Origin of the sequence: Arthrobacter sp. zg-Y1143 (genome assembly GCF_030125565.1) — a bacterium.
Lineage (GTDB): Bacteria > Actinomycetota > Actinomycetes > Actinomycetales > Micrococcaceae > Arthrobacter_B.
The window spans coordinates 1-56,019 of sequence record NZ_JASKLW010000002.1 but is presented as its reverse complement, the minus strand read 5'-3'; the positions used below and the strand labels follow the sequence as shown (position 1 = coordinate 56,019).

The window sequence follows — 56,019 nt, the reverse complement described above, 5'->3', positions numbered from 1 at the left end:
CAGCATGGCCAGGCCGCCGAAGGTGGTGACGATCAGGGCCTGCAGCGCTGCCCGGCGGGCGGAGAGGCGCTGGGCCGCGTACCCGATGAGCAGATAGGACAGGATGGTGGTCAGTTCCCAGAAAATGAACAGCAGGATCAGGTCATCTGCCGTCACGAGGCCAAACATGGCTGCGGCAAAGGCCAGCAGCTGGGCCCCGAAGGATCCCATCTTCGGATCATTGGGGCGGAAGTACCGGGCGCAGTAGAAAAGGACCAGCGCACCTACCCCGAGGATCAGGATGGAGAGCACGGCTGACAGCGTGTCCATCCGGAAGGCCAGTTCCACCTGCAGGTCCGGAATCCAGGGGATGGCCACGGACGGCGGGGCGTTGGGGGCTCCCGAGGCGAGCGTCTGGTTGGCGCCGGTGTACTGCGGGAACGTGGCCATCAGCCAGGCGAACGCAGCCGCGGGGAAGGCGGCAAGCACGTAGAACGCCGACCGGCCAGCCTTCCGGAAAAATACGGGCGCAACCAGTGCCACCGTAAACATAACGGTGAGCACAAAAAGCACTATGATCTCCCGGACTCTCTCGTCGATTGTGCAGCGCTAAAGGCTGTAGTGATCGCTGTAGTTATCAAGGGGGCGGTCAAGGTCGTACATACATTCTACCCATGGCATACACATCCCTTCCTATTCGGGTCCGCCGGCGCTACACCCAGCAACCGCACGGCGGCGTGGAATGCCGGGGAAAATGCCGGTTGCCGTTAGGCTCTGCGCATGAGTGTCAGAACACATAAAGAGCCTGCGGGGGCGGCGCCCGCTTCCAAAGCCGCCCGGTGGAAGCAGGTAGCGGCATGGGCCGCCTGGGACTGGGGCTCGGCGTCCTTCAATGCGGTGATGACCACTTTTGTCTTCACCGTCTACCTGACCTCCAATGCCTTCGGGGACACGGATGACAACTCCGCGGTGCTCGGCGCAGCGCTGGCCGTTGCCGGCGTCGCGGTCGCGCTGCTGGCACCCATTACCGGACAGCGGTCCGACGCCGGCGGCCGGCGCCGCACCTGGCTCACCGTCAACACGCTGCTGACCTGCGTGCTGATGGCGGCGTGCTGGCTGGTGCTGCCCTCCCCCGATTATTTGATCCTCGGCGTGGTCCTGATTGCAGTGGCCAACCTCTTCTTCGAATTCGCCGGCGTGAACTACAACGCCATGCTGAGCCAGGTGTCCACTCCCGCCTCAGTAGGCAAAGTCAGCGGGCTCGGCTGGGCCATGGGATACGTGGGCGGCATCGCCGCGTTGGCCCTGGTGCTGGTGGGCTTTGTCCAGCCGGAGGTCGGCTGGTTCGGCGTCACCTCGGAGAACGGCCTGAACCTGCGCTCCGTAGCCCTGTTCTCCGCGGTATGGTTCCTGCTCTTCGCGCTTCCGCTGATGTTCGCGGTTCCGGAGGTTCCGCGGCAGGACGCCGTGGCGCGGATCGGTTTCCTGGCCTCCTACAAGCTCCTGTTCCGGCGCATCAAGGCCCTGTACAAGACCGACCGGCACACTATTTACTTCCTGCTGGCCAGCGCCGTCTTCCGTGACGGACTCGCTGCCGTGTTCACCTTCGGCGGCGTGATCGCTGCGGGAACATTCGGCTGGGAGCTCTCCGAGGTGATCATGTTCGCCATCTTCGGCAACGTAATTGCCGCCGTCGGATCCGTGATCGGCGGTTTCCTCGATGACCGGGCCGGACCCAAGCCGGTAATCATCGGGGCCCTCATCGGGCTGATCCTGGCCGGCACCGCCGTTGTGGTGCTGGGACCGGGGAACCAGGACATGCTGGGGCTGCAGTGGAGCGGGGACACCACGTTCTGGATCTTCGGCCTGCTGCTGTGCCTGTTCGTAGGCCCCGCACAGGCTGCCTCACGTGCGTTCCTGGCACGGCTGGCACCTGTTGGCAAGGAAGGGGAACTCTTCGGGCTCTACGCCACCACCGGACGGGCCGTCAGTTTCCTGGCCCCCACCCTGTTCTCCGCCTGCATCGTGATCTTCGGTGCCCAGCGCTACGGCATCATCGGCATCGTGGCCGTGCTGCTGCTGGGACTGCTGGTCCTGCTTCCGGTCCGCTCCCCCGGCCCCCGCACCCGGTCCGGAGACCGGGCGGGGCAGGCAGGCTAGGAAGCGGCGGCTTCCGCCGCGGCGCCGTCGGTTCCGCCGACGTCGGTGCGGTGGAAGTTGAGGTGGCTGCGCGACGCCGTCGGGCCGCGCTGGCCCTGGTAGCGGTTGCCGTACCGGCCGGAGCCGTAGGCGTACTCAGCCGGGGAGCTGAGGCGGAAGAAGCACAGCTGGCCAATCTTGGACCCGGGCCACAGCTTGATCGGCAGGGTGGCCATGTTGGAGAGCTCCAGCGTCACGTGGCCGGAGAAGCCCGGGTCGATGAAGCCGGCGGTCGAGTGCGTGAGCAGCCCCAGCCGGCCCAGGGAGGACTTGCCTTCCAGGCGGGCGGCAATGTCGTCCGGCAGGGTCACCTGTTCATAGGTGGAACCCAACACGAATTCGCCCGGATGCAGGATAAAGGGCTCGTCCGGGTCAACTTCCACCAGCCGGGTCAGCTCAGACTGGTCCAGCGAGGGGTCGATGTGGGCGTACTTGTGGTTGTCGAAGAGCCGGAAGAAGCGGTCGATGCGCACATCAACGCTGGAAGGCTGGACCATCGCGGGGTCATACGGGTCCAGGGCAATCCGGTTCTCGGCAATCTCGGCTCGGATATCGCGGTCAGAAATCAGCACTCTTCAAAAATAGCGCATGCCCCTAGCGGCCGATTTCAGTGCGCACCGCGTACAGCTCGGGGAAGAACGTCAGTTCCAGCGCCCGGCGCAGGAAGCCGGCACCGCTGGAACCGCCCGTGCCCCGCTTCATGCCGATAGTCCGCTCCACGGTCTTGAGGTGTCGGAAACGCCACAGCTGGAAGTTGTCCTCCAAGTCCACCAGTTCCTCGCAGGCCTCATAGATGTCCCAGTTCGCTTCGTGGTTCTCATATACGTACTTGAAGATCTCCAGCAGTGATTCGTTGTAGACGTGGGCCTTGCGGACGTCCCGGTCCAGCAGCGCCGGGTCCACGGCGTAGCCCCGGCGGTGCAGGCAGCGGATGAACTCGTCATAGATGCTGGTCTGGGTCAGCAGCCCTGACAGCAGCGCCTGTGCTTCCGGATCTGCCTGGAAGACGGCGATCATGGCCTCGTTTTTGTTGCCCAGCAGGAACTCCACGGCCCGGTACTGGTAGGACTGGAACCCGCTGGAAGCACCCAGGTCGCCGCGGAACTGCGCGTATTCGGACGGGGTCAGGGTGGCCAGCACCGACCACTGCTCGGTCAGCGAGCGCTGGATGTGCTTGATCCGGGCAATTCCCTTCATGGCCGAGCGCAGGTCATCCTCCTGCAGCCGCGTCCGGACGGCCAGCAGTTCGTGCAGGACCAGCTTCAGCCACAGCTCGGAGGTTTGGTGCTGGATGATGAACAGCATCTCGTCATGGTGCTCCGGCCGGCTCACCGGATGCTGGGCCGAGAGCAGCTGGTCCAGGGCGAGGTAGGACCCGTAGCTCATCTTGTCGCTGAAATCGCGTTCAATGCCGGGCTCGAGGCTGCGGGTGTTCTCATTGCGTTCCATGCCCACCACGGTAACCGGCGGATATGCCAGACTTGGGTTTTTGCCCCCGATCTTCCCAAGGAGTTTCCATGGAACCGGACAACACCCCAGAAATCCCGGCGATGCCGCTTGCCCATGAGGATGCACCGGCCCCCGGCGCAGCACTGGAAGAGGCCATCACCGCTGGCCGTGAAGGACGGCTCAGCAACCGTGAAGTAATGTCCGTCATCTGGACCTCGGAGCTGCTCAGCGTGGGACGCCTGGCCAAGGAGGATGACCCGGCCACCTTCCAGGCCGTGGTCCTTAAAGCCCCGGACGCGGAGTACTCGGTGGCAGCAACCTTCACGTCCGCCGACCGGATTCCGCAGCAGCTGCGCGAAGCGGCTCCCGTGGTGGTGAAGGCCAGTGGTGAGGCGACCATCCGCAGCATCGCCCCGGGATACGGCATGTCGGTCAACCCCGGCCATGAGGTGGGACTGGAAATCGGTCCGGACGTTGTTGCGTCCCTGGTCGCAGCGTCCGAACTGGCTGATGAAGATGCAGACGGTTCGGATCGGCAGGGGTCAGCGGAGGGCTAAATCCGGGCCGGACGGACCCGAATTAGGCGGATTGGGTTGCGTTACGGCCATTTGATGGTCATTTTGCGGTACTAGCCCTTGCAGTGTCGGTGGTGGAGCCTACGCTTGGGAACCTCACAACAGATGGAGGGCTGTACCGTGACCAAGCCGAGCGTTACTCATTCGATCTGTTCCATCGTTCCGCCCTATATGCTCAAGCGCCTCGCTGCGGCCGACGACCCTGCCCGGGCGACGGCGGCCGCGGCGGCACGCCACACCCTCACCGCCGAATCAAATATCGCTGCGGTCCGCTCGATCCCGCACCAGGTACCCGCCCGGGGAGCGGGAACAGCCTTCGCCCCTTCACTGCGCCGCAGCGTTGCAGACGCCCTCGGCTTGGAGGAACTGCCCGGTACCGTGGTGCGCTCCGAGGGACAGCCGCCCACCTCCGATCCGGCGGTGGATGAAACCTATGACGGGCTGGGCGCCACCTACCGTCTCTTCAACGACGCCTTCGGCCACTCCTCCCTTGACGGCGCGGGCCGCTCGCTGGAGGCAACCGTCCACTACGGACACGACTACGACAACGCCTTCTGGGACGGTTCCCGGATGGTGCTCGGCGACGGAGACGGCGAGGTATTCCAGCGCTTCAGCAAATCCCTCACCGTTATCGGGCACGAGCTGACGCACGGACTGATCCAGTACACCGCCCAGCTCACCTACCAGGACCAGGCGGGCGCCCTGAACGAATCCGTGGCAGATGTCTTCGGTGTCCTGGTGGAGCAGAAACTGCTGGGACAGGAAGCGGCCGAAGCCAGCTGGCTGGTGGGCGCAGGACTGTTTACCGAGCAGGTGGGCGGGCAGGCACTGCGGTCCCTCAAGGCTCCCGGCACCGCCTACGACGACGACGTGCTCGGCAAGGACCCGCAGCCGGGGTCCATGGACGGCTATGTATCCACCACGGCTGATAACGGCGGAGTGCACATCAATTCCGGCATCCCCAACCACGCTTTCTACCTGGTTGCTGCGGCACTGGGCGGGTACGCCTGGGAGCGTGCCGGCCAGATCTGGTTCGACACCATTACGGAGCGGAATTTCCCGCCGGACGCCACTTTCGCGGTCTTCGCCGGAGCCACGATTACCGCTGCCGAAAAACGGTACGGGGCCGGAGCCGAAGAAACTTCTGCTGTGCAGGCCGCATGGAAAGAGGTTAACGTCATGGTATGAGACTGGTTGTAGTGCGCAGCGGCGGCTTCGCGGGCATGCAGCGCACCTGGAGCACGCAGGTCACCCCTGAAGAGGCGCAGGAACGCTGGCTGCCCCTCCTGCAGGACCCGCCCGAAGCCGTGGACGGTGAACCGGACCGCTTCATTTATGAAATCTCGGTGGGTCCGGAGGCCGTCACCATTCCCGAGCGCGAGGTCAAGGGCCGGTGGCGTGAACTCGTTGAGCGGGCCCGCAGCGGCGGTCCGGACGACTCCGCTGCTGCGCAGGCTTCAGCGCAGGACACCGGTCCCGCACGCGAGGCGTGAGAGCCCCGCACTGCGAATTCGGCAACCGTGCGGTTCCATGTAGAGTTAGGGACTGCACCCGATTCTTCCGGGCGCTGCGGGCGTAGCTCAATGGTAGAGCGCTAGCTTCCCAAGCTTGATACGCGGGTTCGATTCCCGTCGCCCGCTCCCTTTGGGTCCGTTCCGTTCCCTGCCTGTGAGCCCCCGTCAACCCCGGGGCTCGAAGTCCGCCGCAATCGGCGTAGACTTGTCCGCGATGAACCGGAAAATGTTTAAGTCCAAGATCCACCGCGCTACGGTGACCCATGCCGACCTGCATTACGTGGGTTCGGTGACGGTCGACCTCGACCTGCTCGAAGCAGCGGACATCCTGCCCGGCGAGCTGGTCTCGATTGTCGATGTCACCAACGGTGCCCGCCTGGAGACCTACACCATTGCAGGCGAGCGGGGCTCCGGCGTGCTGGGCATCAACGGTGCCGCCGCCCACCTGGTGAACGTAGGCGACACCGTCATCCTGATTACCTACGCCGACATGACCACCGAAGAAGCCCGCAGCTTCGTGCCCACCGTGGTCCACGTGAATTCCGCCAACCGCATCCTGGAGCTGGGCACCGATCCGGCCGAAGCAGTCACCGAGGGCACCGAGCGTCCGCCGCTCGCCCTGGACAACAGCCAGCTCACGGGCGACAACGTGAGCCCCGCCGCCCAAGCGGGATAACAGCTTCGGGTGCTGGGGGTACTCACCGGATTCGCCGTTGTATGGATCATCATCCTTACCGGCTATGCCATCGGCCGGCTCAAGGTACTGGGCGACAATGCCCAGACCGTCCTGAGCCGGCTCGCTTTTTTTGTTGCCTCCCCCGCACTGCTGCTCACCACGCTCAGTGACGCGGACCTGCCCACGGTTTTCTCCCTGCCGCTGCTGGTGGCTGCCGCCAGCGCCCTGGCCACCGGCGGACTGTACGTCCTCGCCACCCGCTGGTGGCTGCGCCGGCCGCTGCCGGAAACGCTGGTGTCAGCCATGTCCTCGTCCCTGGTCAACGCGGCGAACCTCGGACTTCCAATTTGTGTTTATGTCCTTGGCGACGCCGCCTACATTGCCCCGGTGCTGATTTTCCAGCTGGCCTTCTTCACCCCGTTTTTCCTGATGATGCTTGATTCCGCCACCAGCGGGCGGCGCACCTCGGTGGCAGTCTTCGCCGGACAGGTGATCCGCAACCCGATTGTGGTGGGCTCGCTTATCGGCCTGTTCCTGGCCGCCACCGGCCTTCGGCTGCCGGAAATCATCCACGAGCCGGTGACCCTGATCGCCGGCGCAGCGGTGCCGGCCATGCTGCTGGCCTTTGGCCTGTCCCTGGTGGGCTCGCGTCCGCTGGATGCCGGCGGTGGGCGGCGTGCCGACGTGATCCTCGCTTCGGGCTTCAAGCTGCTGCTGCAGCCGATGCTGGCCTACCTGCTGGCCCGCTTTGCCCTCGGCATGGAAGGCCACCTGCTCTTCGCCGTCGTCGTTACGGCAGCCCTGCCCACGGCCCAAAACGTCTTTGTGTCCGCCTCGCGGTATGGCGAGGGGGTGCTGGTCGCGAAGGACACCGTCCTGCTTACCACCGTCGCTTCCCTGCCCGTCCTGGTGCTGGCCGCTGCCCTCCTGACCTGAGGTTCTACGCGCTTTGGCACGTTTCTTTGTGGCGTAAATTACTATCTAGGCCTATGGTCAAAGCACTTGCTGCTTAGTGTTTGCTGGGAGTCAGTCCTAGAGTTCGTTTGCAAGTCACAGCCACGTGGGCCGTACTGCAGCCCGCGCCTACAACGAGGTGGAGGCACAGTACCGATGCCAAAGGATGCAAGACACTGGGGGCGCACCCGGAAAGGGGCCCGGGCCGCTGTCGGCGTTGCCTTGGCACTCGGCGCGACCCTCCTGACCGGCTGCGGCACCGATGAGGGCGCAGCACCCACTCTGACCTGGTACATCAACCCGGATGCCGGCGGCCAGGCGGAGCTGGCCAAGCAATGCACCGAAGCATCCGGCGGTGCCTACACGATTGAAACGTCCCTCCTGCCCAACGATGCTGCGTCCCAGCGGGAGCAGCTGGCCCGGCGCCTGGCCGCCGGCGACAAGAGCATGGACATCATGAGCCTTGATCCGCCCAACGTGCCCGAGTACGCGGAACCGGGCTACCTTGCCCCGGTGCCCGCCGACGTCGCCGAGCGCACCACCCAGGGCGTCCTTGAAGGCGCCCTCGCGGGCGCAAAGTGGAAGGACGAAGTGGTGGCCGTGCCGTTCTGGGCCAACACGCAGATCCTCTGGTACCGCAAGTCGGTCGCTCAAGCTGCGGGGCTGGACATGAGCAAGCCGGTGACCTGGGACCAGATCATCGAGGCCGCCAAGAGCCAGGACAAGTACATCGGCGTCCAGGGCGCCCGTGCCGAATCAATGACGGTCTGGGTCAACGCACTGGTGGAATCGGCCGGCGGCACCATCGTGGAGAACCCGGACGCCCCGGCCGATGAACTCAAGCTCGGCCTGGACACCGAAGCGGGCAAGCAGGCAGCAGAGGTGGTCTCCACCATCGGCAAGGAGGGCCTCGGCGGGCCCGGGCTGCCCACCCAGACGGAAAACACGTCCATGATCCAGTTCCAGGGTGACCAGGGGTCCTTTATGGTCAACTACCCCTTCGTCTGGCCGGCCACCAACGCGTCGGTGGAAGAAGGGGCCCTGCCGGACACGCTGATCGACGACATTGGCTGGACCCTGTATCCGGCCATGACGGAAGGCGAGGATACCGCGCCTCCGCTGGGCGGCATCAACCTGGGTGTGGGCTCGAACAGCCAGCACCCTGACCTTGCCTACCAGGCCATCGAATGCATTGTCTCCCCGGAGAACCAGGCACAGTACTTCGCCACCAACGGCAACCCGCCGTCCAATGAAGATGCCTACAACGACCCCTCGGTTACGGAAACCTTCCCGATGGCACCCACTATCCGGGACTCCCTGGAGCTGGCCAAGCCGCGGCCCCAGACCCCGTACTACAACGAAATCTCCACCGGCATCCAGCAGACCTGGACACCGCCGAGCGATGTAAACCCGGATTCCACACCGGCCACCAGCCAGGAGTTCATCATCGAGGTCCTTAGAGGGGAGAAACTGCTGTGAGCACTTCCGTCGAAGCAGCCCGGGAAGCCCCGGCACCTACCCGTCCCGTCAAGCAGCCCCTCAGCGACAGGGCCAAAGCCGAACGCCGGCTGGGCCTGTGGCTTGCCGGGCCCGCGTTCGTCATCATGCTGGCCGTCACGGCCTACCCCATCCTGCTGGCCCTGTGGGAATCGCTGTTCAAGTACCGCCTGACCGCGCCTGCCGACCGTGAGTTCGTGGGGCTGGGCAATTACGCCACCATCCTTTCGGACGGCCTGTTCTGGCGGGACCTCGGCGTCACCGTCCTGATCACGGTCATCACCGTGGTTGTGGAACTGATCCTCGGCTTTGCCCTGGCCCTGGTCATGAACAGCGCCCTGAAGGCCGTCCGCGGCTGGCTGCGGACCGCCATCCTGGTGCCGTACGGCATCATCACCGTGGTCTCCGCCTTTGCCTGGTTCTACGCCTTCGACATCAACTCGGGCTACATCAACAGCTGGTTCAGCTGGGTGCCGGGCATCGACGCGGACCTGAACTGGTTCGCCGACACCTGGACGGCGCTGTTCGTCATCATGGCATCGGAAATCTGGAAGACCACACCGTTCATTTCACTGCTCCTGCTGGCCGGCCTGGCGCAGGTGCCCGGAGAACTGACCGAAGCGGCCGAAGTGGACGGCGCAACCTGGTGGCAGCGCATGTCCAAGGTCATCATCCCCAACATGAAGGCCGCCATCATGGTGGCGGTCCTGTTCCGGGCACTGGACGCGTTCCGCATTTTCGACAACGTCTACATCATGACCAACGGCGCCTACGGCACCGAGGTGCTCTCGCTGTTGGCCTACCGGACCTCCATCACACGCCTGGAGATCGGCATGGGTTCGGCAGTATCGGTCCTGCTGTTCGTCTGCGTGATCATCATCTGCTTCATCGCCATCAAACTGTTCAAGGTGGACCTTACCGGTGCACGAGGGGGTAACTAGTGAAATCCTCACCAACCAAGCGGCGGTGGATCTGGGGCATCATCTCGGTGCTGGTCATCCTGTACGCGCTCTTCCCCGTCGCCTCTATCTTTGCGACCTCGTTCAAGCTGCCGAGCGACCTGACCTCCGGGACGTTCCTGCCCAACACCTGGTCAACCACCAACTACGAGCAGATCCTGGTCGGCGACGCGCAGGGCCTGTTCCTGAGTGCCCTGCGCAACTCCATCGGCATCTGCCTCATTGCCACGTTCGTCGCCGTCATCCTGGCCACCCTGTGCGCGTACGCCATTGCCAGGCTGGATTTCCCCGGCAAGCGCCTCGTGCTGACCACGGCACTGGGCGTATCCATTTTCCCGGTGATCTCCATCGTGACCCCGCTGTTCAACCTGTGGCGCAACATCGGCCTCTACGACACCTGGCTCGGGCTGATCATTCCCTATCTGTCCCTGACCCTGCCGATCTCCATCTGGACCCTGGCAGCGTTCTTCCGGCAGATCCCGTGGGAACTGGAACAGGCCGCCCAGGTGGACGGTGCCACCACGTGGCAGGCGTTCCGCAAGGCCATCGTGCCGCTTGCGGCGCCCGGCGTCTTTACGACGGCGATCATCGCGTTCTTCATTGCGTGGAACGACTTCGTGTACGGCATTTCGCTGACCTCCACCGAAGCAGCCCGGCCGGTTCCCGCCGCCCTGGCGTTCTTCACCGGCGCTTCCCAGTTCGAGGAGCCCACAGGAGCCATTTCGGCGGCGGCCATCATCGTCACCATTCCCGTAGTTGTCCTGGTGCTTGCGTTCCAGCGCCAAATCGTCTCCGGCCTAACCCAGGGCGCCGTCAAGGGCTAGGCCCTTCGGCACCCGGATGAAAGAAAAGGATCCCAACCATGGCATCTATTACCCTTAACCACCTCGTCAAGAAGTACGGCGACGGTTTCCCGGCCGTCAACGACGTCAGCCTGGATATTGCCGACGGCGAGTTCGTCATCCTTGTGGGCCCGTCCGGCTGCGGCAAGTCCACCCTGCTGCGCATGATCGTGGGCTTGGAAGACATTACCTCCGGCGACCTGCTGATCAACGGCCAGCGCGTCAACGACAAGGCGCCGCGGGACCGCAACCTGGCCATGGTCTTCCAGAACTATGCCCTGTACCCGCACCTGACCGTGTACGAAAACATTGCGTTCCCGCTGCGCCTGAACAAGGGCAAGTACAACGACGAGCAGGTGAAGAAGCTCGTCACCGATGCCGCCGCCACCCTGGAACTGACCGAGCACCTCGACCGCAAGCCGGCCAACCTCTCCGGTGGGCAACGGCAGCGGGTGGCGATGGGACGGGCCATTGTCCGCCAGGCCGATGCCTTCCTGTTCGACGAGCCGCTTTCCAACCTGGACGCGAAACTGCGCGGCCAGATGCGCTCGGAGATCTCCCAGATGCAGCGCCGGCTGGGCGTAACCAGCATCTATGTGACCCACGACCAGACCGAGGCCATGACCCTCGGGGACCGGGTGGCAGTGCTGAAGAAGGGCATCCTGCAGCAGGTGGCATCCCCGCGGGAACTCTACGAACAGCCCATCAACCTCTTTGTGGCCGGGTTCATCGGCTCCCCGTCCATGAACTTCCTGCCCGCCACGCTGGAGAACGGGGTGCTGCGCACCGCCGTCGGCGATATCCGTATTCCGGAAGAGAAGGCAGCCAAGGCAGCAGGCAAGAAGGTTGTCCTGGTCGGTATCCGCCCGGAGTTCTTCGAGGATGCGTCGCTTGTGGAGGGACACAAACTGGAGCACGGCTCCACCTTCACCGCGCCCATCACGCACACTGAGTGGCTGGGCAATGAGCAGTACGGGTACATCCACTTCGATCCCACGCCCGAGGTTCGTGAACTGCTGGACGCCCTGGCGCGGGACATGGACGCCGACGAGCTCCGGCCGCAGGTGGTGGTCACCCTCGACGCCGCCAGTAGGATCCGCGGCGGCCGCGACGCCGAACTGTGGCTGGACACCCGCAAGGTACATCTCTTCGATCCCGAGACGGGCGAAAACCTCACCCGGGATGCCGCCGCCGGTGCGGAGCTGACCGAGGAAGCCAACGCCGCCCGTGCCGAGGAGATTGCCGCAGCACGCGAGGACGTTCCCGCCGCGTCCTGACCTCCCACTGCCCCCGCAGGGCTGCATAAGAGCGCTGCGGCAGCGCCTGACACGTTGGCCGGACCGGGGAACCGATCCGGCCAACGCTGCCTCGGGCAGGTAACGTAATACCGGTGCAGGGAACATCACCGGTAATCAAGGCAGTGGCCAGTTGGCTGCTTGCCCTCATGCTCACCATTGCGGCCGCCGTCGTCGCCGTCTACTTCGTGAACGCGAAGGCGTACGGCCCCGAACACCAAATCCGCGCCTATCTGCAGACGGTGGCCGACGGCGAGGGCGGGCAGGCCCTGGGGCTCCTCCACGCCTCGGTCCCCGAGGCCAATGCCGCACTGCTGGACAACGATGGACTCCGTGCCTCGGTCAAGGGCCTGAAGGTGCTGGAGGTCGGCGAACCCGAGGACCTCGGCGAGGACCGCGTCCAGGTTCCGGTGCGTTATGCGTACGACGGCACGGAGGGCACCACCGGGTTTGTCCTCGAGAACGCCGGAAAACACTGGATGTTCTTCGACACATGGGAGTTTGTCCCGTCAGCCCTGCCCACGGTGCAGGTCAATGCCCCCGCACTGCGGGAAGCGAACCTCAACGGTGTACGGGTAACGCTGCCCGAGGGCGTGAACACGTTTGCCGCTTTCCCCCTCTCGCGGGTGGCGGCCTCCTATGAAAGCCCGTATCTGGCGGCCCCCGAGCAGCACACGGTGGTGACCGCGGAGTCCGAGGAACAGCTGAATCTGGCCCCCGAGGCCACCAAGGACCTGATCTCCAAGGTGGACACCAGCATCCGCGCGTTCCTGGACGAGTGCACCGCCGCGGACCGCCTGGCTCCCCCGGGCTGTCCGTTCTACCACTTGACCAACAACCGGGTGGACCAGCCCATCAAGTGGAGCATTGCGCAATACCCCCAGGTAAAGCTGACGCAGACCGAGGGCCGCTGGGTCCTGAGCCCGCTGACCGGCACGGCCCGGGTCACGGCCACCCAGATCGACCTCTTCACCGGAGCCAAGAGCCCGCTGGTGGCCGAGGAGGGCTTCACCTTCAACGCGGCCCTGCGGGTGGACGGCGAAGAGGTGTCCGTCACCCCCCAGGTGGACTGACTTAGTCCAGGCCGCGCAGGTCGAGGACCAGCGCGGACTCGCCGTCGGCCTGCACCTCAACCGGGATTCCCCAGTCCTGCTGGTACATGTGGCACGCAGCGTGGTCGGGGATTTCACCGCCGGGCTCGCCGTCGCATGCCGCCGCGCGGGCGGTGATGTGCAGGACTCCCCCGCTCACCTGGTCCGACAGCACGATCTCGCGGGTCAGGCCGGTGGCCGTGCCGCCGCCGGAGACCAGCAGCTCCTCCGGGGAGGCGGAAATCTTCAGCTGCGTGGGGTCGCCCCAGCGGTCATCCAGCTTCTGCCCCTTGGGGGCGGCGAAGCGGATGGTCAGAGCCAGGGGGCCGGCAGCCACGGCGGTCTTGGGCCGCTGCGTCTGGCGGGCACCTTCGTCCACGGACTGGGCGTCCTTCGGGATGGGCAGGCGGACCAGCTGGTGCCGGTTTGCTTCGACCACAATCAGCAGCGGCTCGGTGGAACTGCTGTCCACCAGGACGTCCGACGGCTCGGCCAGTCCCCGGGCCAGGGTGGAGACGGTGCCCGTGGCCGGATCATAGCGGCGCACGGCGCCGTTGTAGGTGTCCGCCAGGGCCACCGAACCGTCCGGCAGCACCGCCACGCCCAGCGGGTGCTGCAAACGGGCCTCGGACGCCTCGCCGTCGCGGAACCCGAAGTCGAACAGGCCGGCGCCGACGGCGGTGTCCACCTGAACGCTGCCGTTGGCGTCCACCGTCAGCCGGCGCAGGGCCGAGGTTTCAGAGTCGGCCACCCAGATGTTTCCGTCGGCGTCCTCGGCCAGTCCGGAGGACTGGGCGAACCAGGCCTCCTTGGCTGCGCCGTCGAGCAGTCCTTCCAATCCGGTGCCCGCCAGCACGGTTACCTCGCCGGTCGCGGGGTCGAAACTGAAAATCTGGTGCGTACCGGCCATGGCCACCACCAGGCGGCCGAGCTTCGCGGACCAGACGAGGTCCCACGGAGAGGACAGCGAAACATTCAGCGGATCAGCGCCAAGCAGGTCGGAAGCATCTGCCGGAACACTGCCTGCCCCAGCCGCGTCCTCTGCGGTGGCCGCCTCGGCGGCACCGGCCTTGGACTGGTTCCCGGCGTCCAGCAACCGCTGCACGCCGTTGCCGGCCAGCGTAGTGACCGTTCCTGCTGCCATATTCACCCCGCGCAGGCGGTGGTTCACGGTGTCCGCCACAACGACGTCGTACCCGGCCTGCGCAGCCACATCGGCGGGCAGCAGGGCCACGCCCTGGGGCTCGTTGAAGCGTGCCGCGCCAGCGTCGCCGTCGCGCCATCCCTTGGTGCCCTCGCCGATCACGCGGCGGACCGTGGCCAGGTCGGCTTCAAGCTCCACCAGCCGGTGGTGGCCTGTGTCGGCCACCAGGAAGGTGCCGCCGGGCAGGGCGGTTACCTTGCCCGGGAAGCGCAGGTCTCCGGCGGAGGGCTCTGCGGGCACGTAGGGACCGTCGCCGCGGTGCAGCGTCCCCTTGGCCTCATGCTCGGCCACAAGCTCGGCTACGAGCGATTCCAGGCCCGCTGCGTGGCCCTCGCCGGACAGGTGCGCCACGATGTAGCCCTCGGGGTCCAGAACTACGAGTGTGGGCCATGCGCGGGCGGTGTAGGCCTGCCAGGTCAGCAGCTCGGGGTCGTCCAGGACCGGGTGGTGGATGTCATAGCGCTCGACGGCCGCGGCCAGGGCCACCGGGTCCGCTTCGTGCTCGAACTTGGGTGAGTGGACTCCCACCGTCACCAGCACGTCCGAGTACTTCTCCTCGAGGGGCCGCAGCTCATCCAACACGTGCAGGCAGTTGATGCAGCAGAAGGTCCAAAAATCCAGCAGCACAATCTTGCCGCGCAGATCCTCCAGGTTCAGCTGCCGGCCGCCGGTGTTCAGCCAGTTCCGGCCCTCCAGCTCGGAGGCCCGCACCCGGTATCCGGCACGCACGGTTTCAGTCATTAACGATCTCCTTGGTCCTGGGTCCTGGCATCATGCTGGGCCAGTGTTGCAAACATGTTGTTGTAAGCAGTGAGGTCGGCGTCATTATTCCGCTCGGCCGCACGGTCGGAACGCCGCGTCTCCCGTGCGTCGCTCTTGGACCACTGGTAAGCGACCCCGATGGCGACGAAAAGCGTGGGGATTTCACCGATGCCCCACATCAGGGACCCGCCCAGCTGCTGGTCTGCCAGTGCCGACAAACCCCACTCCCGGGCCATGTTGCCGAAGTAGGAGGCCTGGATGAGCGCTGTGCCGCCCATCACTGCCACGCCGAAGAACGCGTGGAAGGCCATGGTGGCCAGCAGGATGACCAGCCGCAGCGGGTACGGCGCCCGGGCGGGCAGCGGGTCGATGCCAATCATGGTCAGGATGAAGATGTAGCCGGTGAGCAGGAAGTGCAGCACCATCAGCTCGTGGCCCACGTGCTCGCGCAGGGCGAAGCCGAACAGGTCCGAGTAGTAGAAGATCACAATGGACCCGGCAAAGTTCACGGCCGCGAAGATGGGGTTGGTGATGATCTTCGAGTAGCGCGAGTGCACTCCGATCAGGATCCATTCCCGGATCCCGCGGGTGCCGTCCCGGCGCGGGGCCAGGGTCTTGAGCGCCAGGGTCACCGGCGCACCAAGCACCAGGAACAGGGGCACCACCATGGTCAGGGCCATGTGCCCCAGCATGTGGGTGCTGAACAGGACCATGCCGTAGACCGCAGGCGCCCCGGAGGTGATGTAGGCCAGGGCCACCAGGCCAATAAGCCAGCACGCGGTGCGCAGCACCGGCCACTTGTCTCCGCGGCGGCGCAGTTTCACCGCACTAATCAGGTACGTCACGGCCAGGGTGAGGATAATCGCCACCCACAACCAGTCCGGCCGCCATTCGGTCAGGTACCGCTCCGAGGTCAGTTCCGGGGGCAGGTCGTATCCGGTGAGGATGCGTGCCGGCGACGCGTCCGTGGGCAGTTCTTCCGAGCGCGGGGGTGCGGTGCGGCCCAAGGCCACCGCCACGCCGGACACGGCGCCCATGATGGCCAGTTCCACGGCCACCAGCTGCCACAGCACCCGCTGCGCGGACAGGTCCCCCTTGGAACCGGCCACGGCCGTTGCTCCGGCGGTACCGGGCGTGCGTGCCGGGTTGGAGCCGGCAAGGCGGGGAATGATCCAGCGGCGGTGCATCAGTCCCAGCAGGCCCAGCAGCAGGGTCAGCGCAGCCTTGGTTAGCACCAGGGCGCCCCACCGGCTGCCGAGCTGGTCCAGCGAGGTGATCCGCAGCGAGGCGTTGACGACGCCGGAGAGGAACACCAGTGCGAAGGCGAAGCCGGCCAAGGCGGAGAACCGGGTCAGTACGACGCCGGTGATGGAACCGAGCTGCCGCGAAACAACGGCCAGCACAATGATCCCGCCGATCCAGAGGCACACACCCAGCAGGTGCAGGCCAATGGAGTTCACAGCCGCGCTGTGGTCGTCACCGCCGGCCGAGTGGCCAATCAGGGCGGTGGGCAGCAGCGCGCCGACGGCAAGGATCAGGGTGAAGGCCAGCATGCCCAGGGAACGTACGCCGAACGTCAGTGCAGTGACGACGGCGGCAATAATGCTGATCGCCAGCCAGGCCCGGCCGGTGGAGAAGTCCGTGAGGAAGGAAGCCAAGCCGTCGGTGTACCCGGAGCCGGCGCTGAGCGGAAGGCCGGAAACGTCCGAGTACGTGAACACCATGACCGCCAGGGCGGACACGGTCCAGAGAATGGCGGCTCCGCTGGCCAGCGTCAGTGTGCGGGTGAACGCGGGATGCTCCGGTTCGGCTGATGCGGCCTGGCCGGTATCGGATTTGCGCGTTCGTTTGAAGTTCAGGTGTTTGGGCACAATAGCCACTGCGAACAGCAGTGAGCCGATCACCGCCGCCATGGAGATGTTCTGTACCGCTTTGGCCGCTGGCAGTGCCCAGCGGGTCAGCGCACCGGGGTCCCCCAGCTGCGAAGCCCCGGCTGCGCCTGTGAAGAGCAGCGCGGAGGCGAGGGCAATAAAAACGAGGGCGCCGGCAGCCGCCAGCCAGCCGGTCCGCACCGCGCCAGCGTCAGCGTTCCCGCCGTCCGCTGCGCTTGGATCATTCCCGGTGCGCGGCTGCGGGCGCAGGTCAGCGCCTGCAGAGCGGGCGGTGGAGGTTTTGGCAGATTTTGGCACAGTACCCATTCTCTACCCCCGGTAAAAATAGGGCCAATCATTGTTGTCACCCTCACGGTGCGCCCGGACGCAGAGAGGGCCGGCATCATGGATGCCGGCCCTCTGTACGCTGCGGCTTAGGCCGCTGCGGATGCTACTTCTTGGAGACAGCGGCCTTCAGCTTGGAGCCGGCGGTCAGCTTGACGCTGTGGCCTGCCGGGATCTGGATGGTTTCGCCGGTCTGCGGGTTGCGGCCCGTGCGTGCAGCGCGGTCGGTGCGCTCAACTGCGAGCCAGCCCGGGATGGTGATCTTCTCGCCGTTGGAAACGGAGGTTGCGAAGATGTCGAAGACGGCATCCAGCACGCCGTTGACTGCGGTCTGGCTGTTGCCGGACTTTTCTGCAACTGCGGCAACAAGTTCACTGCGGTTCATAGCCAATTTATGTCCTCCTGGACTCTGGGGTATTTCGTGCGGAAACGCGGATGCGAAACCGCCGCTGTTCGAAAACTTACCAGCTTGGACCCCCAACTCCGGCAAAAACCCCTGCATTCAGCGGATTTTTCCGGTTTTTCGAGCCGAAAAAGGCCAATTTCGGCTGGCCGGACCACCAACTCGCGTCCCCGGCCTCCTGCGTGATACCGTCCCGCGCCCCAGCTGGTACAGCGCGGCCCTGAAGCCCAATTAACAGCAAAAAGGGCGACCCCTTCAAGGGGCCGCCCTTTTTGGCGGTAACGCAGTGCTTACCAGCTGGACTTCTTGATGCCCGGCAGTTCGCCTGCGTGGGCCATGTTGCGGAAACGCACACGCGAGATACCGAACTTCTGGAGGGTACCGCGGGGGCGGCCGTCAATCTGGTCACGGTTGCGAAGGCGGACCGGGGAAGCGTTGCGCGGGAGCTTCTGCAGGCCGAGGCGTGCAGCTTCGCGGGCTTCGTCGGTAGCGTTTTCGTCTACCAGGGTCTTCTTCAGTTCGAGGCGCTTTGCAGCGTAGCGCTCAACAACGACCTTGCGCTGCTCGTTGCGGGCAATCTTGGACTTCTTTGCCATTCTTAGCGCTCCTCACGGAATTCGACGTGCTGGCGGATCTTGGGATCGTACTTCTTCAGAACCATACGATCCGGATCGTTGCGACGGTTCTTGCGAGTTACGTAGGTGTAGCCGGTGCCCGCAGTGGACTTCAGCTTGATGATCGGACGTACGTCCTTATCCTTAGCCACTACAGCTTCACACCCTTCGCGATCAGGTCGGTAACAACAGCGTCGATGCCGCGGATGTCAATCGTCTTGATGCCGCGTGCAGAAACCTGCAGCGTCACGTTGCGGCGCAGGGACGGAACCCAGTAGCGCTTCTTCTGAATATTCGGGTCGAACCGACGCTTGTTGCGGCGGTGCGAGTGCGAAATGCTGTGACCAAAGCCGGGGATGGCTCCGGTTACCTGGCAGTAAGCTGCCATGATCTCTCCTCCAGTTGTAGTAAATATGACGGTCCTCAAAAAACAGACACAAGGCCAAAGCGCCTAAGCACCTGCCATAAAGAGCGTCCCGCCACCAGTTTTGACACCGTTATTACTGCGACTTTCCGGAGGTTGACCTGGCGGGGTGAGATCCAGCCGAAGTGCCTCGCCGCGGGGAAGACGGTGAAGTTCAGGTAGCCGAACGGGGAAACCCGGCTCGACAGCCCTCAATTCTAGGTTTATACGGGTGGCCGCGCAAATACTCCTCCGCCCGCGCGGGGCAGGCAGATTAACATACGCACGACTTAACGCCTCTCCATCCTAGGGCCAACGGGCGTTTCGTTCAAACTCGCAGCGCTCCCGGGTGCCGGGTATCACGACGACGGCGGATCGACCTTTGAATCCCGTCCCACCACTGCCACGCCGTTTTCCGGATCCTGCTCCGCGCCGTCGAGTTTGCGTCCCTGGCCGATCACCGTTCCGGAGTCCACCACCAGGTTGGCGATACGGGCGCCGGAGCGGACCACCACATCCTCCAGCAGGACGCAGGAGTCGACTTCCGCCCCGGCTTCCACCACTGCGCCGGCGCTGAGCACGCTGCGCCGCACCGACCCTTCCACCCGGGACCCGGGGGCCAGGAGGCTGCTCTCGACCCGGGCAACCGGGCCTGCAAAACCGGGCAGCCGGCGGGGGCTGGCGGAGAGCATTGGCCACTGCTGGTCATCGAAATCCAGTCCGCGTCCGTCAATCAGGTCCATGTGTGCCTGGTGGTAGCTGCGCGGGGTGCCCATATCCCGCCAGTAGCCCGGCAGCCGGTGCTCCACCACCTTGGCGTTTTCCACCAGGTAGGGAATGAGCTGGTCCCCGTAGTCTTCGAGCTGCCCGTCCCGACGCACCAGCTCGTCCAGGGCATCCAGGAGCACATCGGCGTCATAGAGGAAGATCTCCGCAGCCACCAGATCCGACTTGGGGTCCTCGGGCTTGTACTCGAATCCGGTGACCGTCCCGTCCGATACCTCCACCACCCCGTGGTCTCCGGGATTGTCGTTGGCCAAAGTGGTGACGACGGTCAGCGCCGCCCCGCTCTCCTGGTGGGTGTCTACAACCTCGCGGTAATCCAGCCGGTACAGGTGGTCGGCGCTGAGGACCAGGACCAGGTCCGGATCGAATTCACGCATGTAGTCCGCCTGCCGGTACAGGGCGTCCGCGTTGCCCTGGGCGAACCCTTCGCCCTCGCCGCCCTGGAACGGCGGCAGCACCCGCAGTCCGCCGTTGGTACGGTCCAGGTCCCAGGGCCGGCCGCTGGCCAGCTGGTCATTAAGTGACTGGGGTTTGCACTGCTCCACAATCCACACGTCGCCGAAGCCGCTGTTGTGCACGTTGGAAAGGGAAATGTCGATCAGGCTGTAGGAGCCGGCCACCGGCATGGCCGGTTTTGCCCGGTGTCCGGTCAGGCTCCCCAGCCGGCCGCCGGTGCCGCCGGCCAGGATTACGGTCAGGATTCGGGGTACGCGCATGCTTTTGTGCCTCTCGTCGTGCCGTGTTCGGTACTTTCCACGCTAACAACCCCGCGCGGGCACGGCACAAGCGGAACTGACTAGGGCCGCTGGCAGGGGCCCAGGATGCCGTTGCCGGGATTAATCCGCGTGAGGATCTTCTTGCCTACCCGCTCCAGGTCCTCTACGTCCTGCTCGGTGAGCCCGTCAAAGACCACGCTGCGGACCGATTCCACGTGGTCCGGCGCCAGTGCCTTGAGCGCGGCCATCCCCTCATCGGTCAGCGACGCAGTGGTCACCCGGGCATCGTCGGGCGACGGCGAGCGGGACATCCAGCCGCGCTGCTCGAGTTTCTTGACCACGTGCGACAGCCGGGACAGGGACGCGTTGGAGCGGGCAGCCAGTTCGCTCATGGGCAGGCAGCGTTGCTCGGACTCGGAGACCATGGCCAGGACGTGGTAATCGAAGAGGGTCAGCCGGGCACGGCGGAAAAGATCGGCGTCGAGGGTGGCGGGCAGCAGGCTGGAAACGGCATACAGGGCAAGCCAGGCCTGCCGCTCCTGGGGGCTGAGCCAGCGGGGGCTGTTTTCGGTCATGCCGGCTGTCCTCTCGTCAATGGTTTACCTTTCAATCATCTCAGGCTTCTTCCCCCGCTCCTACCACCGGCGCAATCCGGGGCGTTAAACCAGTGCTGCCGGGCCGGCGCGACGCGGGCGGCCGGCAGGGGCCCACCCCGGGGGGGGGGGGGCGCGGGCGGGGGGGCGCCCCGCCAGCCGGGGTGCTGCTGTTACTGCTGTTACTGCTGTGCCAGCTAGCGGCCCGCGGGTTCTGCAGTTGCCGCGCCGTCGCCGTCACGCTCCGTGCCGAGTGTCTCAAAGGGCAGCGAGTCAACGTCCAGATTGGGGTTCTCATCCTGCCCGGCTACCAGCTCGTATGCCTCGGCCTCAGTGTCCACGCTGGGCATGGACCCCGGCATGGGCCGCTGCGCGGATTCCTTCATGAAGATCACCGCAATGGCGCCGGCCACTGAGGTGAACATCAGCCAGTACGCCGGGGACATGTCATTGTCCGTGAGGGCGATCAGGCCCTGCATGATCAGCGGAGCGGTACCGCCGAAGACGGCGGTGGCAACGTTGTAGGAGATGCCCATGGCGCCGTACCGGCTGGAGGTCTGGAACAGGGAAGGCAGCGTGGCGGCCAGGTTGCCCACATAGAAGGTCACCGGGACGGCGAGCAGCAGCAGGCCCAGCAGCGTAGTGGCAACCGGACCCTGGCCAATCAGCATAAAGGCAGGAACAGCCAGCACGATGGTGGATCCGGCACCGATCCACAGCACGGGGCGGCGGCCGATCCGGTCCGACAGCTTGCCGGCGAGCGGAATGCACAGGGCCATAACCACCAGGACGGGAATGGTCAGCAGGGTGCCGTGGATCGGATCGTAGCCCTTGGAATCAGTCAGGTAGGACGGCATGTAGGACGTAAGTGCGTAGCCCACCGAGTTGACGGCGGCCACGAGGACCATAGCCAACACAATCGGACGCCAGTAGGCGCGGAAGATTCCCATGGTGCCCAGCGACTCGGTTTCGTCACCGGCCTTAGCGCTGGCTTCCTGGGCGTCCAGCGTGGCCTGGAAAGCCGGGGATTCTTCGATTTTCAGCCGGAAGTAGATGGCGAAGGCACCCAGCGGTCCCGCAATAAGGAAGGGAATGCGCCAACCCCAGCCCACCATGTCGGACTCGGAGAGCAGCAGCTGCATCACCGAAACGACGGCGGCACCCAGGGCAAAGCCCATGTAACTGCCAAGGTCCAGGATGCTGGCCAGGAAACCCCGCCGCTTGTCGGAGGCGTATTCCGAAACGAAGGTGGTGGCACCGGCATACTCACCGCCGGTAGAGAAGCCCTGCAGCAGCTTCATCAGCACCAGCAGGATCGGAGCCCAGATGCCGATGGTGTCGTAGCTGGGCAGCAGGCCGATGATGAACGTGGACGCGGCCATCATGATCAGCGTCATGGCCAGGGTCTTCTGCCGGCCAATGCGGTCACCAAGGCGCCCGAACACGACGCCGCCCAGCGGGCGGGCAATGAAGGTGGCCGCGAAGACACCCAGGCTGAAGAGCAGCTGCGCATCCTTGTCTGCGTCGGACAGGAAGACGGCACCCATGGTGACGGCGAGGTAGCCGTATACGCCGACGTCGAACCACTCCATGGTGTTGCCGACGACGGTTCCGCCCACTGCCTTTTTCATCATGGCCTTGTCGACCACGTTGACGTCGTCAAACTCCAGCCTGCGCCGCCTCAGCGGTGGTATCCGCAGCTTGCGGGCCCTTGCCTTGGCGGATGATTCCGGGGTTCCGGAAATGTGGGGCGGTGCATCTTTCGACATGTCGGCCTTCCCTCGATGAAGTCAGCTGCTGGGAACAGAAGCAGCCGCCCGGCGCCAAATAGGGCCGGGCAGACCTACAAGTTTAGGAAAATCTCCTGGCCACACCGAATCGAAGGGGCGGATTCCGCCGGTTTTACGCGGCAGGGAAGGCGATTCAGCCCAATAAACAGGGGACTTATCTTCAGTTATGTGATTTGGCCCATAACCGCCGGTTCAGGCAGGCAGCGGTGGGTGTGTCAGCTCTGGATAACGGGCAGTGAGGTTGTCTCCGGAGGAGACGCCGCGCAGTCTGCGGCTCACCCAGGGGCCAAGGTAAACACGAGCCCACTGGGCGTCCCGGCGCAGCTGTTCCACCCGGTTGCGGGAGGGCAGGTTCTCCAGTTCCGGCACGTCGATTGCGTCGGTTCCGCGCAGCACTTCCAGGACCTTCTTGGCGGTGAGCATATGACCGGCGGGAGACATGTGGATCCGGTCCACCGCCCAGTAGCGTTCGTCCTGGAGCTCCCGCATCCGCCAGTAGTCCACCAGCACGGCCTCGTTCTTCTCCACGATTTCCCGCACCAGCTCGTTGTACACGGCTGTGCGCCCCCGGGTCCGGCCGATGACCGGTGCGCTGCCCGAGTCGAACCCAGTGAAGACCATCACCGCTGCGCCGCTGGAGCGCAGCTTCGCGATGCCTCCTTCGTAGGCAGCCACGATGGCGTCAATGTCCACCTTCGGGCGCAGGATGTCATTGCCGCCGGCGTAGATGGTGACCAAGGTGGGAGACATGGCAATAGCCGCATCCACCTGCTCGTTCAGGACCTGGTGCAGCTTTTTGCCCCGGATTGCCAGGTTCGCGTACCCCCAGGAGCTGTCGGCAAGCACCAGCTGTTCGGCAACCCGGTCCGCCCAGCCCCGCACACCGTTGGGGCGGGTTTCATCCTCATCCCCCACACCTTCCGTAAACGAATCCCCCAGGGCCACATATCGTTGCGTAAAGTTCACCACCACAGGTTACAAGCTCGGACCCGGGCCCTTTCACCACACCCCCGGGCTAGACTCGGAGCGGAACAGTTCGCATGCTTACGATAAGGACACCATGACCAGCCAGGAACCACAGAAGCGCCAGCGCGCCGCTGTCATTGTGAACCCCATCAAGAAAACGGACTTCGACGTGCGCGTCCGCGTGGCCGAGATCTGCGCGGACGAAGGCTGGGAGGAACCGCTGTTCTTCGACACCGAGGCGGAGGACCCGGGGCATTCCATGACCCGCAAGGCGATGGAGGCCGGCGTGGACCTGGTCATCGCCGCCGGCGGCGACGGCACCGTCCGCTGCGTGGCTGCCGAACTGGCCGGCACCACCTTCCCCATGGGACTGCTGCCGCTGGGCACCGGCAACCTGCTGGCACGGAACCTCGACATCGGCGTCGACGATCCCGAGCAGGCGGTCCGCGCCGCCCTGAACGGCACCGAGCGGCGCATCGACGTCGTGCACGTGACCGTTGACGAGAACGTGGACAGCGACACGTTCCTGGTGATGGCCGGACTGGGCTACGACGCCGGCATGATGGCGGACACCAAGGACGCCCTCAAGGACAAGATCGGCTGGCTGGCCTACGTGGATGCCGGCATCCGCAACCTGCCCGGCAAACCGGTGAAGACCACCATCTCGATTGACGGCGGCAAGCCGATCCAGCGCCGGCTGCGCAGCGTGATGGGCGGCAACTGCGGCAAGATCACCGGCGGACTGGAAATTTTCCCCGGCGCCCGCCTCGATGACGGCCTGCTGGACATCCTGACCCTGGCTCCGAAGGGCAAGCTGGGCTGGTTCGGTGTAGTGACGGGACTGCTGCGCCGCGGCAAGGGCAGCAGCACCGCCGTGGAGTACTACCAGTGCAAGCGCGCGGAGGTGTGGGCCGAGTCCCCCTTGGACTTCGAGATGGACGGGGACCACCTCGGCAGCGCCACGCACATCCTGTTCGAAACGGAGTCGAATGCCCTGCGCATCCGGATGCCGTACGGCAAGAAGGATCCGGCAGTCCTGAGCAACCCGGTGCCGTAGCCCGCCCCGGCTACAGCCAGCCCATCGGGTCTTCGTAGGCTCCGTGGCGCAGCACCTCGAAGTGGAGGTGCGGGCCGGTGGAGTTGCCGGTGCTGCCCACGCCGGCAATGACCTGCCCCGCTTCGACGGTCTGGCCCACTCCAACGTCAATGCTGTTGAGGTGGTTGTAGGTGGTCTGCAGGCCGTCTCCGTGGTCAATGACGATCCGCAGCCCGCCGCCGCCGGTGGTGTGCCAGCCCGCTTCCACCACGGTGCCGGCGGCAGAAGCCTTCACCGGAGTGCCGGTGCCCGCACCGAAGTCGGTGCCGGTGTGGAACTCCAGGGCACCCGGCGCCAGCGGATTCTCGCGGTAGCCGAATGGAGACGTGACGGGGGCGTCGTCCAGCGGAGCCACCGGTCCCTGCGGGACGGGCACGGAAACTGCTTCCGTGCCCCCGCCTGCGGGCCCGGCCTGCGCCGCCGGGGCGGCCGGGCCGGTTCCGGACTCAGGTGCCGCCGGTGTCGCAGCCGCGGCTTCAGCGCTCAGCGACGCAACCACTGCCTGCCGTTCCAGCTGCAGCTCCGGTTCGGCGGAGCCTGCCGCCCCGCCTACCAGGCCGGCAATAACGACGGTGGCGGCAACCCCCAGCGCTCCGGTCCGGTTCGCCGGGGTGTCGTGCTCGTGGATCCAGTCCTTCGCCTGGATACGCAGGTCGCGGGGCTTGCGGGTGGCCGCGTGCGCTCCCCGGGGGCGCCGTTCCACCAGGTCGCGGGCCCGGTCCCGGACGTTATGCATGGTGCGGAGCAGGATCCGGCCGGAGACGGTTTCATATGCCTGTGCGGGTTCAAAAAAGTGCTCGGTCAACAATCACCTCAGCGTGAGTATTGGTCAAGGACTCTTCATGCACCGGACCCTTGTCCGGGTCCCTGTCTATGCATCGGGCCTGGTGTGCCTTCTACACCGGCCATATTTCGATTCTAGGAAGGGCGGTGAGCCCATTCGACAATATGTGGGCAATCCCAAATTCCTGCGTGACCGGTGCCCCTGCTCCTGTGTCCGCCGTCACGGACCGGTTGCAGATGGATTAGCATCACTAGCGCAAGTGCCTGCCGTCGACGGCGGGCCGAACCATCCGGGGGATACTCATGCGGCCGCATCACCTGTTCTTCGTCAGCGCCGGCACCTTTGCTGCAGCCTGGCTCGTCCTGTCCTACTGCAACGCTCCCCGGTTCGGTCCGGCCGTGGTTGCGGTGATCGTGGTCCTGACGCTGTGGACCTGTGGTTATGTGCTGAACAACCGGCGCGCCGCACGGGCCGCCGGCATCCGGCTGCAGGGCCGGAGGGCTGACCACCAGGTATTGGTCAACCGCTCCCCTGCACAGTTCGCCGAACTGCTGGACACCGTTTTTGGCGCGGTTGGATCGTATTACCGCGGGATCCAGGAGGTACCCGGAGGCGTCTTTACGCGAGCCCGGAACCGCACGGTGCTGGCGAGCGAACCTTTGTTCGTGATGTCCGCGCCCGGCCCTGACGGCGGAACGCTGGTGCGGGTTGCCGCGGAACACCCCAAGGGCACCTTGAACTGGGGAGAAGCCAGCCGGCAGGTCCGGCTCCTGCTGGGTGAACTTTCCAAGTGGGACGCCTATGTGCGCGACAACGCAAAGGCGGATCCGCTGCCCTTGCCGCACGCACCGCTGGAACTGAAGCCGCTGCCGGCAGGGTATTCCGAGCTGGCGCTGCCGGCGGAGTACCCGGAGCCCCTGGCGGATGAGGAGGATTGGGGCCTGGATGAGGAGGATTCTCCTCAGAACAAGCCTTTCCGGGCTTCGGTCCACAAAAGCCAGCCCAAGTAGAGGCTGCCCAGGCCCGCGGTGAAAATCCCCACGGGCAGGGCCGGGCCGACGTCGATCTGCTGCACGGTGAAATCGGACAACGTCAGCACCAGGGCACCCACCAGGGCGGGGGCAACGACGCCGGGCGAGGAAGTCCCCAGCAGCCGCAGCGCAATCTGCGGGGCCACCAGGGCCACAAAGGCCACCGGCCCGCAGACGCTGACGGCGGTAGCGGCGAGTACCACGGCCAGCAGCACGGCCACCGTCCGGGTCCGGTCCACCCGGACGCCGAGGGATTCGGCCAGCTCATCGCCAAGGGCAACCAGGTTCAGGCGGCGCTGCAGGGCTGCAGCCGCGGGCAGCACCACGGCCACGGCAATCCCGATGGTGGCAACGTGGGACCAGGACCGGGATGCCAGGGATCCGTTGAGGTAGAACGCCAGCGTCTGGGCCTGCTGCTCGCCCAGGGTCGTCATCGCCAGCGAAGTCAGCGCGGAAGCGACGGCGGAAATGCCGATGCCGGCCACAATCATTTTCCCGGGCCGGGCAAAGCCCCGTCCGGTGCTCAGCCAGACCAGGGCCACGGCCAGTCCGCCGCCCAGGATCGCCGCCACGGGGACGGGCACGTAGCCGGGCCACAGGGCGGTGGCTGCGGCGCCGGCGGCAGCGCCGCTGGTCAGGCCAACCACCTCAGGACTGCCCAGGGGATTGCGGGTGACAGTCTGGAAGAGGGAACCTGCCACGCCCAGCGCCATTCCGGCGCCCACGGCGGTCAGGAATCGGGGCCCGCGCAAACGTTCCAGGACAAAGGCGCCGCTGCCTTCCGGCGGTGACACGGCCAGGGCCAGCAGCTCGGTCCAGGACAGTCCCAGTTTCCCGGCGGTCAAAGTGAACGCACCCACCAGCAGCACGGCCACGGCCAGGAGAACGGATAGGAACAGGCTGCGCCGGCGGTACCGGATACTCAGCTTCGAGCCCAGCCGGAGGGTACGCGTGCCGCCGGGGGGCACCACACTGGACCGACGGGCCGCAGCGGGTGCGACCCGCGTCCGGGCGCTCATGCGACGGCCCGCATCCGGCGCACGGCCAGGATCAGCAGCGGTGCACCGAGCAGGGCGGTCACGACGCCGGTGAGCAGTTCCCCGGGCTGCGCCGCCAGGCGGCCCAGGACATCGGCGAACAGCAGCAGTGCCGGGCCGGTGAGGGCGCTCAGGACCAACAGCCAGCGGTGGTCCGGGCCCGCGAAGCTGCGCACTATGTGCGGCACGGCCAGGCCGACAAACCCGATGGGTCCGACGGCGGCGGTTGCGGAGGCGCACAGCAGTGTGGCGGCCAGGGCGCCGGTGATCTTGGCTGCCTGGGGATGCAGGCCCAGCGACGCCGCCGCTTCCTCCCCCAGCGCCAGCGCGTTCAGTGACCGGCCGGTTGCCAGGGCCGCGGCCAGTCCCACGAGGAAGAACGGCAGGACGTCTTGGGCCTGCTCCAGGGTGCGGCCGCTGAGGGACCCGACGGCCCAGAACCGGTACATGGCGAAAACGTCCGGACGCGTCAGGGCAACGGCCTGGATGTAGGACATCAGCACCGCGGACACCACCGTGCCGGCCAGCACCAGGCGCACCGGGGTCGAACCCCGCCGGCCCGAGGACAGGCCGTACACCACGACGACGGTAAGCAGCGCGCCGGGCAGGGCCAGCCATACATTGGCGCCGGCCGCGCCGGCCCCGAAGAACGCCATGCCGGTGACCATGGCCGCGGCGGCACCGGCGTTAACGCCCAGGATGCCCGGGTCCGCCAGCGGATTGCGTGTCAGGCCCTGCATGATCACCCCGGCCACGGCCAGTGCTGCACCGGCCATGATGCCCAGGACGGTGCGCGGGATCCGGCTGGCCACCACGTCATCCGCGTAGGTGCTGCCGGTGCCGGTGAGCTCGGTCCACAGGGAGGCAGCCACCTCGCCGGGACTCAGCTGATGTGCTCCCACTGCCAGGCTGGTTCCCACGGCCAGGACCAGGAGGGCTGCACCCGCACAAAGCAGCACCGCCCCGCGGCCCGCGCCAACGGACGCCCGCCGGGCCGGTGCGGGCCCCGCCGGAGCGCCGGGAGCGGCCGGTGCTGATGCACCGGCCGCTGCGGGGTCCGCGGCTTCCGCCCGGACCCCAGGCGGAAGCGAATCAGCCGACCTTGGCAACTGCTTCTTCGATCATCGGTTCGAACCGATCCAGGACCCACGGGACGCTCAGCGGGGTGAGGAAGCTGGAGCCCATGCCTACCTGGCGGTCCAGGTTGCGGACCACGGAGTCGCGTTCCACGGCGGGAATCGAGGCGAACAGCCGCTGTTCCTCGGTGCGCTGCTGCTCGGCGTCATCGTTGTACCAGGTGAACAGCACGTCCACGTTGTTGAGCTTCTCGGCGTTTTCCAGTCCCAGCTCGGAGGTGAAGCTGCCTTCGCTCGAGGGAATGTCCTTCACCTCGGGCGCCACGGTCATGCCCAGAGCGGTGAGCATGTCCACGCGCGCGTCACCCTCGTTGTACAGCACCAGGGAACCGGGTGCGCCGCCGCCCCACACATAGGCGAAGGTCTTGCCGGCAAATTCGGGGTGCTCCGCGGCGCTGTCGGCCAGGGACGTCTTGATACCGGCTACCGCTTCCTCTGCGGCCTCCGGCTCGCCCAGCGCCTTCCCGATCACCGAAATCTGGTCATCCCAGTCGATGTTCCAGGCCTTTTCGGGGTAGGCAACCGTGGGCGCCAGGTCATTGAGGATGTCGAAGTCCTCCTGCGTGATGCCCGAGTTCGGGGCCAGGATCAGGTCCGGTTCCAGCGCCACGATCGCATCAATGTCGATGTCGGTGCCGCCGGTGAAGGTGGCAGGGATGTCGTCGCCCCGTTCCTCGATGGCTTCGGTGACCCACGGGTAGTTGCCGTGCTCGTCATTGCCCCAGGTGACTTCTTCCACGCCTACGGGGGTGGTGCCCAGCGCGACGGCGGTGTCTGCGGATCCCCAGCCGATGGTCACCACGCGTTCGGGCTTCTTTTCGATGACGGCCTCGCCCAGCGCGGATTCCACCGTCACCGGGAACTGCGCGGACGCCGTACCGGATTCTTCGGCCGGGCTCGAGTCCGAAGCCTCGGCACCGCAGCCGCTCAAACCGAGCAGGAGCGCGGGAACCGCCAGCAGGGCGGCCTTGGGGGCACGTTTCATGTTTTGTCCTCTCAGAAGTCCGGCCCGCCGAACGGCGGGCCGGTAAAGCTAAAAACGGGGTGGAGCGGGCCGGCGGGTCCGCCGGCAGGGCTAGGACTCGGCGCGTCCCTTGCGCCAGTAGCCCATAAAGGCCACCTGCTTGCGGTCAATGCCGACGTCGCGGACCAGGTAGCGGCGCAGTCCGCGGACCACGGCCGCCTCGCCGGCAATCCAGGCATAGAAGGGCAGGGCACCGGAAGGGGCGTGTGGATTGGGGGTGGCCTGCACGGCGGCCGGGTCCAGGCGCTGCGGGGTCTCCCACAGGATTGCCTCGTCCACGTTGATTTCCTCCGGTTCCGACAGCGCCGGCCGCTGGCGGAACGGCACGCCGTCAGCGGTTTCCACCGAGGCCCAGCCCGGCAGTGCCACGGTCTGCCGCACCGCGGCGTCGAGCAGTTCACCGTGGGGCCGGTTACCCCGGGCCAGCCAGATCATCTGCACCCCGGAAGCGGTGCGGACCGGCTGGCGGTCAGCGGTGGAAGGGATTTCCATCAGGGCGTGGCCGGTGACATCTTCGGGCAGGGATTCCAGGATGGCGGTGATGGCCGGGACGGCGGTTTCATCGCCGGCCAGCAGCACATGCCGGGCCATCCCCGGGCGCCATTCAATGCCGCCGTAGGCTTCGGCGGTCACGCACTGGGCCGCGTTGGGGCCGATGATGCATACCCGGTCGCCGGGCTGCGCGGCAGCGGCCCAGCTGGAGGCCGGCCCGCCATTGCCGTCTTCGTCGAAATGCAGCACGAAGTCCACGTCGATCTCCGGCTCCGGGCCGGTGCAGCGGGCACCGCGGACGGTGTAGGTACGCATGCAGCCGCGGGTGGCCGGGTTCAGCTTCAGCCAGTCCTGGTACCAGCCGGCCGATAGCTCAGACAGGTCCGGCAGCGGCAGCGAGGTGCCTTCGGCGTCCACGCAGGGCACAATCACCTTGATCCGCAGGTCATGGGTTTCACCGGAGATGCCGAAGTCGGACAAGCAGGCCCCTGCGAAGGTGATGCGCTGGAAGTTGGCCCCCAGCCGGACAATCCGCTTCACCTCGACGTCGAAGGACATTACCGCCCCGGCAGTGCGTGCCCGGCGCGGCCGGACGGGTGCGGTACCGGCAGGCACAGCCGCGTCAGCCGGCACAGCCGAGGCAGCCGTGGCCCCGTTGGTGGAACCATGGGTCATGATGCTGCCTCCAGGCGTTCGGTGGGGCGGCGGTCCGCCGGGTTGGGCATATACCCCTGCGACGGTTCCGGTTCCGGTTCCGGCTCCGCCTCCGGTTCCGGCTCCGGTGCCGCACTGTGGTGGCGGCCCAGGGGAACCACCATGGGCGTGCCGGACACCGGGTCCGGAATCACGCGGGAGGACAGGCCGAAGACGGTGCTGACCAGGTCCTCGCTCACCACATCTGCGGGGGCTCCTTCGGCGGCAATCCGGCCGTCCTTCATGGCCACCAGGTGGTCCGCGTAGCGGGCGGCCAGGTTCAGGTCATGCAGCACAATGGCCACCGTGGTGCCGGCGCGCCGGTTCAGGTCGGTAATCAGGTCCAGCACTTCAATCTGGTGGGTGACGTCCAGGAAGGTGGTGGGCTCGTCCAGCAGCAGGATGTCCGTTTCCTGCGCCAGGGCCATGGCAATCCAGACCCGCTGGCGCTGTCCGCCGGAAAGTTCGTCCACGTTCCGTGCCGCCAGGTCCACGGTGTCCGTGGCGGCCAGCGCGGCGGCGACGGCGGCGTCGTCGTCGGCGCTCCACTGCCGGAACCAGCCCTGGTGCGGGTAGCGGCCGCGGCCCACCAGATCCGCCACGGTAATGCCCTCCGGTGCCGTGGGGGTCTGCGGAAGCAGGCCCAGGGTCCGGGCCACCTGGCGGCTGGGCACCGAGTGGATGTCCTTGCCGTTGAGGTAGACCGTGCCGCCGGACGGCTTGAGCAGCCGGGCCAGCCCGCGCAGCAGCGTGGACTTCCCGCAGGCGTTCGCGCCCACGATGATGGTGATCTTGCCCGCGGGCAGGGTCAGCGAAAGGGAATCCACCACCTTGCGCTCGTCGTACGCGAGCTCCAGTTTCTCTGCGGAAAGAAGGTTCTCCATGTCAGCCTCCTTGGCCTACGCGGTTTGACGTGACCAGCAGCCACAGAAGGAAAGGTGCGCCCAGCGCCCCGGTGACGACCCCTACGGGCATGGTGACGCCCGGGATGAGGTTGGCGCCGGCAAAATCGGCGGCGAGGACAATGCAGGCGCCCACCAGCCCGGCCGTGAGCAGCGTGGTTTCCCCGTGCATCAGGCGGCGGGCAATGGGCCCGGAAAGGAACGCGATAAAGGCCACCGGACCGGCGGCGGCGGTGGCGACGGCGGCCAGGGCCACCGCCGTAATGATCAGGGCCAGCCGCGCGGTTTCCACCCGGATGCCCAGCCCGGCGGCGGCGTCGTCGCCCAGTTCCAGGCCGCGCATGCTCCGCGCCAGGACGGCCGCGGCGGGCAGCAGCACCAGCAGGGACACCGCCAGCACGGCGGCGCGGTCCCAGCTGCTGTTGTTCAGGGACCCGTTCAGCCACACCAGCGCCTCGGACGCGGTCCGGATGTCGGTGCGGGTGAGCAGGTAGCTGACCAGGGCCTGCATCACGGCGGCGAAGCCGATGCCCACCAGGACCAGCCGGTAGCCGGCCACTGAACCGCGGCGGGCCAGCAGGTAGATGGCCAGCGCCACCACCAGCGCGCCGACCAGGGCCACAACGGACACAGTGGTTCCGGCGGCGCCGAAGAGCACAATGGCAGCCACGGCGCTGGCGCTGGCGCCGTAGCTGATGCCGATCACGTCCGGGCTGGCCAACGGGTTGCGCAGCAGTGTTTGGAACACCGTTCCGGCAATACCGAAAGCCACTCCGATCATGGTGCCGATCACCGCGCGCGGCAGTTTGCTCTCCATCAGGATGTAACTGGCGCCGGGGATCTGCTCGCCGAACAGGATGCGGAAGAAGTCTGGAATGGTGAAGGTGTAGGTACCCAGCAGCACGTACACCGCGAAGAGGACCAGCACGGCGGCGGCCAGCAGCGAGGGCACCAGGACCCGGCGGCGGCGGGACTGTTTCCGGGCCGCGCGGACGGCTCCGGCTGCTGCGGCGGGAGCCGCCGGGCGGGTGTCGACGGCGGCGCTCACAGTTCAGCCAGCTTCCGGCGGCGGACCAGCCAGATGAACACCGGTGCACCGAGCACGGCGGTGGTGATGCCCACCGGGATTTCGCCCGGCGGGAGCAGCACCCGTCCCACAACGTCGGCCACGACCAGCAGTGCCGGGGCCAGCAGCATGGAGAAGGGCAGGATCCAGCGGTAGTCCGGGCCGGTGAAACTGCGCACCATGTGCGGAATCACCAGGCCGATGAAGGCGATGGGACCGGCGGCGGCAGTGGCGGCACCGCACAGCAGCACCACCCCCAGCGCGGTGATGCCGCGGCTGAGTCCCACGCGCTGGCCGAGGCCGCGGGCGACGTCGTCCCCCAGGCTCAGCCCGTTGAGCGCCCGGCCGGCAAACAGGGTGATCAGGGCGCCGATGGCCAGGAACGGCAGCACGGACAGGATGGTGTCCCAGTCCCGGCCGGAGACACTGCCCACCCGCCAGAACCGGAACGTGTCCAGGGTCTGCTGGCTGGAGACCAGCACGGCACTGAGCGCGGACATGAGCCCGGCGCTCAGGGCGGCGCCGGCCAGGGCCAGCTTCACCGGGGTGGCGCCGTCACGGCCCATGCTCGCCACCACGTAGACCACGACGGCGGCCAGCGCCGCACCGGCAAGGGCGAACCAGATGTAGCCGGTCAGGTTGGTGATGCCGAAGATGTAGATGCCCAGCACCACCGCGAACGCGGCGCCGGCGTTGACGCCCAGGATGCCCGGGTCCGCCAGCGGGTTGCGGGCCACGCCCTGCATGGCTGCGCCGGCCAGGCCCAGGGCAGCGCCGGTAACCAGGCCCAGGACGGTGCGGGGAATGCGGGAGGAGACCACGGCGTGGTCTCCGTTGGACGGATCGAAGTTGGTGAGCGCGTCCCAGACCGTGGCCAGCGGGACAGGCCGGGCGCCGATGGCCACTGAGGCGGTGCAGGCCAGGACCAAAACCGCAATGGTGAGCAGCAGCAGGGCCGTGCGGGTGCCGGGTCCGCGCCTGCCGTGCGGGGTACCGCTGCCCGGGACCATTGTGCCCGGGGACCCGTTGTCCCGGGCCGTGGCGGAGGGTGCGCGGGAAGGAACGCCGGCAGGGCGTGCGGCAACGCTCACGTAGGCACCTCCCCTAAGCAGCAGCAATTTCTTAAGTAAGGCTAGCCTATGCTCGGGTGCTTTAAGAAACGTTTGTGTTGCGTATTAGGAAGCGCCCGGCGGCCTAGTTCCCGGCCCCGTGCCCGGGGGCCACCCGCTCGGAGTCGCGTACCGGTCCGGGCGGTGTTCCGTTGCCGAACGGGCGCCCGCCCAGCTCCTCGCGTCCGTGCTCGGAAAGCCAGTTGGACAGGTCCGGTCCCTTGGGGATGATCCCGGTGGGATTGATGTCCTCGTGGACCACGTAGTAGTGCGCCTTGATCTGCTCAAAGTCCACCGTGTCGCCGAAGCCGGGGGTCTGGAACAGGTCCCGGGCGTAGCCCCACAGCGCCGGCATTTCGGTGAGCTTGTTCCGGTTGCACTTGAAGTGCCCGTGGTAGACCGGGTCAAAACGCACCAGCGTGGTGAACAGCCGGACATCGGCCTCGGTAATGGTGTCCCCCACCAGGTAACGCTGCTTCGAAAGCCGGTCCTCCAGCCAGTCCATCGCCGCCCACAGCCGGTCATACGCGGCGTCGTAGGCTTCCTGCGAACCGGCGAACCCGCAGCGGTACACACCGTTGTTGACCTCGGTGAAGATCCGCTTGTTCACGGCCTCCATTTCCGCCATGTGCTCGGCCGGCAGCAGGTCCGGGGCCCCTTCGCGGTGGAAGTCCTTCCACTCGGTGGAGAAGTCCAGGGTGATCTGCGGGAAGTTGTTGGTCACCACCGCACCCGTAGGGACGTCCACGACGGCGGGAACGGTGATGCCGCGCTGATAGTCGGGGACGCGCTTGAAGAAGGCCTCCTGCAGCCGTTCGATGCCGAGCACCGGGTCCCTGCCGTCCGGATCCAGGTCGAAGGTCCAGCTGCGGGCGTCGTGGGTGGGGCCGGGCAGGCCCAGGGAAATGGCGTCTTCGAGTCCCAGCAGGCGCCGGACAATGATGGTCCGGTTGGCCCACGGGCAGGCCCGGGCCGCGATCAGCCGGTACCGTCCGGACTCCACCGGGTAGCCGTCCCGCCCGTCGCGGGTGATCCGGGTTTCAATGTAGTTGGTGTCCCGGGTGTACTCGGTTCCACCGGTCACGTAGGAGCCCTTGGTGCTGTGCGAAGTCATACGCTCACACTAGCCCCTGAACCCTGAGCTGCGAACGGCTTCCGAAGGGCCGCCCCGCTGCCGGAAATCCGGTGCGGCGGTAGAGTCGAGTGCAATGCAGCCGGCAGTGCGACGGAAGGACTTTGACCATGCGAGTAGCCGTAATCGGGGCCACCGGAAACGTGGGGACCGCCGTTCTGCGCCGGCTGGCGGAGGCCCGCCAGGAACTCGGAGAGCTGGAAGTGGCGGGAATCGCCCGCCGGATCCCGGACACCACCCAGCCTCCGTACGACGGCGTCGAGTGGCACAGCATCGACGTCGGCGACACGGCCAACGTGCCGGAACTGACCGAAGCGCTGCGCGGTGCCGACGCCGTGATCCACCTGGCCTGGCTGATCCAGCCCAACCGGGATGAGGCGGAGCTGCACCGGGTCAACGTCCAGGGCACGGAAAACGCCCTGGCTGCGGCTGCGGCAGCAGGCGTGCGGCAGTTTGTCTGCGCTTCCTCCGTCGGAGCGTACAGTCCCGCCCCCAAGGACCGGCTGACGGATGAAACCTGGCCCGCCCGGGGCATTGCCAGCTCCCACTACAGCCGGCACAAGGGCGAGCAGGAGGCCCTGCTGGACCGGTTTGAACTGGAGTACCCGGAAATTCCGGTGGCCCGGCTGCGGCCCGGACTCATCTTCTCCTCCGACGCGGGCAGCGAAATAGGGCACTATTTCATTGGCCGGTTGATCCCCAAGTTCTTCCTGAACAAGCTGTCCCTGCCGCTGATCCCGCTGCCGGATTCCTTCATTTTCCAGGCCGTGCACGCCGACGACATTGCGGACGCCTACTGGCGCGTAGTGGACCAGCGGGCCGAGGGAGCCTTCAACATTGCAGCGGATCCGATCATCACCCCTGAGCTGCTCGCCGGCATGCTGGGTGCCAAACGGGTCTTGAACGTGCCGGTGAAACTGGTCCGCGCCGTCGTCGGCCTCACTTGGGCCGCGCACCTGCAGGCCACCGATCCGGGCTGGGTGGACATGGCCGCCGGGGCCCCGGTCATGGACACCACCCGGGCGCGCGAAGTGCTCGGCTGGCGGCCGCGCCGCACCTCCCTGGAAGCCCTGCAGTTTGTGCTGGACGGGATGAGCGCCGGCGACGGCGTGGCCGGCTCCCCGCTGCTCGCCCCGCGCAGCCGGGCCCGGAGCTAGCGGGTACGGCTAGAGGGCTTCGCGCACGGCGGCTGCCTCAACCGGACCCACCGGGCGCGGGCCGTCGCCGTCGCCGCCTACAGCCAGGCCAAGGTCCTCTTCGAGGAGCTTGGCGTTGACCACCACGGCCAGCCGGTAGGCATCTCCGGCGGCGGCCACCACCTGCGCGGAGGGATCCGTGGCGTTTCCCACCGCCCAGATCCGTTCCCGGCTGGTACGGCCGAGCTCGTCGGTGACAATGCAGCCGTCGTCGTCCAGGTCCAGGTCCGCTGTGAGGTCCGCGTCCAGTTCGGCCTCCGGTTCCAGGAACAGCGCCTCGCACCGCAGAGTGTGCCCGTCCGCCAGTTCCAGGCCGGTCAGGGCGTCGTTTTCGATTTCCAGGCCGGCCACCTCGCAGTCGATTACCCGGATGCCCATGGCGGCAAGCCCGCGGGCGTCCTCCTCGCCCACTTCGAGGCCGGCCTGCAGGACCAGCGTCACGTCGTCGGAGAAGGTGCGCACGAGCTGCGCCTGCTGGATGGAGGTTTGCGCGGTACCCAGCACGGCCAGCACCTTGTCCGCGTTTTCGTAGCCGTGGCAGTAGGGGCATTGCAGCACGTCCCGGCCCCAGCGTTCCCGCAGCCCGTCAATCTGGGGCAGGACGTCGCGCAGTCCCGTGGCCAGCACCACCTGCCGTCCGCGGAAGTCCCGGCCGTCGGTGGTCCGCACGCTGCCGTCGGCCGCCACCCGCGCCACGGTTGCTTCCACCAGTTCCACGCCGTACCCGCGCACCTCGGCCCGGGCCAGCTCCAGCAGTTCCGCCGGCGGCACGCCGTCCCGGGTCGGGAAGCCGTGGACGTGCCCGGCCGGGGCGTTGCGTGGGCTGCCGGCGTCGATCACCGCCACCCGGCGCCGTGCCCGGCCCAGGACCAGGGCCGCCGTCAGGCCGGCGATTCCGCCGCCCACGATCACTGCGTCATACGTGGAAGAAGAGGTTGCGGGAGTGCTCATAGACAATATTTCTACAGGATCCGCAGGGAATCATCAGCATTCTTAGTATGTTGTCTAAACTTTCCTTTTATGGGAGAAACCACGCAGGAAAAACCTGCATCCAAACTCAAGCAGGGCATCACCGGCCCCATGCTCTATCTGTTCATCCTCGGCGACGTGCTGGGGGCAGGAATCTACGCATTGGTGGGCGATGTTTCCGTGCAAGTCGGAGGCGCCATCTGGGTTCCGCTCGTGGTTGCCCTCGTGCTCGCGATGCTGACCGCAGCCTCTTACGCGGAATTGGTCACCAAATACCCCAAAGCCGGCGGTGCTGCAGTGTTCGCCCAACGGGCCTTCAAGGTGCCGGCCATCTCGTTCCTGGTCGGTTTTGCCATGCTGGCTGCCGGAGTGACCAGTGCCGCAGGCCTGTCCCAGGCCTTCGCCGGCGACTACCTGAAGTCCTTCCTGGACGTCCCCACGGTGCCGGCCGCCATTGTGTTCCTGCTGCTGGTGGCGCTGCTCAATGCGCGCGGCATCTCCGAGTCCGTCCGCAGCAATGTGGTGATGACGGTTATCGAGGTGTCCGGCCTGGTCCTGGTGATTGTGCTCGTGTCCCTGATGGTGGGCAAGGGCGAGGGACACCCCGAGCAGATCACGCAGTTCCCGGCGGATACGAATCCTGCTCTGGCTGTCCTGGCGGGCTCCATCCTGGCGTACTACTCGTTTGTAGGGTTTGAGGTTTCAGCCAACATCGCCGAAGAGGTCCGCGATGTCCGGCGGGTCTATCCCCGGGCCATTTTCGGCGCCATGCTTACCGCCGGGCTCATTTACGTGCTGATCGGCATCGCGGCGTCCATCGCCCTGCCCACCAAGGACCTCTCCGGTTCCACGGGGCCGCTGCTGGACGTTGTCAGCGCCACCGGCTTCGGCATCCCGGACTGGATCTTCAGCGCGATTGCCCTGGTAGCTGTGGCCAACGGCGCCCTGCTGACCATGATCATGTCCTCGCGGCTGGTTTACGGCATGTCCGAGCAATCGCTGCTGCCCGAGGTCTTCAGCAAGGTGCTGCCCAACCGCAAGACTCCGTGGGTGGCCATTGTCGCCACCACCGCGGTGGCCATGCTCCTGACCCTGACCGGCGGGGTGGCCGCGCTGGCCGAAACCGTGGTCCTGCTGCTGCTCTTCGTTTTCATCAGCACCAACGTCGCGGTGATCGTGCTGCGCAAGGACAAGGTGGAGGAAAAGCACTTCCGCACCCCCATCGTGCTGCCCTACCTTGCCATTGCCTCCTGCGTCCTGCTGCTCACCCAGCAGAGCGGTGACACGTGGCTGCGGGCAGCTGCCCTGATGGCCGTTGGCCTGGTGCTGTACTTCGCCCGCCGGTTCTCCAAGGGCAAGAACCTGGGCACCCGGAACCACGGCGGCGCCAAGGACACCGGGCACTAGCCCACCCGGCACCTGCTGCACTTTGAAACGTCCAGCCGGGCCCCTAAAACAAAACCGCCCCCGGACCAGCTGGTCCGGGGGCGGTTTTTTAGGTCGGGCGTGCCAGGGCTAGCCGGGCAGGTCAGTCCTCGTGCAGGTCGTCGTCGTAGTCCTTGCCGGCGTGCTGCTGGCGCAGCTTGCGGCCCTCCGCGATGTCTTCCTCTTCCTGTTCCTGGCGCTTCTCCGTCTGGCGGGTGTCGCGCGGGGGAAGCTGCACGGATTCCTCGGCCTGGATACCGGCCTGGAGTTCGCGGCCGCGTTCCACCTCGGCGTCGAACTCGGCACCGAAGAGCAGGGACACGTTGGCCAGCCAGATCCACAGCAGCAGCACTATCACGCCGCCAATGGCACCGTAGGTGGCGTTGTAGTTGCCGAAGTTCGAGACGTAGAAGCTGAAGCCCGCGGTCACAATCGCCAGGATCACCAGGGCAATCAGCGAGCCCATGCTCATCCAGCGGAACTTGGGCTGCTTCACGTTCGGGGTGGCGTAGTAAAGGACCGCGATAATCAGAACTGCGAAGATCAACATGACCGGCCACTTGGCGAGGTTCCAGACGGTCACCGCTTCACTGCCCAGGCCGATGACGTTGCCGATGGCTTCGGCTATCGGGCCGGAGATCACCAGCATCAGCAGCAGTGCCGCCGCCATGAGGACCAGGATCAGGGTCACGAGCAGCTGGGTGGGAAGCAGCTTCCAGGCGGGCCGGCCTTCATCCACTTCGTAGATGCGGTTCATGGAACGGCCAAACGCCTTCACGAAGCCGGAGGCGGACCACAGGGCGCCGAGAATACCGACAATCAGCGCGAGTCCGGCGGTGCTGGAGGTGGTCAGCTGCTTAATGGGGTCTTCAAGGACCGATGCAGCGTCTGACGGCGCGAACTGCTTGACGAAGTCCAGCAGTGCATTGGTGGTGCTTTCCCCCTGACCCACCAGACCGAGGATGGAAACCATGGCCAGCAGTGCCGGGAAGATCGCCAGGACCGTGTAGTAGGTCAGTGCCGCGGCCAGGTCGGTGCACTGGTCCTTGGAGAACTCGCGCACCGTCTTCTTGAGGATGTATTTCCAGCTGGGCTTGGAGACCTCGGTCGGTTTGTCCGGTTTGCTTGCATCGTCGGGACTTGGTGCTGTCTCGGCTTTGCTGTTGGTGTCCTGCGCCACTACGGCCTCCTGGGTGAATCGATGTCAGATCCCCATCGTATTTGTAAGTGTCCTTAGTAACAAAGGGGCACCACAAACAGGCCGGCCGGGTTCAAGTGTTCCGGCCCAGGCCGTAGTACTCCATCAGGACACTTTCTTCGGCCGGACTCAACGGGTTTTCCGGATTGGCGCCGGGTGACTTGGAAACCTTTTCCTTGGAGTAGTTCACAAAAATGTCCTGCCCGTCGCGCCGGGCGGCAGCGAGCGGCACGTAGTGTTCAGCCGATTCGAACAGGCCCAGGTTAACGGTGATCCACGCGGGCTGCCCGGTGTCGCGGTCCAGGTGGACTTCCCCCACCAGGCCCAGCCGCTCGCCGTCATTCGCCCACACACTCGATCCCTGGATTTCGTGAAGCACAAAGGCGTCCGCCATCGTTGATCCCTTCGCCGGTCCGGCGCAACAGCCGGGGGTCCTATTGCCGCCCGGCGGGCGGCCTCCTGTCAACAGTGCCGGACGCACGGCGGCCGGGCAGGGGAAATCAGCGCGGCGTGTCCGCGTTCTCCTCGCGTTCGGCCATGACGTCCTCACCCGGACCGGAGAAGCTCTGCCGGCGTTCGACGGCGTCGATGCTGCCGGTGAACAGTTGGGAATCGCTGGTGTCGGAGCTGCGCACCAACGGCGCGGTCCGCGGTCCGCTGTGGACATCCGTGCCGGTCTTGCGCACCTCTTCCCAGCGCTGGCGCGGGAGGGCGTCCGGGTGCCATTCCTGCAGGTAGGTCACCATGGTTTCGCGGATCAGGCAGCGCAGGTCGAACAGCGTCCCGCTGTCCACGGCGCTGACCAGGATGCGGACCCGCACCACACCGTTCACGGCCTCGGTCACCTGCAGCACACTGGTGCGCTTGTCCCACAGTTCGGTGCCGGCCAGGGTCTCCTTCAGCTTGGTGCGCAGGTCCCCCACCGGTACCCGCCAGTCCAGGTCCAGCTCCACTGTGCCCAGGATCGCGGACTGCCGGCGGGTCCAGTTCTGGAACGGCGTGGTGGTGAAGTAGGTGGAAGGCAGGATCAGGCGCCGGTCATCCCAGATATGCACCACCACGTATGTCATGGTGATTTCCTCGATGGTGCCCCACTCGCCTTCCACCACTACGACGTCGTCGGCGCGGATCGCGTCGGTGAAGGCCAGCTGCAGCCCGGCAAAGACATTGCTCAGGGTTCCCTGCACGGCAAGGCCGGCCACAATGGAGAGCAAACCGGCGGAGGCAAGGATACCGGCGCCCAGCGCACGGACCTCGTCAATGGTCAGCAGCACAAAGGCCACGGCAATGGTGATCAGCACGGCGATGCCGATCCGCCGGCCCAGGTTCACCTGGGTTTTCAGGCGCCTCAGCCTGCGGTTGTCCCGGGTGTCGGTGCTGTACTTCGTGAGGATCATGGCCTCGATGATCAGCAGCGTCACGACGCCGAACCAGGCCAGCGCGCCGATCAGCCCCAGCACCAAAAGGTAGTCCAGGACCGGCAGCCAGGACGCCCCGGGCGCTGTTGCGCCCAGGGCAATCCTGATGCCGATCAGTCCCAGCACCAGCCGCAGCGGGTTCCGGGCCTTGACGGAGATCTCCCGGATGCTGGGCACCTTGCGGAACGCCCGGTTGGCGCCCTCGCGTGCGATCCAGGCGATGATCAGGGCAATGCCCACTGCCACGAGGACGGCGAAGAGCGGTTTGAGGCTAACTGCAAGGTCAAGCAGGTCTTCCATGCTTTCGATGATCCCAAACCCCGGTGGGGTGCTGTCCAATCGGATGTTCGTTGCGGGCGGAAGTGCGGTTACTGTGCGTTGTCCGCGGCGGTGGCAGCGTCCGCGATCATCGGCACTACGTTGTCCAGGGCGTACGGGATGCTCAGGACATTGATGGCGGACGTGGAGAACACGCGGGTCGGGTCTGCGTCGGCCACCAGCGCGCCGTTCTTCACGGCGGGGATCTGGCTCAGCAGCGGGTCGGCGGCGATGGTGTCGGCAACATCCTCGCTGGCCACCCAGCTGATGAAGATGTCCGAATCCAGCTGGTTGAGGTTTTCATCGGACCAGGGGATGTAGAACTCGTCGCCCTTGGTGTTCTCCTCCACCACGGGTGCCTGCGTCAGGCCCAGGGATTCCATGAACTTGGGGCGGTTGTCCAGCGCGGTGTAGACGGAGTTCTCCGCCCCCGGTGCCAGGTTGCCGTAGATGAAGGTCTTGCCTTCGAGCTGCGGGTATTCGGCGGCCTTCTCGGTGATGGCCTTTTCCGTGTCCGTCACCAGCTGCTGCGCCTCATCCTCCAGGCCCAGCGCCTTGCCGGTCAGGGCGGCGGTGTCCTGCCAGGAGGTGCCCCAGGGGGCGTCCGGGTAGGCCACGACGGGAGCGATCTTGCTCAGCTTGTCGTAGTCCTCCTGGGACAGCCCGGAATAAGAGGCCAGGATGACGTCCGGGTTGGTGGCAGCGACGTCGTCGAACGCAATCCCGTCCGCTTCGGAGTACTGTGCCGGGGCGTTCTCCGAGCCGATGGAGGCGTCCAGGTCCTCAAGGGCCTCGTCGATCCAGGGCGTGGTGCCCTGCTCGTTGCCGCCGAACTCGATGGTGGGCATGCCTACGGGAACAACACCAAGCGCCAGCGCGGTCTCGGCGTTGGCCCAGGCAACTGTCGCCACCCGTTCGGGGGCCTCTTCGATAACTGTTTCGCCGAAGGCATGCTCAATGGTGACGGGGAACTGGTCACCGGCGGCGGCGCTGCCGGTGGACTCATTTTCGCCTGCGGCACCGGTGGAGCATGCGGAAAGGGACAGAACGGCGACGGCGGCCGCGGCAGCGGCGCGGCGCATCCTGGACAGGGCCATATGGGGCTCCTTGGAATCACGTAAAACGGACGGAACGGACCCTGCGGACGCGGATCCAAAATAAGGTTAACCTAGGTTTGGCCCAATTACGCAACGCTAACGTTGCGTAATACTCCGCACAGCTTCCAGTTACACCGGCCAGTTCCATAGGGAAGGGCGGTTCAGGACTTCCCGCGGACCATCTTGCGCAGGTCAGCCGCCGGGTCCTGCAACTGCGCCGGATCAACCGCCCGGCCCGATTCGATCAGCTTCCGCGCCGCACGCACGGCCGTCCCGCCGTCCACGGCAGCCACTCCGGCCAGCGTCCCGGCGGGAGAGACGCGGAACACCATGAACCCGGGTCCGGGTTCTCCGCGCAGCACCGTCTGGCCGGGACCGGCCATGCTGCCGGCCATCTCCAGGTGGATCCCGTAGCGGTCGGACCAGAACCAGTCGGGTGCGGCCTGCGGGGGCTCGACGCCCAGGATCCCGGCCGCAGCCGCCTCACCCGTGCGGCGGGCGGCGTCCCAGTGCTCGAACCGCCGGCCCGGCGTGCCGTCACTGTTCCGCAGCCGGGAGGAGTCACCAGCGGCGAAAATCCCGGCATGCGAGGTGGCGCCGGAGCCATCCACCAGGACGCCGTCGTGGACCTGGAGCCCGGCCTCTTCTGCGAGCGCAGTTTCCGGCTCGCTGCCCACCGAGACCAGGACGGTGGTGGCGGGGAGCGCGGCTCCTGCAGCCAGGACCACGGTCAAGGCGTCACCGGTGCCGGCACCGGCACCGGCGACAATGGCTGCGGGAGTGTCCTGCAGGTAGGCAGTGCCGTGTGCGGCGTGCAGTCCGTGCAGGTACCGGGCCAGATCCGGACCGGCCGCCCGCTCAAAGGGCAGGTAAGCCGGATCCACCATGGTCACGGCAGCGCCCAGGGCCCGGGCCGTCGACGCGGTTTCCGCCCCCACCAGTCCGGCACCGATGATCACCAGGTGCGCGCCGGGGAACAGCCGCTGCCGCAGCGCCAGGGCATCCGCGGCGGAGCGCAGGGTCAGGACACCGGGCAGGTCCATGCCCGGCAGCGGCAACCGGCGGGCGCGCGCACCCGCGGCCAGCAGCACCGCGTCGGCACGGAGTTGCCCGCCCGAGGCGAGGGTGAGGGCGGGGGCGCCGTGTCCGGCGTCGAGCTTCACCGCAGTGTCCGTGACCACCTCGACGGCGTTGTCCGCGTACCAGCCGCGGGGTGCCAGTTCCAGCTGCGGCAGGTCCAGGGTTCCGGCCAGGAACGCCTTGCTCAGCGGCGGACGGTCATAGGGCAACCCGTCGGGATCAATAAGCTGCAGGGTACCTGCGTAGCCGCGGCGGCGGAGTTCGCGCACCGCACTGAAACCGGCGATGCCCCCGCCCACAACGGCTACCGTTGCAGGGGCCGGGCCTGCGTTCACGCGTCCTGCGGAGCCTGGTTGGGGTACAGCCACACTTCGCCGTCGCGCACCTCCACCCGGTGCGCCCGGGTGTTGACCAGGGCGGGCAGGCAGAGCGCTTCGCCTGTGCGCATGCAGAAACGCGCGGAATGGATGGGGCATTCCACCTCGTCGCCCTCGATCCAGCCGTCCGCCAGGGAGGCCTCTTCATGGGTGCAGGTGTCATTCAGGGCGTAGAAGTTCCCGTTGTCGCTGTGGAACACGGCAATGTCATCCGCGGTGCCCGCCGTTTCGGCGTCTACCGTGAGGGCTTCGCCCTCTTCAATCTCATCCGCATCGGCAACTCGGATACCCTCGCTCATGCCTGTCCTTCCCGGCGCCAAGGCCAAAAACGTGCTGCTCTTACCTCAACACGTTACCCGGCCCAGCGGGTCGGCAGGCTGCTGCCGCGGTGGACACCGCGGCGGTCCGTTAGGCCGTGCCTGGTCCGGTCGACGACGCCGTCCCGTACTGCCGGGCCGGTTCCAAGCCGCGGATCAGGGATATTAGTTCTGCGCGCAGTTCCGGGCCGATGCCCGCCGTGGAAGTGTTCTGCTCCAGGTTTTCCGCGTCGGCGAGCATCTTCTGGCCGCGCTCCGAGATGGCCATGAGCCGGCCGCTGCGGCCCGTAGTTTCGGGCGGCACCTCTTCAACGAGGCCCTGTCCCGCCATGCTCACCAGTGATGTTCCGAGAGTCTGCGCGGTCACCCGCAGCCGCCGGGCCAGTTCCGCCCGCCGCATGGGTCCGTCCGTGAGCAGCACCCGCAGAACCGTCACCCGTTCCTGGGTCAACCCCAGGGCGCGCAGCTTGTTATCCACTTCCCGTCTTACCAAGCGTGCAGCTGTTGACAGCAGCCGCACGGGTTCCCAATCCCCCTCGTTCTGCATCTTCCTGCTTCCCTGATACGTCATTGGTAGGCGATCCAGCTCCGCTGAAACAAATCAGTGTGCTTACTATTTCAACGGCATAGGAGGGGTGCTTGTCAAGCCGGGAGCACCTACTCGCCGGCCCATTCCCGGAAGGCACGCACGGATTCGCCGCTGCCTTCTACGCTGACGTTGGCCGCTGCCCGCCGGCCCATGGCGTGCAGGGCCAGATCCACCACGTTTCCCGAGACCAGCACGGGAGTGTCGCCCGCCCGGACCCGCCTCCGGCCGAACCCGGGAACGGCCAGTTCCACACCCACCGGCGAGCTCCGGTAGCCCATCCGCGCCATCAGCCCCAGCTGCTTCCACAGTGCCTGCTGCTGCCCGGCCGGCAGCTCACGCGGTGCGGCGGCACCGGTGCCGCGGCGGATGTCCTCGTGGTGCACCACGTACTCCACCAGATTCGCGGCGTCGGCCCGGAACGGGGAGAACCGGCCCGGTCCGGCAGCGAAACGGTCCACCAGGGCGGCATAGCCGTGGGGGGTGGCTGCAGCGGAGGCCTCGGCGCCCAGGTTCTTCTCCTGCCCGGGCTTGGGCCGGCGCAGCACATCCGCGGCCATCTTCCACGGCGCGTGCTCGCGCAGCACCAGGTGTGCCAGCAGCCGGCGCACATCCCAGCCCTCGCACAGCGTGGGCGCCAGCGGATCCGCCTCCCGCAGTGTCCGGACCAATTCCGCGCGTTCGCTGTCCACCCAAGCCATAGCCGTCTCCTTTTGCGTTGTACTGCCGCCGATTTTCCACCCGTTGGAGGTACTTTCCCACGGCAATGCTGCCTGCGCCCCACATTAGCCGCGAACCCTCTTTACCCTTAGCTACCGCGGCGTAGCATGGTCCCCACAGTGAGCCGAGGCCGCCCCTCCATGCGGCCAAAACAGAGGAGAAATCCCATGAGCACCACTGATCTTGCCCAGGGGTCCGGCCCCGACAGCAGCGCTCGAAAAATCAAGGACCGGGTGGTCACGGAACAGGATGCCCGCAACGCCACCGAAGAAGCCCGGGACACGGGCGAATCCCGCCCGAGCTTCGCCAAGGGAATCTATCTGGGCAGTTACAACCTGGACCTCATCCGGTCCCTGCCGGCCCCGGATCCGGCCGAGGAGGCCCGGGCGGAGGCTTTCCTGGAGGAGCTGGCGGCGTACTGCCGCACCCTGGACGGCCGCCTGATTGAACGCACCGGCGTCATCCCGGACGAGTACCTGCGCGGGTTGGCGGACCTGGGTGTGTTCGGCATCAAGATCCCCCGGCGTTACGGCGGGCTGGGGCTGTCACTGCTGCACTACGGCCGCGCGCTGATGCTGCTGGGCACCGTGCATCCCAGCATGGGGGCGCTGGTCTCGGCGCACCAGTCCATCGGTGTGCCGGAGCCGGTGAAGGTTTTCGGCAGCGATGAGCAGAAGCAGGAATACCTGCCGCGCTGCGCCGCCGGAGCCGTGACGGCCTTTCTCCTGACCGAGCCCGACGTCGGTTCCGACCCCGCTCGGCTGCGCACCACGGCCATCCCGTCCGAAGACGGCAGCGAATACGTCATTGACGGGGTCAAGCTGTGGACCACCAACGGCGTGATTGCCGAACTGGTGGTGGTGATGGCCGCAGTGCCCCCGCACGGGGAATCCAAGGGCGGAATCAGCGCCTTTGTGGTGGAAATGTCCTCGCCGGGCATCACGGTGGAGAACCGCAACAACTTCATGGGCCTGCGCGGCATTGAAAACGGCGTCACCCGGTTCACCAATGTCCGGGTCCCCGCCGCGAACCGGCTGGGCCGGGAGGGCCAGGGCCTGAAGATCGCACTGACCACGCTCAACACCGGGCGGCTGTCCATTCCGGCCATGTGCGCGGCATCAGGCAAGTGGTCGCTGAAGATTGCCCGCGGTTGGGCCAATGCCCGGGAGCAGTGGGGCCGGCCCATCGGCCGGCACGAGGCCGTGGGCAAAAAGCTCGCCTACATTGCCGCCACCGGCTTCGCGCTGGAGGCGGTCTTCGAGCTGTCCGCAGAACTGGCCGACGCCGGCACCAAGGACATCCGCATCGAGGCGGCCCTGGCCAAGCTGTGGGCCAGCGAAATGGCGTACAACATAGCGGACGAGCTGGTGCAGGTGCGCGGCGGCCGCGGCTTCGAGACCGCGGACTCGCTGGCCGCCCGCGGCGAGCGCGCGGTCCCGGCGGAGCAGCAGCTGCGGGACCTGCGGATCAACCGGGTCTTTGAGGGCTCCACCGAGATCATGCACCTCTTTATTGCCCGGGAGGCCGTGGACGCGCATCTCTCCGCCGCGGGTGACCTGGCCGTGGCGGATGCCCCGCTCGCGGCCAAGGCAAAGGCGGCTATGAAGGCCAGCGGCTTCTACGGCAAGTGGCTGCCCACACTCGCGGCAGGCAAGGGCAGCGTGCCGACGTCGTACGCCGAGTTCGGCATCCTCGCCAAGCACCTGCGCTTCGCCGAGCGGGCTTCACGCCGGCTCGCCCGGTCCACGTTCTACGGTATGGCCCGCTGGCAGGCGGGGCTGGAGCACCACCAGGTGTTCCTGGGCCGGATTGTGGACATTGGTGCGGAGATTTTTGCCATTTCCGCGTCCTGCGTCCGGGCCATGAACATCCGCCGGAAGGATCCGGAGGAGGGCCGGAGCGCTTTTGAGCTGGCGGACGCGTTCAGCACCGAATCCCGGGTGCGGATCGAGACCCTGTTCGAAGAACTCTGGCGCAATTCGGACGCCGCGGATCGCAAGGTGTCCAAGGGTGTGCTGGACGGGCGCTACACCTGGCTCGAGGAGGGCGTGCTGGACGCGTCCGAGGGCACCGGCCCGTGGATCTCCGAGACTGCCCGCGGGGACGAACCGAAGGAGAACCTGCACCGCTGGTACCGGTAAGGACCGGCTAGCGGGCACCCACCGCGCCCCGGCAGATCTGCACATAGCGGGCCGCCAGCTCCTCGGGACTGAGCGGCCCGCCGGCGCGGTACCACTGGGCCACCCCGGTGCACATGGTGGTCACCGCCCGGCTGGCGTCCTTGGGATGGGCGGTGCAGAACCGCCCGAGCCGGACAGCGTCGGTCACGACGTCGTCCAGCAGCTTCTGCTGCCGGTCCCGCGCCGCAATGTGCCCGCTGCGGGCCGCGCCCTCCAGGCTGCGGATCTCGCTCGCGGCGATAAAGGCATGCTCCCACCGGTAGGCGTGCACCAGCACCAGGCATTCGATCAGCAGCGCGAACCGTTCCTCCACATCGTCCCCGGCTTCGGCCAAGGCCGCCGTGCTGCGGGCATACAGATCCGCCATGGCGGACTCGGCTATCCCGACCAGCAGCGCTTGCTTGGACGGATAGTGGTGGTACAGCCCGGGCACGGACAGTCCGGCGCGTGCGGCCACGGTGCGGATGGCGGTGCCGTGGTAGCCGTGTTCCAGAAAGCACTCCAGCGCGGCGGCCAGCAGCGGCGGCAGGACGGGAACGGAAAAGTCCCGCCAGTCGGGCTGGGGTGCGGCGCTCATGGCATCCTTCCGGGGTTCGCGGGGAACAATTGTGACCCTTGACACAACTTGCGGGCCTGCACCAGACTACCCATACCGAGCGGTCGCTCGGTAGTAGGGACAGGCGGAGCATATGACAGAGCAGTCAGCAGCGGACGAGTCAGCGGACCAGGGGCAGTACACGGTGCAGGACCTGCCGGAGCCCGCACCGGCCAACCAATCCCGTCTGGCGGGCAAAACCGCCGTCGTCACCGGTGCCAGCCGGGGCATCGGGCTGGCCATCGCCCGCCGGTTCGCGGCCGAAGGGGCGAAGGTGCTTATCACCGCCCGCAACATCGGCCCGCTCAAGGAAGCCGCCACGGAGTTCCCGGAGGGCAGCGTCCTGTTCCTGGCCGGCAAATCCGATGACCCGGACCACCGTGCCGAGGTGCTGGACACCGTGGCCCGGACCTGGGGCACCTTGGACATCCTGGTGAACAACGCCGGCATCAACCCCGTCTACGGCCCGCTGACGGAACTGGACCCGGAGGCCGCCCGCCGCATCTTGGACGTCAACGTGCTGGGCACCTTGGCCTGGGTGCAGGCCCTCTGCGCGCATCCCGCCCTGGACTTCACCGGCCGCGGCGGGTCCGTCCTGAACCTCTCCTCCGTCTCGGCACAGACCCCGGCGCACGGCATCGGCTTCTACGGCATCAGCAAGGCCGCCGTGGAACAGCTCACCCGCACCCTGGCCGTGGAACTGGCCCCCGCCGTGCGGGTCAATGCCATGGCCCCCGCCGTGGTGAAGACCCAGTTCGCCCGGGCACTGTACGAGGGCCGGGAGGAAAAGGTCAGCTCCACCTATCCGCTGAAGCGCCTCGGCACCCCCGAAGACGTGGCCGGCGCCGCCGCTTTCCTGGTCTCCGACGACGCCGCGTGGGTCACCGGGCAGGTCCTGAACCTCGACGGCGGCCTGCTGGTGGCCGGCGGCTCCGCCTAGCCCGCCGCAGTTCCCGCCGCCCGGCAACACCACCGGCCGCCTTCCCCCTCCCCCCTTCCCAAGCAGCGCCTCCAGCCCCTCCCCCACGCAGCCCGCTCCAGCCAAAGGACCCGACCATGAGCACCGCATCCCTGCCTCCGGAGATCGAAGACCTGCGCCTGCGCACCCGGGAGTTCATCCGGGGCACGGTGCTGCCCGCCGAACCGCGGCCGGGCGCCGTCGTGCCCGAGGACCTGCTTGCGGACCTGCGCGCCGCCGCGAAGGCCGCCGGCGTGTTCGCCCCGCACGCCCCGCGCGAGTACGGCGGACAGGGGGTTCCGTTGCAGCACTGGTCCCCCATCTTCCAGGAGGCCGGATATTCGCTGATCGGACCGTCGGCGTTGAACTGCATGGCCCCGGATGAGGGCAACATGCACATGCTGCACCTGATCGGCAGCGAGGAGCAGAAGCGCCGCTACCTGGCCCCGCTGGTCGCCGGGGATGCGCGCTCCTGCTTCGGTATGACCGAGCCGCACCCCGGCGCCGGCTCGGATCCGGCCGCGCTGCGTTCCCGGGCGGAAAAGGTGGACGGCGGCTGGCGGATCACCGGCCATAAACGCTTCACCAGCGGCGCCAACAACGCCTCGTTCTGCATCGCCATGGTGCGCACGGACGCGGTGGATGGCGCGCCGGCCGGCGCCACCATGCTGCTGGTGGACATGGACGCCGCCGGGGTGCGGATCGGCGAGCAGCTGCACACCATGGACCGGGCCATCGGCGGCGGGCATCCGCACGTGCACTTCGAGGACGTGTTTGTGCCCGACGGCGCCGTGCTGGGTGCTCCCGGCGAAGGCTTCCGGTACGCGCAGGTTCGGCTGGGTCCGGCCCGGTTGACGCACTGCATGCGCTGGCTGGGCCTGGCCCGGCGGTCACTGGACATCGCCCTGGACCGCACCAACCGCCGGGAAATCTTCGGGTCGGTGATGAACGAGCTGGGCCTGGCGCAGGAAATGATTGCCCAGTCCGTGATCGACATTGAAACCTCGGACGCGATCATCACCAAGACCGCCGCCCTGCTCGAAACGGACGCCAAGGCCGGGTCGGCCCTGTCCTCGGTGGCCAAGACCCACACCTCCGAGGCCGTGTACCGGGTGATTGACCGCAGTCTGCAGCTGTGCGGCGGCGACGGCGTCACCGACCGGCTGCCGCTGGCCGCCTACCTCAACGAGGTCCGCGCCTTCCGCATCTATGACGGCTCCAATGAGACCCACAAGTGGGCCATTGCCCGCCGCGCCTCCGCCGCGCGCCGCCGCGAAGTGGAACGCGGCGCACCCTTCCTTGCCGATGTGGCGGAGAACCACGCCGCCTCCCCCGCCGACGCGAAAGCCTGACCCATGCACACCACTCCTGACGGCCGTGAAGTTGTGGCCACCCGCGCCGACGCCGAAGCGCTGGATTCTCCCCCGCTGCTGATCCTGGACGAGGTCACCGCCTTCCTTGACACCCATAATCTGGGGAGCGGCCCGCTGTCATGGGAACCGATCGGGGACGGGCAGTCCAACATCACCTACCGGATCCGCCGCGGCGCCGAGGACTTTGTGCTCCGCCGCGGGCCCCGGCCGCCGCTGCCGCGTTCCACCCATGACATGGTCCGCGAGGCACGGATCCAGCAGCTGCTGCGGACCCAGGGCGTGCCGGTGCCGGAAATCCTGGCTGTCTGTGAAGACGACGCCGTGCTCGGGGTGCCGTTCTATGTCATGGCCTATCTGGACGGACTGGTGATCACCAACAGCATTCCGGACTCCCTGTCCTCCACGGAGCAGCGCCGGGCCACCAGCGAAGCCGTCGTTGACACTCTGGTCCGCATCCATGCCGTAGACGTCAGCAGCGGGGACCTGGCGGCGTTCGGCAAGCCGGACGGCTACCTGCAGCGCCAAGTTGCCCGGTTTTCCGGGCTGTGGGACATCAACACCACCCGCAGCCTGCCCGAGGTGGCCCGGATCGGCGGCTGGCTGGCGGACAACATTCCCGCCAGCTCCGCCGCGGCGGTACTGCACGGGGATTACCGGCCCGGAAACCTGATGTTCGCCCCCTCCGCCCCGGCCCGCGTGATCGCCGTCCTGGACTGGGAAATGTCCGCCATCGGCGATCCGCTCGCAGATCTGGGCTATCTCACCGCCACGTATTCGGAACCGGGCAGTGAATCCACGCCGCTGGAGCTGACCGGCGTCACCCGCAACCCCGGCTACTTCACCCGGGCGGAGGTGATCAACGCGTACCGGGACCGGACTGATCTGGACCTGGAGGCGCTGCCCTGGTACCAGGCCCTGGCACTGTGGAAGGCGTCCATTTTCTGTGAAGCCATCTACACCCGGTGGCTCAAGGGGGAACGGCCCCATGACACGCGCTTCGCACCGTCGCTGGAGGCGGGAGTGCCGCAGCTGCTGCGCAGCGCTGCCGGGTTCGCCGGCCTGGCCCCGGCGCCGCTGTAGCTCCGGGCGTCATACTCGACGGCCCCGGCCGGGCCCCGGGAGCATCCGGTACCGTGTGTGGCATGAAGAACCTTCCCCGGTCGCTTGCGCTGGCCGCTTTCGTCGGAGCCTTCACGCTGTCCCGTCCGGCCGGCTGGCCCCCTCTGCTGCGCCGGGCCTACATTCTGGTTCCCGGCGCCGCCGTCGGCGCCATGGCCGCCGTGGCGGTCCGAAAGGCAAGCCGGAAAGGGAGGGAACTGGCCGCTGCCGGAACCGTTGACCTGGTCACGCCGTTCACCACTGCCGGCGGTGCACAGGAGCCGGACGCCGCTTCCGCCGTTCCTTCGTATGTGGCCGCCCGTCCCTCCGGTTCCGGGACCGGACAGACGGAAATGGCCCTTGTGGGTCTGGGCGCCGTCACCGGGGCAGCCGTCAGCGGAACCACTGCAGTATCCCTGCTGGTTGACGCGCGCTTCGAAACCTGGTTGGTCCGGCGCGGGGTGGCCAAGCCCCGCGTGGCGATGGCAGTGGCGGCAGCACTCTGGTCCCTTGTTATGGACGCGGTAATGGACGGCAAGGACGGCAGGGGCTCCAAGGGGACCCCGGCTGCTCGTCAGTAGGTTTCAGCCGAAGAGCGCCGCGGCGCGGGTCAGGGTCTGGAAGACACCGTAGGCCAGGGGAATCCCCACCAGCAGCCAACTCACTGTCACCATGGCTTTGTTGCTCATGCGTGTTCTCCGTCCGGGGTTGCGGTTTGGGCCGCAGCCGGCGGCGCGGTCTGCGGTTCGTGGTAGCGGGAGTTCACCGGGGTGACCAGCAGATTCGCAATGAACCCGACTACCAGCAGGCCCACCATGGTCAGCAATGCCGGGATATAAGCGCTGGCGGTCAGCTCCCCGGGAGTGCCCTGCGCGTCGAGGAACGAATTGACGATCAGCGGACCGGCAATTCCTGCCGCGGACCAGGCGGTGAGCAGCCTGCCGTGGATGGCTCCCACCTGGTAGGTGCCAAAGAGGTCCCGCAGGTACGCCGGAACCGTGGCGAATCCTCCGCCGTAGAAGGACAGGATCACGAAGGCCAGGGCCACGTAGAGAATGGTGGAGGTGTCTCCGAAGAAGGAGAGCAGGGTGTAGAGGACGGCGCCGCCGCCGAGATAGAGCATGTAGATGCGCTTGCGGCCGATCAGGTCCGAGGTGGCGGACCAGACAAAGCGCCCGCCCATGTTGCCGATCGAAAGCAGGCCCACGAAACCGCCGGCGACGGCGGCGGTCACCAGCGAGGCGCCGTCGGGCTGGCGGAAGAAGTCCTGGATCATGGGGGCGGCCTGTTCCAGGATGCCGATGCCGGCCGTCACGTTGCAGAAGAGCACAATCCAGACCAGCCAGAACTGCCGGGTCTTAATGGAGTTCGCCGCCGAAACGTGGTTGGTGGTGACCAGGGACTTCGACGCGACGGTGGCGGGGTCAAAGCCCGCAGGCTTCCAGTCGGCGGCCGGAACCCGGATGGTCGCGGCGCCGTAGAGCATGTAGATCAGGTAAATGGCTGCCAGTGTCAGGAACAGTTTGCCCACGGCGTCGCCGCTGGCCACCCAGCCGGGGGTTCCGGACTCCGGATCGTAGAAGGTGAGCAGCGCCGAGGACAGCGGGCTGGCGATCAGCGCCCCGCCGCCGAATCCCATGATCGCCATGCCGGTGGCGAGCCCGGGCCGGTCCGGGAACCACTTGATCAGCGTCGAGACCGGGGAGATGTAGCCGATCCCCAGCCCGATGCCGCCGATCACCCCGTATCCCAGGTACAGCAGCCACAGCTGATGGGTGAAGATGCCTGCGGCCCCGACCACGAATCCGCCTACCCAGAACATTGCCGAGACAAACATGGCCTTGCGGGGTCCGTTGGTGTCCACCCAAGTGCCCATCACCGCGGCGGAAAGCCCTAGCATCACAATGGCAATGGAGAAGATGATGCCGATTTGGGTGAGGCTGGCGCCGAAGTAGTCAACCAGGGCCGTCTTGTAGACGCTGGTGGCATACACCTGGCCGATGCACAGGTGGACGGCCAGCGCTGCCGGCGGAATGAGCCAGCGGTTGAAGCCGGGCGGGGCAATGGTGCGGTCACGATCCAGCCAGCTCATGCGGACTCCCTTGTCAGAGGTCGGACGGTGCATCAGGAGTCAGGATGCCCCTCCACGCGCGCCATGTCCCGGTGCGACACGCGTTTTCCCATTAGCGGAGGGAAACATACCGCGCAACCTACTCTTCGGTAACTAATTTCTCGAAATGCTTGCTTTGTTACCGCTGGGTAGCTTAGATGTAACAGACATCACACTAGCCCGGACTGATTTCGTCATGTTGTTTCCACTTCGGTGGGACGGACCCGTCCGGTCGCACCGCGAAGGCTGCGCCTACCGGCGTGCTGCACGCAGCCCAGTCAGTCTCGACAGCATGAAGCAGAAAAAGGATATTCAATGACGAGTTCCACGTCCGGGCGTGCCACTTCCCGCCCCCACACACTCTTAACCGCACTCCTGGCCTTGTTCCTGATCCTCCTTTTGGCCTTCTTTGTGCTGTTCACGGGCAAAGTGTCCGCCGGTGCAACGGAGCTGAGCGACGGCGCTGAGCGCGCCAACACGGGAGCCAGTGACCTGCAGGAAGGCGCGGACAAGGCCAAGGAAGGCGCGGACAAGGTTGCCGCCGGTTCCGAGAAGGTGGATACCGGCGCCAACACGCTGGCCACCGGCATTTCCAGCGCCAAGTCCGGGGTCACCACCCTGAAGGACGGCGCCACCAGCCTGGATGAGGGCGCTGCCAAGCTCCTCACCGGCGCGGAAGCCGCCAACACCGGCGCCAACAAGCTCGCCGCCGGCGCCACCACCGCCCGGACCGGCGCCGGAACCCTGGCTGCCGGCGCGCAGAGCGCTGCTGAGGGTGCCAACCAGCTTGCCGCTGGTGCCACGAATGCACGCGCAGGCTCCGACAAGCTTGCCGCTGGCGCCAACGAGCTCTACACGAAGATGGCTCCGCTGGCCGAAGGAGCACCGGCACTGGCTGCGGGCGCAGAGAAGGCTGCTGCGGGCGTCGCGCAGCTGGCCCCCGGCTCCGTAAAGGTCAGCGGCGGAGAGATAGAAATTTGGAAGGCCATTCACGCTACCCCGGGAGCGGACGGGAAGACCGCCTACGAAAACATCAGCAAAGATCTGGTTCCCTACAGCAGGGACGGAGTATCCGCGGGCGCCGCCACACTTCGCGGACTGGGCCTGACGGACGTTGCAAACAAGCTCGAAGGCTTGGAACGAATTGTTGCCGGGGTCGACAACGGCCTCACCGGCTACGACCCCAAAGTTGATGGACCGGTTCCGTATCACGTGAACCAGGATGGAACGATCAAGTACGACACGGACGGTCTGATCTACGGCACCGGAGCCATTGCGCAGGGCCTCGCGCAGCTGAATGATCCGGCTGCGGTTCCCACCCTGGCCGCGGGTGCGCGGTCTGCCGCCGATGGCATTGCTCAGCTCTACACAGGTGCCGGAACCCTTTCCGCCGGTGCTACTGAACTCAACACGGGCCTGAAGACCCTTGAGACCGGCGCAGGCACCCTCGCCCAGGGCAACGGCAAGCTCGCCACCGGTGCAGGCACCCTGTACACCGGCATAGACACACTGGAAACCGGTGCCTACACGCTGGCCGACGGCAACTACAAGATCTACGACGGCACCATCACCCTGGCCGACGGCACCAGCCGCCTGAACACCGGCACCCAGTCCCTGGACGAGGGCGTCACCAAGCTCGACGACGGCGGCAAGACCCTCACCGCAGGCACCAAGGAGCTCAAGACCGGCGCCTCGGACCTGGCTGAAGGCAACGGCAAGCTGGCCGAGGGCAGCAAGACCCTGGCCGACGGCAACGGCAAGATCGCTGACGGCGCCGACACTATGCGGGCCAGCACCACGGCACTGACTCCGGGCGAGATCATGACCTCCCCGAAGATCCTGGCCGTGCTGATCCCGCTGCTGCTCCTGCTGGTTCCGATCGGCATGCTGATCGCCGGCACCCGCCGCAAGAGCCAGTACTAAGCACTACCGCATCACCTCGCACCACTAACGGAAGGGGGGGGGGCCCCCCCGGGGGGCCCGCGCCGGCCCCCGCCGGCCCCGGGGGGGGGGGGGGGG

The 56,019-nt window shown here is 66.7% G+C and carries 55 protein-coding genes and 1 tRNA gene (1 of these 56 only partly in view); 22 read left to right on the top strand and 34 right to left on the bottom strand.

Annotated features, from left to right (window positions below):
- Positions 1-552, bottom strand: partial view of a Na+/H+ antiporter subunit A gene (locus tag QNN98_RS03415; RefSeq protein ID WP_283996277.1) — the 5' portion only. Its footprint begins 2,499 nt before the window's first position; only the first 552 of its 3,051 coding nucleotides appear in the window; its start codon is at positions 550-552; its stop codon lies beyond the left edge, outside the window.
- Between the two features lie 207 nt (positions 553-759).
- Between QNN98_RS03415 and QNN98_RS03410 the strand changes: the two genes are divergently transcribed.
- On the top strand, positions 760-2,139 hold the full coding sequence (locus QNN98_RS03410) for an MFS transporter (protein WP_227911776.1): 1,380 nt from the start codon (positions 760-762) through the stop codon (positions 2,137-2,139).
- Here the strand turns inward: QNN98_RS03410 and dcd are convergent.
- The gene (dcd, locus tag QNN98_RS03405; RefSeq protein ID WP_227911777.1) at positions 2,136-2,750 is read right to left on the bottom strand and encodes a dCTP deaminase; all 615 of its coding nucleotides are present in this window, start codon (positions 2,748-2,750) and stop codon (positions 2,136-2,138) included. The two genes, QNN98_RS03410 and dcd, sit on opposite strands and share 4 nt — an antisense overlap.
- 22 nt (positions 2,751-2,772) lie before the next feature.
- On the bottom strand, positions 2,773-3,627 hold the full coding sequence (locus tag QNN98_RS03400) for a tryptophan 2,3-dioxygenase (RefSeq protein WP_227925477.1): 855 nt from the start codon (positions 3,625-3,627) through the stop codon (positions 2,773-2,775).
- Between the two features lie 68 nt (positions 3,628-3,695).
- On the opposite strand from QNN98_RS03400, the gene QNN98_RS03395 reads away from it, so the two are divergent.
- The 11 genes from QNN98_RS03395 (at position 3,696) to QNN98_RS03345 (ending at position 13,012) form a co-directional block, all read left to right on the top strand.
- Complete coding sequence (locus QNN98_RS03395) at positions 3,696-4,184, top strand: SseB family protein (RefSeq protein ID WP_283996276.1); 489 nt, start codon at positions 3,696-3,698, stop codon at positions 4,182-4,184.
- 189 nt (positions 4,185-4,373) lie between these two features.
- The gene (locus tag QNN98_RS03390) at positions 4,374-5,390 is read left to right on the top strand and encodes a M4 family metallopeptidase (RefSeq protein ID WP_283996291.1); all 1,017 of its coding nucleotides are present in this window, start codon (positions 4,374-4,376) and stop codon (positions 5,388-5,390) included.
- Positions 5,387-5,695, top strand: coding sequence for a protealysin inhibitor emfourin (locus tag QNN98_RS03385; protein WP_227911780.1), 309 nt, complete (start codon positions 5,387-5,389; stop codon positions 5,693-5,695). Before QNN98_RS03390 ends, QNN98_RS03385 begins: the two co-directional genes overlap by 4 nt.
- 76 nt (positions 5,696-5,771) lie before the next feature.
- Positions 5,772-5,842: transfer RNA gene (locus QNN98_RS03380), tRNA-Gly, on the top strand.
- Positions 5,843-5,930: 88 nt separating this feature from the next.
- Positions 5,931-6,392, top strand: coding sequence for an aspartate 1-decarboxylase (panD, locus tag QNN98_RS03375; protein WP_283996275.1), 462 nt, complete (start codon positions 5,931-5,933; stop codon positions 6,390-6,392).
- 9 nt (positions 6,393-6,401) lie between these two features.
- Positions 6,402-7,328 (top strand): AEC family transporter, encoded by a 927-nt coding sequence (locus tag QNN98_RS03370; RefSeq protein WP_227925481.1) that lies wholly within the window; start codon positions 6,402-6,404, stop codon positions 7,326-7,328.
- Positions 7,329-7,502: 174 nt separating this feature from the next.
- Positions 7,503-8,825, top strand: coding sequence for an extracellular solute-binding protein (locus QNN98_RS03365; RefSeq protein WP_227925486.1), 1,323 nt, complete (start codon positions 7,503-7,505; stop codon positions 8,823-8,825).
- Complete coding sequence (locus QNN98_RS03360) at positions 8,822-9,784, top strand: carbohydrate ABC transporter permease (RefSeq protein WP_227911784.1); 963 nt, start codon at positions 8,822-8,824, stop codon at positions 9,782-9,784. Before QNN98_RS03365 ends, QNN98_RS03360 begins: the two co-directional genes overlap by 4 nt.
- Positions 9,784-10,626 (top strand): carbohydrate ABC transporter permease, encoded by an 843-nt coding sequence (locus QNN98_RS03355; RefSeq protein WP_227911785.1) that lies wholly within the window; start codon positions 9,784-9,786, stop codon positions 10,624-10,626. The genes QNN98_RS03360 and QNN98_RS03355 overlap by 1 nt, the downstream gene beginning before the upstream one ends.
- A 38-nt stretch (positions 10,627-10,664) precedes the next feature.
- On the top strand, positions 10,665-11,921 hold the full coding sequence (locus QNN98_RS03350) for an ABC transporter ATP-binding protein (RefSeq protein WP_283996274.1): 1,257 nt from the start codon (positions 10,665-10,667) through the stop codon (positions 11,919-11,921).
- A 113-nt stretch (positions 11,922-12,034) separates the two neighbouring features.
- Complete coding sequence (locus tag QNN98_RS03345) at positions 12,035-13,012, top strand: hypothetical protein (protein WP_283996273.1); 978 nt, start codon at positions 12,035-12,037, stop codon at positions 13,010-13,012.
- Position 13,013: 1 nt separating this feature from the next.
- Here the strand turns inward: QNN98_RS03345 and QNN98_RS03340 are convergent, their stop codons facing one another.
- The 10 genes from QNN98_RS03340 to QNN98_RS03295 all read right to left on the bottom strand — a co-directional run bounded on the left by QNN98_RS03340 (position 13,014) and on the right by QNN98_RS03295 (position 23,483).
- Positions 13,014-14,975 (bottom strand): NHL domain-containing thioredoxin family protein, encoded by a 1,962-nt coding sequence (locus tag QNN98_RS03340; protein ID WP_283996272.1) that lies wholly within the window; start codon positions 14,973-14,975, stop codon positions 13,014-13,016.
- The gene (locus tag QNN98_RS03335) at positions 14,975-17,194 is read right to left on the bottom strand and encodes a bifunctional copper resistance protein CopD/cytochrome c oxidase assembly protein (RefSeq protein ID WP_502864558.1); all 2,220 of its coding nucleotides are present in this window, start codon (positions 17,192-17,194) and stop codon (positions 14,975-14,977) included. The genes QNN98_RS03340 and QNN98_RS03335 overlap by 1 nt, the downstream gene beginning before the upstream one ends.
- A 124-nt stretch (positions 17,195-17,318) precedes the next feature.
- Positions 17,319-17,603, bottom strand: a complete 285-nt coding sequence (locus QNN98_RS03330; protein WP_269437355.1) for an HU family DNA-binding protein — start codon at positions 17,601-17,603, stop codon at positions 17,319-17,321.
- Between the two features lie 302 nt (positions 17,604-17,905).
- Positions 17,906-18,211 carry a 30S ribosomal protein S14 gene (gene rpsN, locus QNN98_RS03325; protein ID WP_227902692.1) on the bottom strand — a complete coding sequence of 102 codons (306 nt, stop codon included), beginning with the start codon at positions 18,209-18,211 and terminating at the stop codon, positions 17,906-17,908.
- A 2-nt stretch (positions 18,212-18,213) separates the two neighbouring features.
- A complete protein-coding gene (gene rpmG, locus QNN98_RS03320) occupies positions 18,214-18,381 on the bottom strand; it encodes a 50S ribosomal protein L33 (protein WP_013602737.1) in 168 nt (55 codons plus the stop codon).
- A complete protein-coding gene (gene rpmB, locus QNN98_RS03315; protein WP_146360594.1) occupies positions 18,381-18,617 on the bottom strand; it encodes a 50S ribosomal protein L28 in 237 nt (78 codons plus the stop codon). The genes rpmG and rpmB overlap by 1 nt, the downstream gene beginning before the upstream one ends.
- Positions 18,618-18,991: 374 nt before the next feature.
- Positions 18,992-20,134 (bottom strand): glucose-1-phosphate adenylyltransferase family protein, encoded by a 1,143-nt coding sequence (locus QNN98_RS03310; protein WP_283996271.1) that lies wholly within the window; start codon positions 20,132-20,134, stop codon positions 18,992-18,994.
- An 80-nt stretch (positions 20,135-20,214) separates the two neighbouring features.
- Positions 20,215-20,709, bottom strand: coding sequence for a MarR family winged helix-turn-helix transcriptional regulator (locus tag QNN98_RS03305; RefSeq protein ID WP_227925498.1), 495 nt, complete (start codon positions 20,707-20,709; stop codon positions 20,215-20,217).
- A 215-nt stretch (positions 20,710-20,924) separates the two neighbouring features.
- On the bottom strand, positions 20,925-22,496 hold the full coding sequence (locus QNN98_RS03300) for an MFS transporter (RefSeq protein ID WP_283996270.1): 1,572 nt from the start codon (positions 22,494-22,496) through the stop codon (positions 20,925-20,927).
- A 213-nt stretch (positions 22,497-22,709) separates the two neighbouring features.
- On the bottom strand, positions 22,710-23,483 hold the full coding sequence (locus QNN98_RS03295; protein ID WP_227911793.1) for an SGNH/GDSL hydrolase family protein: 774 nt from the start codon (positions 23,481-23,483) through the stop codon (positions 22,710-22,712).
- Positions 23,484-23,577: 94 nt separating this feature from the next.
- Here QNN98_RS03295 and QNN98_RS03290 point away from each other — a divergent pair, with 94 nt between their 5' ends.
- Positions 23,578-24,540, top strand: a complete 963-nt coding sequence (locus tag QNN98_RS03290) for a diacylglycerol/lipid kinase family protein (protein ID WP_227911794.1) — start codon at positions 23,578-23,580, stop codon at positions 24,538-24,540.
- A gap of 10 nt (positions 24,541-24,550) precedes the next feature.
- Here QNN98_RS03290 and QNN98_RS03285 read toward each other — a convergent pair whose 3' ends face one another.
- Positions 24,551-25,384, bottom strand: a complete 834-nt coding sequence (locus QNN98_RS03285) for a M23 family metallopeptidase (RefSeq protein ID WP_283996269.1) — start codon at positions 25,382-25,384, stop codon at positions 24,551-24,553.
- 281 nt (positions 25,385-25,665) lie between these two features.
- Between QNN98_RS03285 and QNN98_RS03280 the strand changes: the two genes are divergently transcribed.
- Complete coding sequence (locus tag QNN98_RS03280) at positions 25,666-26,373, top strand: hypothetical protein (protein ID WP_283996268.1); 708 nt, start codon at positions 25,666-25,668, stop codon at positions 26,371-26,373.
- Here the strand turns inward: QNN98_RS03280 and QNN98_RS03275 are convergent.
- From QNN98_RS03275 to QNN98_RS03240, 8 genes are all read right to left on the bottom strand, one after another.
- On the bottom strand, positions 26,325-27,413 hold the full coding sequence (locus QNN98_RS03275; RefSeq protein ID WP_283996267.1) for a FecCD family ABC transporter permease: 1,089 nt from the start codon (positions 27,411-27,413) through the stop codon (positions 26,325-26,327). The two genes, QNN98_RS03280 and QNN98_RS03275, sit on opposite strands and share 49 nt — an antisense overlap.
- The gene (locus QNN98_RS03270; protein WP_502864556.1) at positions 27,410-28,540 is read right to left on the bottom strand and encodes a FecCD family ABC transporter permease; all 1,131 of its coding nucleotides are present in this window, start codon (positions 28,538-28,540) and stop codon (positions 27,410-27,412) included. Before QNN98_RS03270 ends, QNN98_RS03275 begins: the two co-directional genes overlap by 4 nt.
- Entirely contained in the window at positions 28,524-29,552 is a 1,029-nt protein-coding gene (locus tag QNN98_RS03265) for an iron-siderophore ABC transporter substrate-binding protein (protein WP_283996266.1), read from the bottom strand. Before QNN98_RS03265 ends, QNN98_RS03270 begins: the two co-directional genes overlap by 17 nt.
- 90 nt (positions 29,553-29,642) lie before the next feature.
- Positions 29,643-30,641, bottom strand: a complete 999-nt coding sequence (locus QNN98_RS03260; RefSeq protein ID WP_227912402.1) for a siderophore-interacting protein — start codon at positions 30,639-30,641, stop codon at positions 29,643-29,645.
- Between the two features lie 113 nt (positions 30,642-30,754).
- Positions 30,755-31,660 (bottom strand): ABC transporter ATP-binding protein, encoded by a 906-nt coding sequence (locus tag QNN98_RS03255; protein WP_283996265.1) that lies wholly within the window; start codon positions 31,658-31,660, stop codon positions 30,755-30,757.
- 1 nt (position 31,661) lies between these two features.
- Entirely contained in the window at positions 31,662-32,633 is a 972-nt protein-coding gene (locus QNN98_RS03250; protein WP_283996289.1) for a FecCD family ABC transporter permease, read from the bottom strand.
- A gap of 89 nt (positions 32,634-32,722) precedes the next feature.
- On the bottom strand, positions 32,723-33,754 hold the full coding sequence (locus QNN98_RS03245; protein WP_229958324.1) for a FecCD family ABC transporter permease: 1,032 nt from the start codon (positions 33,752-33,754) through the stop codon (positions 32,723-32,725).
- 184 nt (positions 33,755-33,938) lie between these two features.
- Positions 33,939-34,967, bottom strand: a complete 1,029-nt coding sequence (locus tag QNN98_RS03240) for a glutathione S-transferase family protein (protein ID WP_283996264.1) — start codon at positions 34,965-34,967, stop codon at positions 33,939-33,941.
- 128 nt (positions 34,968-35,095) lie between these two features.
- On the opposite strand from QNN98_RS03240, the gene QNN98_RS03235 reads away from it, so the two are divergent.
- On the top strand, positions 35,096-36,142 hold the full coding sequence (locus tag QNN98_RS03235) for an NAD-dependent epimerase/dehydratase family protein (protein WP_283996263.1): 1,047 nt from the start codon (positions 35,096-35,098) through the stop codon (positions 36,140-36,142).
- Positions 36,143-36,151: 9 nt separating this feature from the next.
- Here the strand turns inward: QNN98_RS03235 and QNN98_RS03230 are convergent, their stop codons facing one another.
- Positions 36,152-37,132, bottom strand: a complete 981-nt coding sequence (locus tag QNN98_RS03230) for an NAD(P)/FAD-dependent oxidoreductase (RefSeq protein ID WP_283996262.1) — start codon at positions 37,130-37,132, stop codon at positions 36,152-36,154.
- Positions 37,133-37,201: 69 nt separating this feature from the next.
- Here QNN98_RS03230 and QNN98_RS03225 point away from each other — a divergent pair, with 69 nt between their 5' ends.
- Positions 37,202-38,557, top strand: a complete 1,356-nt coding sequence (locus QNN98_RS03225) for an APC family permease (RefSeq protein WP_227925524.1) — start codon at positions 37,202-37,204, stop codon at positions 38,555-38,557.
- 121 nt (positions 38,558-38,678) lie between these two features.
- Here QNN98_RS03225 and QNN98_RS03220 read toward each other — a convergent pair whose 3' ends face one another.
- The 8 genes from QNN98_RS03220 to QNN98_RS03185 all read right to left on the bottom strand — a co-directional run bounded on the left by QNN98_RS03220 (position 38,679) and on the right by QNN98_RS03185 (position 45,667).
- Positions 38,679-39,755, bottom strand: coding sequence for a YihY/virulence factor BrkB family protein (locus QNN98_RS03220; RefSeq protein ID WP_227911805.1), 1,077 nt, complete (start codon positions 39,753-39,755; stop codon positions 38,679-38,681).
- Between the two features lie 91 nt (positions 39,756-39,846).
- A complete protein-coding gene (locus tag QNN98_RS03215; RefSeq protein ID WP_227911806.1) occupies positions 39,847-40,167 on the bottom strand; it encodes a PRC-barrel domain-containing protein in 321 nt (106 codons plus the stop codon).
- Between the two features lie 106 nt (positions 40,168-40,273).
- Positions 40,274-41,491: a mechanosensitive ion channel family protein gene (locus QNN98_RS03210; protein ID WP_227911807.1), complete on the bottom strand. Its 1,218-nt coding sequence runs from the start codon at positions 41,489-41,491 to the stop codon at positions 40,274-40,276.
- A 68-nt stretch (positions 41,492-41,559) separates the two neighbouring features.
- Positions 41,560-42,606, bottom strand: a complete 1,047-nt coding sequence (locus tag QNN98_RS03205) for an iron-siderophore ABC transporter substrate-binding protein (protein ID WP_283996261.1) — start codon at positions 42,604-42,606, stop codon at positions 41,560-41,562.
- 161 nt (positions 42,607-42,767) lie between these two features.
- Positions 42,768-44,021 (bottom strand): NAD(P)/FAD-dependent oxidoreductase, encoded by a 1,254-nt coding sequence (locus tag QNN98_RS03200; protein WP_283996260.1) that lies wholly within the window; start codon positions 44,019-44,021, stop codon positions 42,768-42,770.
- Entirely contained in the window at positions 44,018-44,362 is a 345-nt protein-coding gene (locus QNN98_RS03195) for a bifunctional 3-phenylpropionate/cinnamic acid dioxygenase ferredoxin subunit (RefSeq protein ID WP_227911810.1), read from the bottom strand. The genes QNN98_RS03200 and QNN98_RS03195 overlap by 4 nt, the downstream gene beginning before the upstream one ends.
- 109 nt (positions 44,363-44,471) lie before the next feature.
- Complete coding sequence (locus QNN98_RS03190; RefSeq protein WP_227911811.1) at positions 44,472-44,858, bottom strand: MarR family transcriptional regulator; 387 nt, start codon at positions 44,856-44,858, stop codon at positions 44,472-44,474.
- 179 nt (positions 44,859-45,037) lie between these two features.
- The gene (locus tag QNN98_RS03185; protein ID WP_227911812.1) at positions 45,038-45,667 is read right to left on the bottom strand and encodes a TIGR03085 family metal-binding protein; all 630 of its coding nucleotides are present in this window, start codon (positions 45,665-45,667) and stop codon (positions 45,038-45,040) included.
- Positions 45,668-45,853: 186 nt separating this feature from the next.
- Here QNN98_RS03185 and QNN98_RS03180 point away from each other — a divergent pair, with 186 nt between their 5' ends.
- On the top strand, positions 45,854-47,827 hold the full coding sequence (locus QNN98_RS03180; protein ID WP_283996259.1) for an acyl-CoA dehydrogenase family protein: 1,974 nt from the start codon (positions 45,854-45,856) through the stop codon (positions 47,825-47,827).
- A gap of 7 nt (positions 47,828-47,834) precedes the next feature.
- On the opposite strand, the gene QNN98_RS03175 is transcribed toward QNN98_RS03180, so the two are convergent.
- Complete coding sequence (locus QNN98_RS03175) at positions 47,835-48,443, bottom strand: TetR/AcrR family transcriptional regulator (protein WP_227925532.1); 609 nt, start codon at positions 48,441-48,443, stop codon at positions 47,835-47,837.
- 112 nt (positions 48,444-48,555) lie between these two features.
- Here QNN98_RS03175 and QNN98_RS03170 point away from each other — a divergent pair, with 112 nt between their 5' ends.
- From QNN98_RS03170 to QNN98_RS03155, 4 genes are all read left to right on the top strand, one after another.
- A complete protein-coding gene (locus QNN98_RS03170; RefSeq protein ID WP_283996258.1) occupies positions 48,556-49,401 on the top strand; it encodes an SDR family oxidoreductase in 846 nt (281 codons plus the stop codon).
- A gap of 116 nt (positions 49,402-49,517) precedes the next feature.
- Complete coding sequence (locus tag QNN98_RS03165) at positions 49,518-50,771, top strand: acyl-CoA dehydrogenase family protein (protein ID WP_283996257.1); 1,254 nt, start codon at positions 49,518-49,520, stop codon at positions 50,769-50,771.
- 3 nt (positions 50,772-50,774) lie between these two features.
- Positions 50,775-51,872 (top strand): phosphotransferase family protein, encoded by a 1,098-nt coding sequence (locus QNN98_RS03160; RefSeq protein WP_283996256.1) that lies wholly within the window; start codon positions 50,775-50,777, stop codon positions 51,870-51,872.
- 62 nt (positions 51,873-51,934) lie between these two features.
- A complete protein-coding gene (locus QNN98_RS03155) occupies positions 51,935-52,471 on the top strand; it encodes a hypothetical protein (RefSeq protein ID WP_283996255.1) in 537 nt (178 codons plus the stop codon).
- A gap of 3 nt (positions 52,472-52,474) precedes the next feature.
- On the opposite strand, the gene QNN98_RS16500 is transcribed toward QNN98_RS03155, so the two are convergent.
- Both QNN98_RS16500 and QNN98_RS03150 read right to left on the bottom strand, forming a co-directional pair.
- On the bottom strand, positions 52,475-52,579 hold the full coding sequence (locus QNN98_RS16500) for an MFS transporter small subunit (RefSeq protein ID WP_442860145.1): 105 nt from the start codon (positions 52,577-52,579) through the stop codon (positions 52,475-52,477).
- Positions 52,576-53,982, bottom strand: a complete 1,407-nt coding sequence (locus QNN98_RS03150) for an OFA family MFS transporter (RefSeq protein ID WP_283996254.1) — start codon at positions 53,980-53,982, stop codon at positions 52,576-52,578. The genes QNN98_RS16500 and QNN98_RS03150 overlap by 4 nt, the downstream gene beginning before the upstream one ends.
- A 333-nt stretch (positions 53,983-54,315) precedes the next feature.
- Between QNN98_RS03150 and QNN98_RS03145 the strand changes: the two genes are divergently transcribed.
- Positions 54,316-55,923: a hypothetical protein gene (locus QNN98_RS03145; protein WP_283996253.1), complete on the top strand. Its 1,608-nt coding sequence runs from the start codon at positions 54,316-54,318 to the stop codon at positions 55,921-55,923.
- The last annotated feature ends 96 nt before the right edge of the window (positions 55,924-56,019 follow it).

Coding starts and splice junctions, on each gene's coding strand:
- QNN98_RS03410 (WP_227911776.1), top strand. CDS start 760: ATGAGTGTCAGAACACATAAAGAGCCTGCGGGGGCGGCGCCCGCTTCC.
- QNN98_RS03400 (WP_227925477.1), bottom strand. CDS start 3,627: ATGGAACGCAATGAGAACACCCGCAGCCTCGAGCCCGGCATTGAACGC.
- QNN98_RS03395 (WP_283996276.1), top strand. CDS start 3,696: ATGGAACCGGACAACACCCCAGAAATCCCGGCGATGCCGCTTGCCCAT.
- QNN98_RS03390 (WP_283996291.1), top strand. CDS start 4,374: ATGCTCAAGCGCCTCGCTGCGGCCGACGACCCTGCCCGGGCGACGGCG.
- QNN98_RS03385 (WP_227911780.1), top strand. CDS start 5,387: ATGAGACTGGTTGTAGTGCGCAGCGGCGGCTTCGCGGGCATGCAGCGC.
- panD (WP_283996275.1), top strand. CDS start 5,931: ATGAACCGGAAAATGTTTAAGTCCAAGATCCACCGCGCTACGGTGACC.
- QNN98_RS03365 (WP_227925486.1), top strand. CDS start 7,503: ATGCCAAAGGATGCAAGACACTGGGGGCGCACCCGGAAAGGGGCCCGG.
- QNN98_RS03350 (WP_283996274.1), top strand. CDS start 10,665: ATGGCATCTATTACCCTTAACCACCTCGTCAAGAAGTACGGCGACGGT.
- QNN98_RS03340 (WP_283996272.1), bottom strand. CDS start 14,975: ATGACTGAAACCGTGCGTGCCGGATACCGGGTGCGGGCCTCCGAGCTG.
- QNN98_RS03335 (WP_502864558.1), bottom strand. CDS start 17,194: ATGGGTACTGTGCCAAAATCTGCCAAAACCTCCACCGCCCGCTCTGCA.
- rpsN (WP_227902692.1), bottom strand. CDS start 18,211: ATGGCAAAGAAGTCCAAGATTGCCCGCAACGAGCAGCGCAAGGTCGTT.
- rpmB (WP_146360594.1), bottom strand. CDS start 18,617: ATGGCAGCTTACTGCCAGGTAACCGGAGCCATCCCCGGCTTTGGTCAC.
- QNN98_RS03310 (WP_283996271.1), bottom strand. CDS start 20,134: ATGCGCGTACCCCGAATCCTGACCGTAATCCTGGCCGGCGGCACCGGC.
- QNN98_RS03305 (WP_227925498.1), bottom strand. CDS start 20,709: ATGACCGAAAACAGCCCCCGCTGGCTCAGCCCCCAGGAGCGGCAGGCC.
- QNN98_RS03300 (WP_283996270.1), bottom strand. CDS start 22,496: ATGTCGAAAGATGCACCGCCCCACATTTCCGGAACCCCGGAATCATCC.
- QNN98_RS03290 (WP_227911794.1), top strand. CDS start 23,578: ATGACCAGCCAGGAACCACAGAAGCGCCAGCGCGCCGCTGTCATTGTG.
- QNN98_RS03280 (WP_283996268.1), top strand. CDS start 25,666: ATGCGGCCGCATCACCTGTTCTTCGTCAGCGCCGGCACCTTTGCTGCA.
- QNN98_RS03275 (WP_283996267.1), bottom strand. CDS start 27,413: ATGAGCGCCCGGACGCGGGTCGCACCCGCTGCGGCCCGTCGGTCCAGT.
- QNN98_RS03265 (WP_283996266.1), bottom strand. CDS start 29,552: ATGAAACGTGCCCCCAAGGCCGCCCTGCTGGCGGTTCCCGCGCTCCTG.
- QNN98_RS03260 (WP_227912402.1), bottom strand. CDS start 30,641: ATGTCCTTCGACGTCGAGGTGAAGCGGATTGTCCGGCTGGGGGCCAAC.
- QNN98_RS03255 (WP_283996265.1), bottom strand. CDS start 31,660: ATGGAGAACCTTCTTTCCGCAGAGAAACTGGAGCTCGCGTACGACGAG.
- QNN98_RS03245 (WP_229958324.1), bottom strand. CDS start 33,754: ATGGTCCCGGGCAGCGGTACCCCGCACGGCAGGCGCGGACCCGGCACC.
- QNN98_RS03240 (WP_283996264.1), bottom strand. CDS start 34,967: ATGACTTCGCACAGCACCAAGGGCTCCTACGTGACCGGTGGAACCGAG.
- QNN98_RS03235 (WP_283996263.1), top strand. CDS start 35,096: ATGCGAGTAGCCGTAATCGGGGCCACCGGAAACGTGGGGACCGCCGTT.
- QNN98_RS03230 (WP_283996262.1), bottom strand. CDS start 37,132: ATGAGCACTCCCGCAACCTCTTCTTCCACGTATGACGCAGTGATCGTG.
- QNN98_RS03225 (WP_227925524.1), top strand. CDS start 37,202: ATGGGAGAAACCACGCAGGAAAAACCTGCATCCAAACTCAAGCAGGGC.
- QNN98_RS03215 (WP_227911806.1), bottom strand. CDS start 40,167: ATGGCGGACGCCTTTGTGCTTCACGAAATCCAGGGATCGAGTGTGTGG.
- QNN98_RS03210 (WP_227911807.1), bottom strand. CDS start 41,491: ATGGAAGACCTGCTTGACCTTGCAGTTAGCCTCAAACCGCTCTTCGCC.
- QNN98_RS03205 (WP_283996261.1), bottom strand. CDS start 42,606: ATGGCCCTGTCCAGGATGCGCCGCGCCGCTGCCGCGGCCGCCGTCGCC.
- QNN98_RS03195 (WP_227911810.1), bottom strand. CDS start 44,362: ATGAGCGAGGGTATCCGAGTTGCCGATGCGGATGAGATTGAAGAGGGC.
- QNN98_RS03185 (WP_227911812.1), bottom strand. CDS start 45,667: ATGGCTTGGGTGGACAGCGAACGCGCGGAATTGGTCCGGACACTGCGG.
- QNN98_RS03180 (WP_283996259.1), top strand. CDS start 45,854: ATGAGCACCACTGATCTTGCCCAGGGGTCCGGCCCCGACAGCAGCGCT.
- QNN98_RS03175 (WP_227925532.1), bottom strand. CDS start 48,443: ATGAGCGCCGCACCCCAGCCCGACTGGCGGGACTTTTCCGTTCCCGTC.
- QNN98_RS03170 (WP_283996258.1), top strand. CDS start 48,556: ATGACAGAGCAGTCAGCAGCGGACGAGTCAGCGGACCAGGGGCAGTAC.
- QNN98_RS03165 (WP_283996257.1), top strand. CDS start 49,518: ATGAGCACCGCATCCCTGCCTCCGGAGATCGAAGACCTGCGCCTGCGC.
- QNN98_RS03160 (WP_283996256.1), top strand. CDS start 50,775: ATGCACACCACTCCTGACGGCCGTGAAGTTGTGGCCACCCGCGCCGAC.
- QNN98_RS03155 (WP_283996255.1), top strand. CDS start 51,935: ATGAAGAACCTTCCCCGGTCGCTTGCGCTGGCCGCTTTCGTCGGAGCC.
- QNN98_RS16500 (WP_442860145.1), bottom strand. CDS start 52,579: ATGAGCAACAAAGCCATGGTGACAGTGAGTTGGCTGCTGGTGGGGATT.
- QNN98_RS03150 (WP_283996254.1), bottom strand. CDS start 53,982: ATGAGCTGGCTGGATCGTGACCGCACCATTGCCCCGCCCGGCTTCAAC.
- QNN98_RS03145 (WP_283996253.1), top strand. CDS start 54,316: ATGACGAGTTCCACGTCCGGGCGTGCCACTTCCCGCCCCCACACACTC.